The organism is Streptomyces sp. NPDC057565 (assembly GCF_042801455.1).
GTDB classification, from domain to species: Bacteria; Actinomycetota; Actinomycetes; order Streptomycetales; family Streptomycetaceae; genus Streptomyces; species Streptomyces yanii.
On sequence record NZ_JBHVFU010000016.1, the window covers coordinates 119,193 to 161,646 of the forward strand.

The 42,454-nt window shown below is 68.8% G+C and carries 45 protein-coding genes, 1 tRNA gene, 1 pseudogene and 1 riboswitch (1 of these 48 running past the window's edge); of the genes and pseudogenes, 28 read left to right on the forward strand and 19 right to left on the reverse strand.

Going from position 1 to position 42,454, the window contains the following annotated elements; translation table 11 throughout:
• On the forward strand, positions 1-241 hold the 3' portion of the coding sequence (locus ACFU8W_RS26335) for an RDD family protein (protein ID WP_345517863.1). 431 nt of this gene lie to the left of the window's left edge; the window shows 241 of its 672 coding nt (coding positions 432-672); its start codon lies off the left edge, out of view; the stop codon is at positions 239-241.
• A gap of 49 nt (positions 242-290) precedes the next feature.
• Here ACFU8W_RS26335 and ACFU8W_RS26340 read toward each other — a convergent pair whose 3' ends face one another.
• Positions 291-641 carry a hypothetical protein gene (locus tag ACFU8W_RS26340; RefSeq protein WP_384041773.1) on the reverse strand — a complete coding sequence of 117 codons (351 nt, stop codon included), beginning with the start codon at positions 639-641 and terminating at the stop codon, positions 291-293.
• A gap of 371 nt (positions 642-1,012) precedes the next feature.
• On the opposite strand from ACFU8W_RS26340, the gene ACFU8W_RS26345 reads away from it, so the two are divergent.
• Both ACFU8W_RS26345 and ACFU8W_RS26350 read left to right on the forward strand, forming a co-directional pair.
• Positions 1,013-3,412 (forward strand): immune inhibitor A domain-containing protein, encoded by a 2,400-nt coding sequence (locus tag ACFU8W_RS26345; RefSeq protein WP_384041776.1) that lies wholly within the window; start codon positions 1,013-1,015, stop codon positions 3,410-3,412.
• Between the two features lie 124 nt (positions 3,413-3,536).
• The gene (locus ACFU8W_RS26350; RefSeq protein ID WP_345517866.1) at positions 3,537-3,869 is read left to right on the forward strand and encodes a hypothetical protein; all 333 of its coding nucleotides are present in this window, start codon (positions 3,537-3,539) and stop codon (positions 3,867-3,869) included.
• Positions 3,870-3,970: 101 nt separating this feature from the next.
• Here ACFU8W_RS26350 and ACFU8W_RS26355 read toward each other — a convergent pair whose 3' ends face one another.
• The gene (locus ACFU8W_RS26355; protein WP_384041781.1) at positions 3,971-4,555 is read right to left on the reverse strand and encodes an isochorismatase family protein; all 585 of its coding nucleotides are present in this window, start codon (positions 4,553-4,555) and stop codon (positions 3,971-3,973) included.
• Positions 4,556-4,708: 153 nt separating this feature from the next.
• The gene (locus ACFU8W_RS26360) at positions 4,709-6,037 is read right to left on the reverse strand and encodes a nicotinate phosphoribosyltransferase (protein WP_384041784.1); all 1,329 of its coding nucleotides are present in this window, start codon (positions 6,035-6,037) and stop codon (positions 4,709-4,711) included.
• Between the two features lie 86 nt (positions 6,038-6,123).
• On the opposite strand from ACFU8W_RS26360, the gene clpS reads away from it, so the two are divergent.
• The 7 genes from clpS (at position 6,124) to ACFU8W_RS26395 (ending at position 11,131) form a co-directional block, all read left to right on the forward strand.
• Positions 6,124-6,429 carry an ATP-dependent Clp protease adapter ClpS gene (clpS, locus tag ACFU8W_RS26365; protein ID WP_018555894.1) on the forward strand — a complete coding sequence of 102 codons (306 nt, stop codon included), beginning with the start codon at positions 6,124-6,126 and terminating at the stop codon, positions 6,427-6,429.
• Between the two features lie 42 nt (positions 6,430-6,471).
• Positions 6,472-7,053 (forward strand): DUF2017 domain-containing protein, encoded by a 582-nt coding sequence (locus ACFU8W_RS26370; protein WP_345517869.1) that lies wholly within the window; start codon positions 6,472-6,474, stop codon positions 7,051-7,053.
• A 524-nt stretch (positions 7,054-7,577) separates the two neighbouring features.
• On the forward strand, positions 7,578-9,020 hold the full coding sequence (locus tag ACFU8W_RS26375) for an amino acid permease (RefSeq protein WP_384041787.1): 1,443 nt from the start codon (positions 7,578-7,580) through the stop codon (positions 9,018-9,020).
• 78 nt (positions 9,021-9,098) lie between these two features.
• Positions 9,099-9,530, forward strand: coding sequence for a M67 family metallopeptidase (locus ACFU8W_RS26380; protein ID WP_345517871.1), 432 nt, complete (start codon positions 9,099-9,101; stop codon positions 9,528-9,530).
• Positions 9,531-9,674: 144 nt separating this feature from the next.
• Positions 9,675-9,800: a putative leader peptide gene (locus ACFU8W_RS26385; RefSeq protein ID WP_327246116.1), complete on the forward strand. Its 126-nt coding sequence runs from the start codon at positions 9,675-9,677 to the stop codon at positions 9,798-9,800.
• Between the two features lie 102 nt (positions 9,801-9,902).
• Positions 9,903-10,181, forward strand: a complete 279-nt coding sequence (locus ACFU8W_RS26390) for a MoaD/ThiS family protein (protein WP_037692508.1) — start codon at positions 9,903-9,905, stop codon at positions 10,179-10,181.
• The gene (locus ACFU8W_RS26395; RefSeq protein WP_327246117.1) at positions 10,181-11,131 is read left to right on the forward strand and encodes a cysteine synthase; all 951 of its coding nucleotides are present in this window, start codon (positions 10,181-10,183) and stop codon (positions 11,129-11,131) included. The genes ACFU8W_RS26390 and ACFU8W_RS26395 overlap by 1 nt, the downstream gene beginning before the upstream one ends.
• Before the next feature lie 292 nt (positions 11,132-11,423).
• Here ACFU8W_RS26395 and ACFU8W_RS26400 read toward each other — a convergent pair whose 3' ends face one another.
• Positions 11,424-11,903 carry a type II toxin-antitoxin system PemK/MazF family toxin gene (locus ACFU8W_RS26400; protein ID WP_384041794.1) on the reverse strand — a complete coding sequence of 160 codons (480 nt, stop codon included), beginning with the start codon at positions 11,901-11,903 and terminating at the stop codon, positions 11,424-11,426.
• 183 nt (positions 11,904-12,086) lie between these two features.
• Between ACFU8W_RS26400 and ACFU8W_RS26405 the strand changes: the two genes are divergently transcribed.
• Positions 12,087-12,839, forward strand: a complete 753-nt coding sequence (locus ACFU8W_RS26405) for an MBL fold metallo-hydrolase (RefSeq protein WP_384041797.1) — start codon at positions 12,087-12,089, stop codon at positions 12,837-12,839.
• An 83-nt stretch (positions 12,840-12,922) separates the two neighbouring features.
• Here the strand turns inward: ACFU8W_RS26405 and ACFU8W_RS26410 are convergent, their stop codons facing one another.
• Together ACFU8W_RS26410 and ACFU8W_RS26415 are read right to left on the reverse strand one after the other, a co-directional pair.
• Positions 12,923-14,188 (reverse strand): PTS transporter subunit EIIC, encoded by a 1,266-nt coding sequence (locus ACFU8W_RS26410; RefSeq protein ID WP_384041801.1) that lies wholly within the window; start codon positions 14,186-14,188, stop codon positions 12,923-12,925.
• Between the two features lie 262 nt (positions 14,189-14,450).
• Positions 14,451-15,761 carry a PTS transporter subunit EIIC gene (locus ACFU8W_RS26415; protein WP_384041804.1) on the reverse strand — a complete coding sequence of 437 codons (1,311 nt, stop codon included), beginning with the start codon at positions 15,759-15,761 and terminating at the stop codon, positions 14,451-14,453.
• A gap of 222 nt (positions 15,762-15,983) precedes the next feature.
• Here ACFU8W_RS26415 and ACFU8W_RS26420 point away from each other — a divergent pair, with 222 nt between their 5' ends.
• The 4 genes from ACFU8W_RS26420 to rdgB all read left to right on the forward strand — a co-directional run bounded on the left by ACFU8W_RS26420 (position 15,984) and on the right by rdgB (position 18,235).
• Positions 15,984-16,217, forward strand: coding sequence for a glucose PTS transporter subunit EIIB (locus tag ACFU8W_RS26420; protein ID WP_037692518.1), 234 nt, complete (start codon positions 15,984-15,986; stop codon positions 16,215-16,217).
• 148 nt (positions 16,218-16,365) lie between these two features.
• Entirely contained in the window at positions 16,366-17,103 is a 738-nt protein-coding gene (gene rph / locus ACFU8W_RS26425; protein WP_345517876.1) for a ribonuclease PH, read from the forward strand.
• Between the two features lie 102 nt (positions 17,104-17,205).
• A complete protein-coding gene (locus tag ACFU8W_RS26430; RefSeq protein ID WP_384041808.1) occupies positions 17,206-17,598 on the forward strand; it encodes a hypothetical protein in 393 nt (130 codons plus the stop codon).
• Between the two features lie 34 nt (positions 17,599-17,632).
• The gene (gene rdgB / locus ACFU8W_RS26435) at positions 17,633-18,235 is read left to right on the forward strand and encodes an RdgB/HAM1 family non-canonical purine NTP pyrophosphatase (protein WP_384041811.1); all 603 of its coding nucleotides are present in this window, start codon (positions 17,633-17,635) and stop codon (positions 18,233-18,235) included.
• 52 nt (positions 18,236-18,287) lie between these two features.
• Here the strand turns inward: rdgB and ACFU8W_RS26440 are convergent.
• From ACFU8W_RS26440 to bcp, 4 genes are all read right to left on the reverse strand, one after another.
• A tRNA-Leu gene (locus ACFU8W_RS26440) sits at positions 18,288-18,362 on the reverse strand.
• A gap of 11 nt (positions 18,363-18,373) precedes the next feature.
• A complete protein-coding gene (locus tag ACFU8W_RS26445) occupies positions 18,374-18,538 on the reverse strand; it encodes an HNH endonuclease (protein WP_384041814.1) in 165 nt (54 codons plus the stop codon).
• 56 nt (positions 18,539-18,594) lie between these two features.
• Positions 18,595-20,091, reverse strand: coding sequence for a glycine betaine/L-proline transporter ProP (gene proP / locus ACFU8W_RS26450; RefSeq protein WP_384041817.1), 1,497 nt, complete (start codon positions 20,089-20,091; stop codon positions 18,595-18,597).
• A 113-nt stretch (positions 20,092-20,204) separates the two neighbouring features.
• A complete protein-coding gene (bcp, locus tag ACFU8W_RS26455; protein WP_384041820.1) occupies positions 20,205-20,672 on the reverse strand; it encodes a thioredoxin-dependent thiol peroxidase in 468 nt (155 codons plus the stop codon).
• Positions 20,673-20,799: 127 nt separating this feature from the next.
• Between bcp and ACFU8W_RS26460 the strand changes: the two genes are divergently transcribed.
• The 3 genes from ACFU8W_RS26460 to ACFU8W_RS26470 all read left to right on the forward strand — a co-directional run bounded on the left by ACFU8W_RS26460 (position 20,800) and on the right by ACFU8W_RS26470 (position 22,004).
• The gene (locus ACFU8W_RS26460) at positions 20,800-21,120 is read left to right on the forward strand and encodes a DUF3618 domain-containing protein (RefSeq protein WP_327246126.1); all 321 of its coding nucleotides are present in this window, start codon (positions 20,800-20,802) and stop codon (positions 21,118-21,120) included.
• Positions 21,121-21,174: 54 nt separating this feature from the next.
• Entirely contained in the window at positions 21,175-21,513 is a 339-nt protein-coding gene (locus ACFU8W_RS26465) for a co-chaperone GroES (RefSeq protein ID WP_030923137.1), read from the forward strand.
• Positions 21,514-21,578: 65 nt separating this feature from the next.
• A riboswitch (guanidine-III (ykkC-III) riboswitch) is annotated at positions 21,579-21,644 on the forward strand.
• Positions 21,645-21,683: 39 nt separating this feature from the next.
• Positions 21,684-22,004: a multidrug efflux SMR transporter gene (locus ACFU8W_RS26470; RefSeq protein ID WP_266985184.1), complete on the forward strand. Its 321-nt coding sequence runs from the start codon at positions 21,684-21,686 to the stop codon at positions 22,002-22,004.
• Between the two features lie 37 nt (positions 22,005-22,041).
• Here the strand turns inward: ACFU8W_RS26470 and ACFU8W_RS26475 are convergent, their stop codons facing one another.
• A complete protein-coding gene (locus ACFU8W_RS26475; protein WP_384041825.1) occupies positions 22,042-24,369 on the reverse strand; it encodes a transglycosylase domain-containing protein in 2,328 nt (775 codons plus the stop codon).
• A gap of 212 nt (positions 24,370-24,581) precedes the next feature.
• Here ACFU8W_RS26475 and ACFU8W_RS26480 point away from each other — a divergent pair, with 212 nt between their 5' ends.
• The 4 genes from ACFU8W_RS26480 (at position 24,582) to ACFU8W_RS26495 (ending at position 28,095) form a co-directional block, all read left to right on the forward strand.
• Positions 24,582-25,382: an ABC-2 family transporter protein gene (locus ACFU8W_RS26480; protein WP_345517881.1), complete on the forward strand. Its 801-nt coding sequence runs from the start codon at positions 24,582-24,584 to the stop codon at positions 25,380-25,382.
• Positions 25,375-26,247 (forward strand): ABC transporter permease, encoded by an 873-nt coding sequence (locus tag ACFU8W_RS26485; RefSeq protein ID WP_384041829.1) that lies wholly within the window; start codon positions 25,375-25,377, stop codon positions 26,245-26,247. The genes ACFU8W_RS26480 and ACFU8W_RS26485 overlap by 8 nt, the downstream gene beginning before the upstream one ends.
• A 24-nt stretch (positions 26,248-26,271) precedes the next feature.
• Complete coding sequence (locus ACFU8W_RS26490; protein WP_345517883.1) at positions 26,272-27,252, forward strand: ABC transporter ATP-binding protein; 981 nt, start codon at positions 26,272-26,274, stop codon at positions 27,250-27,252.
• Between the two features lie 189 nt (positions 27,253-27,441).
• Entirely contained in the window at positions 27,442-28,095 is a 654-nt protein-coding gene (locus tag ACFU8W_RS26495; RefSeq protein WP_384041886.1) for a DUF1707 domain-containing protein, read from the forward strand.
• 44 nt (positions 28,096-28,139) lie between these two features.
• Here ACFU8W_RS26495 and ACFU8W_RS26500 read toward each other — a convergent pair whose 3' ends face one another.
• Positions 28,140-29,381: an SGNH/GDSL hydrolase family protein gene (locus ACFU8W_RS26500; protein WP_384041832.1), complete on the reverse strand. Its 1,242-nt coding sequence runs from the start codon at positions 29,379-29,381 to the stop codon at positions 28,140-28,142.
• A gap of 152 nt (positions 29,382-29,533) precedes the next feature.
• Between ACFU8W_RS26500 and ACFU8W_RS26505 the strand changes: the two genes are divergently transcribed.
• Positions 29,534-30,928, forward strand: a complete 1,395-nt coding sequence (locus tag ACFU8W_RS26505; protein WP_345517885.1) for a DUF445 domain-containing protein — start codon at positions 29,534-29,536, stop codon at positions 30,926-30,928.
• 167 nt (positions 30,929-31,095) lie between these two features.
• On the opposite strand, the gene ACFU8W_RS26510 is transcribed toward ACFU8W_RS26505, so the two are convergent.
• Entirely contained in the window at positions 31,096-31,398 is a 303-nt protein-coding gene (locus ACFU8W_RS26510) for a hypothetical protein (protein WP_384041836.1), read from the reverse strand.
• Positions 31,399-31,575: 177 nt separating this feature from the next.
• On the opposite strand from ACFU8W_RS26510, the gene ACFU8W_RS26515 reads away from it, so the two are divergent.
• The 3 genes from ACFU8W_RS26515 (at position 31,576) to ACFU8W_RS26525 (ending at position 34,373) form a co-directional block, all read left to right on the forward strand.
• On the forward strand, positions 31,576-33,084 hold the full coding sequence (locus tag ACFU8W_RS26515) for an MFS transporter (protein ID WP_384041839.1): 1,509 nt from the start codon (positions 31,576-31,578) through the stop codon (positions 33,082-33,084).
• Positions 33,081-33,659 (forward strand): TetR/AcrR family transcriptional regulator, encoded by a 579-nt coding sequence (locus ACFU8W_RS26520; RefSeq protein ID WP_266985202.1) that lies wholly within the window; start codon positions 33,081-33,083, stop codon positions 33,657-33,659. Before ACFU8W_RS26515 ends, ACFU8W_RS26520 begins: the two co-directional genes overlap by 4 nt.
• A gap of 165 nt (positions 33,660-33,824) precedes the next feature.
• A complete protein-coding gene (locus tag ACFU8W_RS26525) occupies positions 33,825-34,373 on the forward strand; it encodes a hypothetical protein (protein WP_384041843.1) in 549 nt (182 codons plus the stop codon).
• Positions 34,374-34,521: 148 nt separating this feature from the next.
• Here ACFU8W_RS26525 and ACFU8W_RS26530 read toward each other — a convergent pair whose 3' ends face one another.
• From ACFU8W_RS26530 to ACFU8W_RS26545, 4 genes and pseudogenes are all read right to left on the reverse strand, one after another.
• The gene (locus ACFU8W_RS26530) at positions 34,522-34,959 is read right to left on the reverse strand and encodes a cupin domain-containing protein (RefSeq protein ID WP_384041846.1); all 438 of its coding nucleotides are present in this window, start codon (positions 34,957-34,959) and stop codon (positions 34,522-34,524) included.
• A 726-nt stretch (positions 34,960-35,685) separates the two neighbouring features.
• Positions 35,686-38,433 (reverse strand): alkaline phosphatase family protein, encoded by a 2,748-nt coding sequence (locus ACFU8W_RS26535; protein ID WP_384041849.1) that lies wholly within the window; start codon positions 38,431-38,433, stop codon positions 35,686-35,688.
• Between the two features lie 5 nt (positions 38,434-38,438).
• Entirely contained in the window at positions 38,439-39,797 is a 1,359-nt protein-coding gene (locus ACFU8W_RS26540; RefSeq protein WP_384041852.1) for an ABC transporter permease, read from the reverse strand.
• A pseudogene (locus tag ACFU8W_RS26545) lies at positions 39,794-39,991 on the reverse strand (ABC transporter ATP-binding protein); the annotation flags it as partial. The gene ACFU8W_RS26540 and the pseudogene ACFU8W_RS26545, both read right to left, overlap by 4 nt.
• 790 nt (positions 39,992-40,781) lie before the next feature.
• Between ACFU8W_RS26545 and ACFU8W_RS26550 the strand changes: the two are divergent.
• Positions 40,782-40,988 carry a hypothetical protein gene (locus tag ACFU8W_RS26550; protein WP_384041855.1) on the forward strand — a complete coding sequence of 69 codons (207 nt, stop codon included), beginning with the start codon at positions 40,782-40,784 and terminating at the stop codon, positions 40,986-40,988.
• 28 nt (positions 40,989-41,016) lie between these two features.
• Here ACFU8W_RS26550 and ACFU8W_RS26555 read toward each other — a convergent pair whose 3' ends face one another.
• Positions 41,017-41,574, reverse strand: coding sequence for an NADPH-dependent FMN reductase (locus ACFU8W_RS26555; protein WP_384041858.1), 558 nt, complete (start codon positions 41,572-41,574; stop codon positions 41,017-41,019).
• A gap of 213 nt (positions 41,575-41,787) precedes the next feature.
• Here ACFU8W_RS26555 and ACFU8W_RS26560 point away from each other — a divergent pair, with 213 nt between their 5' ends.
• The gene (locus ACFU8W_RS26560; protein ID WP_384041861.1) at positions 41,788-42,024 is read left to right on the forward strand and encodes a hypothetical protein; all 237 of its coding nucleotides are present in this window, start codon (positions 41,788-41,790) and stop codon (positions 42,022-42,024) included.
• Here the strand turns inward: ACFU8W_RS26560 and ACFU8W_RS26565 are convergent.
• A partial coding sequence (locus ACFU8W_RS26565; protein WP_384041864.1) for an ABC transporter permease occupies positions 42,005-42,454 on the reverse strand: 450 nt, incomplete at its 5' end. The two genes, ACFU8W_RS26560 and ACFU8W_RS26565, sit on opposite strands and share 20 nt — an antisense overlap.

Below are 42,454 nucleotides of genomic sequence, written 5' to 3' on the forward strand. Positions count from 1 at the left end.
CAAGGACGGCCGCACCATCGGCAAGCGGCTGCTGAAACTGCGGGTCGCGATGCTCAATGACGGCCGGGTGCCGGACACCAGTGCCTCGTTCCTGCGGGCCGTGGTGCTGTGGCTGCCGGCGCTGCTGTGCTGTCCGTGCCTGTGGTGGCTGATCAACATCGTGCTGATGTTCACGGACAAGCCGTACCGGCAGGGGCTGCAGGACAAGGCGGCCAAGACGGTGGTGGTCTCGACCGCATAGCCGACGTACGCAGACGGTCCGCCCGCGCGGTGGGCCGCCGGTTGCCCGATCAGTGGCGCAGGGAGTGCTCACCCACGCGCTCGGCGGCGCGGGCGGCCGGGATCCTGGCCGACGGGGCGTCGTCGAGCGGGGTGTCCTTGGTTGCGCCGACGGTGGAGACGGCGCCGTGGTTCGTACGAACCACGGTCGCCGTCTTTGCCGTCTTCGCCGCTTTCCCTGTTTTCATCCGCAGCGGCAGGGGTACGGTGACGGCCACCAGCAGACCGAGCGCCAGCCCCGCCGTACCGATGACGGCGATGCCGACGCCCGAACTCGTGCGGGACAGCAGGAGCATGGCGAGCGTCGAGAAGACGACGGTGACCGATCCGTAGGAGAGCTGTGCAGCAGTGGGACGCGGCATGGCGGTATCCGTCCTCGGGGCAGTCGGAAGGGGCAGTCTCTCAACGCGGTCGCACTGTTAAACGACTCTACGACGGTGGATGCCCTGGAGGAAACGGTAGTAAGCGTGACCTAACCCACGGTGCCGGTGCACGGGGGGCGCACTGAGTCATCCAGCGCGCCAAAGGGGGGCATTGGCGCGCCGGTTGCCCGTTCGGTGACGTCCGTATAACGGAACTGCACTCCCACATAATGCACTTGGTCACTTCAAGTCAAGGTCTGTCTTTTCTCCCGTAACTCCGGTCGAATGTCGTCACTTGTGACGCGTATCCGCGCGCGGCCTCTTCATCACCCCCAGGCCGCAGCCGCGGGCGCCGGGGAGGACTGCATCAAGTGACCACTAAGAGACGGACGCTCCGCGCTGCGGCGGTTGTCGTGGCCATGGCTGCCACCGCTGCCACGGCGTCGGCCTTCGCCACCGCACAGGCCGATGACAAGGCGTCAGGTGCCAGCGCATCCAGCATCGATCGCCGCGACCCGGGGTCGGCCAAGGGTGACGCGCACAACCTGGAGGGCCCCTTCAGCGAGCAGCAGGACGCACAGCGTCAGGCCGCCCTGGAGCAGGTCATTTCCGGCGACAAGAAGGTCTCGAACCGCGACGGCTCCAACGTCGTCAAGCTCGACGACAACAAGTACGTCGAACTCGGCCGCGAGAAGACGGACAAGATCTTCACGATCCTGGTGGAGTTCGGCGACCAGGTCGACGACACCACCATGTTCGACCCGGACGGCGACGGGCCCAAGCCGCCCGTCAAGAAGTACGGCGGCACGCCCGGACCGCTGCACAACAAGATAGCCAAGCCGGACCCGGCGAAGGACAACAGCACCGCCTGGCAGGCCGACTACAACCAGGCCCACTTCCAGGACCTCTACTTCGGTGAGGGCGCCGGCAAGGACTCGCTGAAGACGTACTACGAGAAGACGTCCTCCGGACGCTACTCGGTCGACGGCGAGGTCTCCGACTGGGTCAAGGTCCCGTACAACGAGGCCCGTTACGGTTCCAACTACTGCGGCTCGTCCAACTGCGCCAACTCCTGGGACATGATCCGGGACGGCGTGAACGCCTGGGCGGCCGACCAGAAGGCCAAGGGCCGCACGCCGGAGCAGATCAAGGCGGACCTGGCCAATTACGACCAGTGGGACCGCTACGACTACGACAACGACGGCAACTTCAACGAGCCCGACGGTTACATCGACCACTTCCAGATCGTGCACGCCGGTGAGGACGAGTCCGCGGGCGGCGGCGTCGAGGGCCCGAACGCCATCTGGGCACACCGCTGGTACGCGTACGGCACCAACGCCGGTGCGACCGGCCCGGCCGACAACAAGGCCGGCGGTACCCAGATCGGTGACACCGGCATCTGGGTCGGCGACTACACCGCGCAGCCCGAGAACGGCGGCCTGGGTGTCTTCGCCCACGAGTACGGTCACGACCTCGGTCTGCCGGACCTCTACGACACCACCAACACCGCCGAGAACTCGGTCGGTTTCTGGTCCCTGATGTCGGCCGGCTCCTGGCTCGGCACCGGCAAGAACGCCATCGGCGACCTGCCCGGCGACATGACCGCCTGGGACAAGCTGCAGCTGGGCTGGCTCAACTACGCCTCGGCCAAGGCCGCGACGAACTCGGTCCACAAGCTGGGTGTCTCGGAGTACAACACCAAGGACAAGCAGGCGCTCGTCGTCTCGCTGCCGGACAAGGCCGTCACCACCACTGTCACGACGCCCGCTGAGGGCGCCAAGCAGTGGTGGAGCGACATGGGTGACGACCTCAACAACACCTTGTCCCGCTCGGTCGACCTGACCGGCAAGTCCAAGGCGTCCCTGGACCTTTCGGGCTGGTGGGACATCGAGAAGGACTACGACTACCTCTACACCGAGGTGTCGGAGAACGGCGGCGCCAGCTGGACCGCGATCGACGGCACGGCCGACGGCCGGGCCATCCCGCGCGACGCCAGTGACAAGCCGGCCCTGACCGACGTCTCCGGCAAGTACCAGAAGCTGTCGTACTCGCTGGACGCCTACGCGGGCAAGAAGATCGACATCCGCTTCCGTTACACCACCGACGGCGGCGCGGGCGGTGTGGGCTTCGCGGCCGACACCATCGCGGTCAACGCCGACGGCGCCGTCCTCTTCTCGGACAACGCCGAGGGCGACGACAACGGCTGGACCGCCAAGGGCTTCTCCCGGGTCGGCGCCTCGTTCACCAAGGACTACCCGCAGTACTACATCGCGGAGAACCGCCAGTACGTCTCGTACGACAAGACCCTCAAGGTCGGCCCGTACAACTTCGGCTTCTCCACGACCCGTCCGGACTGGGTCGAGCACTACCCCTACCAGAACGGTCTGCTGATCTGGCTCTGGGACCAGTCCCAGAAGGACAACAACGTCTCCGCCCACCCGGGCCAGGGTCTGATCCTGCCGATCGACGCGCACGCCAAGCCGCTGAAGTGGGCTGACGGCACCGTCATCCGTAACAAGATCCAGCCCTTCGACGCGCCGTTCAGCTGGCAGCCGACCGACGGCTTCACGCTGCACAAGGCCGACGTGGCGGTCAAGATCAAGTCCCAGCCGGGCGTCCCGGTCTTCGACGACCACAAGGGCACCTACTGGTACGCGGAGAACAAGACCGGAAGCGTGAAGGTCGCTGACACCAACACCCGGATCACGATCGTCAGCGAGCCGCTCAGCGGTTCGACGATCACGGTCAAGGTTGGCGCCTCGCACAAGTAATTCCGCATCACCGCAGGTCAAAGCATGATCGGCCGTCGCCCTCTAGCGGGCGGCGGCCGATCGTGTTTAGGTGCCTCTTGTTCGCATTCTTATTGACACGATGTCTTACGGGGGAGCACGGAGCATGGCAGGCGGAGGATTCAGCAAGTTGCCGAACGGCAGTGTGGTGGTCGCGATCACCCTGAACGGCCCGGCGGACGGGACAGGCCCGGGAACCCCGGTCCGGGTCCTGGTGCACGCGGCGAACCGGGCCCGCGCACTGACCCGCCTGCGCAATCTGGGCCTCCGGGCGGTCTACCTCCGCGGCAACGCGGAACCGCCCACGCCCGACGAGATCACGGCGGTGCTGCACCACCCGGACGGCCTGCTCTGGCGAGCGAGACCGGAGAGCGCCCAGGAACTCTGGCACCCCATCCGGGCACTCCTGCGCCCACCGGTACCGGCCCACCAGTCCTGAGCGCGCCTGCGTCCCGCCCGTGCGGCAACGCGGGCGCCGGACGCCTCCGGCAGCCGTCCTTGCCCCTTGCGGCCTCCCCAGTCCTGTCGTGGGGGAGGCCGTTACACCACCGGCTTGCCGGAGAGCTCCACCCCGGCATCCCGGAGCTCCTCCAGCGCCCGCCCCGTGGTCGCGTCGGAGACCCCCGCGGTCAGGTCCAGCAGCACATGCGTCGCGAAGCCTTCCCGGACCGCATCCAGCGCCGTCGCCCGCACGCAGTGATCCGTGGCGATGCCGACGACGTCGACCTCGGTGACCCTCCGGTCCCGCAGCCACTGCGCAAGCCCCACCCCGTTCTCGTCGACCCCCTCGAAGCCGCTGTAGGCCGCCGCGTACGCCCCCTTGTCGAACACCGCGTCGATGGCGCCGGAAGCGACCGCCGGGGCGAAATTGGGGTGGAAGCCCACCCCCTCCGTGCCGGCGACACAGTGCGAAGGCCAGGAGTGCTCGAAGTCGGGCTGTGCGGAGAAGTGGTTGCCCGGGTCGACATGGTGGTCACGGGTGGCGACCACATGGCGGTACCCGGCCTGGGCCTCACCGATCAGGTCGGTGATGGCGGCGGCGACATCCGCGCCCCCCGTCACCGCGAGGCTGCCGCCCTCGCAGAAGTCGTTCTGAACGTCCACGACGATCAACGCGCGGTGCATGGCGGGTGTCCTTAGATGGGGGAGAGAAGCGGGGGAAGAGAGCGAAACGGTGAAGTTCGGGGGCTGCAAATCGAGCCTAGAGACAAAGACCGCCTTGTGGGAGGGGGCGTGTGGCTGCTACCGGTGACCGTCCCCTTCCCTGCCGCCGCACGTTCACACGAACTCCGTCGGAATCACCGGCTCCCCCTTGGACAACTGCACCGCCGACATCGGCAGCCCCCGCCGCGCCGCTATATGCCGCTCCCGCGCCGCGTCCAGCGGCTCGCGCGCGACCACCTCACCACCCCTGACCAGCTCGACCAGCAGCTGCCGGTCGGCCAGCCCGTCGGGCACCGGACCGGTGCCGACCACCTCGGCCTCGGCCACTCCGTTCTCGTCCAGCCGCCGCGCGGCCCACTTGCGACCGCCCATCGAGGACTTCCCTCCCAGCGACTTCTTGGCAACCGGCCGCAGCGGTTCCGCGGGATCGGCGGAGTTCGCCCGGGCGACCAGCTTGTAGACCATGGAGCAGGTCGGCTGCCCGCTGCCGGTGACCAGCTGCGTGCCCACGCCGTACGCGTCGACCGGTGCCGCGGCCAGCGACGCGATCGCGTACTCGTCCAGGTCCGACGTCACCACGATCTTCGTCGCGGTGGCGCCCAGCTCGTCCAGCTGCTGCCGCACCCGGTGCGCGAGGAGCAGCAGGTCCCCGGAGTCGATCCGTACGGCCCCCAGCTCGGTCCCGGCGACGTCGACCGCCGTACGGACCGCCTCGGCGACGTCGTAGGTGTCGACCAGCAGCGTCGTCTTCCGGCCCAGTGAGTCGACCTGCGCCCGGAACGCGTCGCGCTCGTTGTCGTGCAGCAGCGTGAACGCGTGCGCGCTCGTCCCGACCGTCGGGATGTTGTAGCGGAATCCGGCCGCCAGATCGGATGTCGTGTCGAAGCCGCCGATGTACGCGGCCCGCGACGACGCCACCGCGGACAGTTCATGGGTGCGTCGTGCACCCATCTCGATCAGCCGGCGACCACCCGCCGCCGCGGACATCCGGGACGCCGCCGCGGCGACTGCCGAGTCGTGGTTGAGGATCGACAGGATCACCGTCTCCAGCAGCACGCATTCGGCGAAGGATCCCTCGACCCGCAGGATCGGCGAGCCCGGGAAGTACACCTCGCCCTCGGGGTAGCCCCAGATGTCGCCGCTGAAGCGGTAGTCCGCCAGCCAGGCGAGCGTCGGCCCGTCGACGATGTTCTGGTCGCGCAGGAAGGTGAGCATCTCGTCGTCGAAGTGGAAGTTCTCCACTGCGTCCAGGACGCGTCCGATGCCCGCGACGACGCCGTAGCGCCGCCCCTCGGGCAGTCGGCGGGTGAACGCCTCGAAGACCGAGCGGCGGTCGGCGGTGCCCGCCTTCAGCGCGGCCTGCACCATCGTGAGCTCGTACTGGTCGGTGAAGAGCGCTGTCGACGGCACACCGACCCGTCGCCCAAGGTCCGCAGAGTTCATGGCTCGGATGCTACCCCTATTTCGTCAGAGTGACGAGATCTAAGCCGTTTGTGCGATGCCCCCTCCCGGGTGGCAGCATGGGGTAGGTGAGTGTCGCCCCTGTAGAGATCGAGCGTCCCGAATCGGCCGAGGAGAACCTCGTCGTCCCCGAGCCCGACGTGCCCTGGGTGACGCTGGTCCACAACGATCCGGTCAACCTCATGAGCTACGTGACCTATGTCTTCCAGGCCTACTTCGGCTACTCCAAGGACAAGGCTCACAAGCTGATGCTCGACGTCCATCAGAAGGGCCGCGCCGTCGTCTCCAGCGGCAGCCGCGAGGAGATGGAGCGCGACGTCCAGGCCATGCACGGTTACGGTCTCTGGGCCACCCTGACCCAGGACCGCAACTAGCCTCCACCTCTGCCCCGCCCGACCCACCATCGGAGAAAACCCATGGCCGGCCACTTCGAGGCCACCCCCCGCGGCGGCGCGGCCGTCGCGCTCGACGAGGTGGAGATCGCGATCCTGCGCTCCCTCGCCGTCCAGCTGCTGGAACTGATCGGACCGGGCGACGAACCGGCCGACGGCGAGGACCCGCTCGCCGCCCTGTTCGCCGAAGGGCCCAGCGAGCCGCCGACCGACCCGGCCCTGGCCCGCCTCTTCCCGGAGGCGTACGGCGACGAGGACAGCGAACTGCGCGCCGCGTCCGCCGAGTTCCGCCGCTTCACCGAGAACGACCTGCGCGCCCGCAAGCGCGACGACGCGCTCACCGTCGTACGCACCCTCGACGCACTCCCGTCCGGCGAGGAAAGCGCCGTCCTCACGCTCAGCGCCGACGAAAGCCGCAACTGGCTCGGCGCCCTCAACGACCTTCGCCTCACCATCGGTACCCGCCTGGAGGTCTCCGACGAGGACGAGGGCGGTGAGGGCTCGCTCTACCGGCTGCCCGACAGCGACCCGCGCAAGCCCATGGTCATGGCCTATCTCTGGCTGGGTGCGCTCCAGGAGACGCTCGTCGAGACCCTGATGCCGTAGGGGCCGGCCGGCGGATCACGGCCGGGGTTGCGACGCCCGGCACTTCCCCGCGTGCTCGGCTTCGCTCGAACGGGGGAGACCCCACTCGCGGCATTGCCGAAACGCCCGCACGGCTGCGCTGCGAGGATGCTCCGACGCCCGAGGGTCGCCCCGTGGCGATGCACCGCACCGGACGCCGCGACCGACCCGCCTTCCCTTGATCGGGTTTTACCTTCCCTTGGGACCACGCCGGGACGTTCGCTCAACGGATACTCAAATCCAAATAACGATCCCGTCACCTGAATGGCCTTTTTTGCAGCGGCTGGAAACCCTTGTCCGCTTTTTCCTGTGGTGTGCACCACACAATGTCCGGTGGACCACCGGTGGCTCCGTGATAAATCTTCACGACCACCCGGGGACGCCACCCCTGTTCCCGGGGGCGCTACAACCGGCGGACCGCCGGTCGCACTCCATCCATATCCGGGGGGATCAGGACCTGATCCGCAGCCGTCAGGCGCGGATCGGCGTGGAGAAAGGCGCAACACATGACATCGGCGCAGGTCGACAAGGGGCAAGGCGGCTCGCAGCAGGCCGCGGAAGCCGCGGATGCCACCACCTCGGGCGAGGGTTATCAGCGCGCCCTCGGCGCCCGCCAGATCCAGATGATCGCGATCGGCGGGGCCATCGGAACCGGCCTCTTCCTCGGCGCGGGCAAAGCCATCGCCAAGGCGGGCCCCAGCCTCATCCTCGCCTATGCCATCGCAGGCCTGGTGATCTTCTTCATCATGCGGGCCCTGGGCGAACTCCTCATGTACCGCCCGGTCTCGGGCTCATTCTCTGAGTACGCCCGCGAATTCGTCGGCCCCTTCGCAGGATTTGTCACCGGCTGGACCTACTGGCTGTTCTGGGTTGTCACCGGAATCACCGAAGTCACCGCGGCAGCCCAGTACATGACGTTCTGGTTCGACATTCCCCAATGGGTGTCCGCACTGATCTTCACGATCATCCTGTACGGCGTGAACCTGATCTCCGTGAAGCTCTTCGGGGAACTCGAATTCTGGTTCTCGATGGTCAAGGTCACTGCCATCGTCGGCATGATCCTCATCTGTGCCGGAATTCTCACCCTCGGCTTCTCCGACGCCGGCGACACCGCGTCCGTCACCCACCTGTGGGCCGACGGCGGCTTCTTCCCGCACGGCATCAAGGGCACCTTGATGACCCTGCAGATCGTGATGTTCGCCTTCCTCGCCGTCGAACTCGTCGGCGTCACCGCAGGCGAGTCCAAGGACCCGAAGACCGTCCTGCCCAAGGCCATCAACACCGTGCCGTGGCGCATCGCCGTCTTCTACGTCGGCGCCCTCATCATGATCCTCGCCGTCGTCCCGTGGACGGAATTCCAGCCCGGCATCTCGCCGTTCGTCGCCGCCTTCCAGAAGATGGGCCTCGGCATCGGCGCAGGCATCGTCAACTTCGTCGTCCTGACCGCGGCCCTCTCCTCGTGCAACTCCGGCATGTACTCCACCGGCCGCATGCTGCGCGACCTCGCCCTCAACGGACAGGGCCCGAAGTTCTTCACCCGGCTGACCAAGAGCGGCACCCCGCTCATCGGCACCACCTTCTCCGCCGCCCTCATGCTCGTCGGCGTCTGGATCAACTACCAGTGGCCCGGAGACGCCTTCACCTACGTCGTCTCCTTCGCCACCATCTCCGGCATGTGGGCCTGGATCATGATCCTCGTCTGCCAGATCCGCTACCGCCGCCTGGCCGACCGCGGAGCGATCCCGCAGTCCTCCTTCCGGGCCCCCGGCGCCCCGTACACCAGCGTCTTCGCCCTCGCCTTCATCGGCATGGTGATCGTGATGATGGGCATCGACAAGGACGCCAGGATCTCGCTGTACTGCGCCCCGCTCTGGGCCCTGATCCTCGGTGTCTCGTACCTGGTCCTCAAGGCCCGTAACCCCGAGAGCGCGGCCTTCGCCAAGCGCTGACCCGACCCGGCCGTCCGGCATACGGACCCCCGCGTACCACTCCTCGGTGCGCGGGGGTCCTCTGCTTATCCTGGCGCCATGCTGACCATCACCCAGGCGCTGTACGACCAGATCGTCGCGCACTCCCGCGCGGACCACCCCGACGAGGCGTGCGGCGTGGTCGCGGGCCCGGCCGGAACCGGCCGCGCCGAACGCTTCATCCCCATGCTCAACGCCGCCCGCTCGCCCACGTTCTACGAGTTCGACTCCGCGGACCTGCTGAAGCTCTATCGCGAGATGGACGACCGCGACGAGGAGCCGGTGATCATCTACCACTCGCACACGGCGACCGAGGCGTACCCCTCGCGCACCGACATCACGTACGCCAATGAGCCCGGCGCCCACTACGTCCTCGTCTCCACCGCCGACACGGACGACGCGGGCCCCTTCCAGTTCCGCTCGTACCGCATCGTGGACGGCGTGATCACCGAGGAGGACGTCGAGGTCGTCGAGGCGTACGAACCCGCCTGACCTCGAGCGGGCCGGGGGCGAAACCCCGTCCCCGGCCCGCCGTGATTCCCCGCCCCACACCGACCGTCCACCAGGCGAACGCTCACCATCCAGCAGGTGAGATCACATGCCGGAGTCCGGACCGGGAATCGATACGATGAGCCCATGGTTCCCCAAGACGTGAGCGACAAGACGCCGGGCACGCTGCTCGTCGCGCGCCTGCACGTCGACCTGTGCAGGCTCTCCAGCGCGATCTGTACGAGCTGCCTGCCCGCCGGCCGCAACGCCTGAGCCGGGCCGCGGCCCCGAGCGCCGTCCACACGCCCCACCCCCGCGCGGGGGCAGAGCCGCGCGCCCCACGCCACCACTCCGCTTTCGACAGGAGCCCACGCCATGGCCATCGAGGTCCGCATCCCGACCATCCTCCGCACCTACACCGACGGCGCCAAGGCTGTCGAGGGCAACGGAGAGACCCTCGCCGACCTCTTCACGGACCTCGACAGCCGCCACAACGGCATCCGTGAGCGCATCGTCGACGGCGACCAGCTCCGTCGCTTCGTGAACGTCTACCTCAACGACGAGGACGTCCGCTTCCTCGACGGAATCTCCACCAAGCTCAGCGACGGCGACAGCGTCACCATCCTCCCGGCGGTCGCCGGCGGCATGAACTGATGCGGTACGACAGCCCGCTCGCCGCGGTGGGCAACACCCCGCTCGTCCGCCTGCCGCGGCTGTCACCGTCGGACGACGTCCGCATCTGGGCCAAGCTGGAGGACCGCAACCCCACCGGCTCGATCAAGGACCGCCCCGCGCTCCACATGGTCGAACAGGCGGAGAAGGACGGCCGGTTGACCCCCGGCTGCACCATCCTGGAGCCCACCAGCGGCAACACCGGCATCTCGCTGGCCATGGCGGCCAAGCTCAAGGGCTACCGCATCGTCTGCGTCATGCCGGAGAACACCTCGCAGGAACGGCGCGACCTGCTCGCCATGTGGGGCGCCGAGATCATCTCCTCCCCGGCGGCCGGCGGCTCCAACACAGCCGTCCGCGTCGCCAAGGAACTGGCCGCCGAGCACCCCGACTGGGTGATGCTCTACCAGTACGGCAACCCGGACAACGCGGGCGCCCACTACGCCACCACCGGTCCCGAGATCTTCGCCGACCTGCCCTCCATCACCCACTTCGTGGCGGGCCTCGGCACCACGGGCACGCTCATGGGTGTGGGCCGCTACCTGCGCGAACAGAAGCCCGACATCAAGATCGTCGCCGCCGAGCCGCGCTACGACGACCTCGTCTACGGCCTCCGCAACCTCGACGAGGGCTTCGTCCCCGAGCTCTACGACGCCTCGGTCCTCACCACCCGCTTCTCCGTCGGCTCCGCCGACGCCGTCACCCGCACCCGCGAACTCCTCCAGCAGGAGGGCATCTTCGCGGGCGTCTCCACCGGCGCCGCACTCCACGCGGCGATCGGCGTCGGAACCAAGGCGGTCAAGGCGGGGGAGACGGCCGACATCGTCTTCGTCGTCGCCGACGGCGGCTGGAAGTACCTGTCGACGGGCGTCTACACGGCCCCCACGACGGAAGCGGCCATCGAAACGCTGCACGGCCAGCTCTGGGCGTAACACCCAGTCGGTAAGAGGAGCTCACACAATGGGAGTCCGATCAGCTTGCGGCGTCTGGTGCGTGCGATCGCAAGGCGCTGGAAGGTCCTCGGACGGGGTCTCCCCTGCTCGAACGAAGCCGAGAGCTTGGGGAAGGAGCTACTAGGGCGTTTCGGCAACGCAGCGAGCGTGCGTGCCAGGCGTCGCGAGCCGGGCGCCCATTTTGTGAGCTCCTCTAAGTGCCGTCCCGTCCTCGGCCGCCGGACCCGCTGGAATTCCAGCCCGTCCGGCGGCCGAGGACTTTTTCCGACCCTCACCCGATCCCGCGCACCCGCTCCCACACCGCCGGGTCCACCGTCCCCACCCGCCGCCGGAACCCCCGCACCGCCACATCCCGCAGCTCGTCCGTCTCCAGGAAACTCGCCCGCCCCTGCGCATCCCCCACCGAACCCGGCGGCAGCGCGATCACCCCGGGCCGCTCCTCGTGATGCTTGCTGGTGATCTTCGCGACGAGCGCCGCACCGCCCCGCACCGACAGCACCAGACAGGGTCGGTCCTTCGCGCCGGGCCCGTCCTCGTACGGAACCTCGGCCCACCAGATCTCACCCGGCCGCGGCGCCCGCTCCGGCCGCCCCCGCAGACCTTCCCGCCTGCCCGGCGGACGCGTCTGCCGCGCAGAACGCCCGCCCGGGCGCTGACGCCCCCGCCCGAGCCTCCCCCGCCCGTCGGCGATCGCGGCAACGAGAGCGAGCAGTACGACCACGGCCAGAGCCGGCCACCAGGACATGTCCATGCCCCGACGGTACCGGCGTCCCCGCCGGCCCGCTCTCCGCACCCGCTTCCATCGAACCGGTGACAGAGCAGGTGAGTTCGCCCACAACGGCAGGCCTCGGAGGAGCGACCAGGTGTTTCGCGCCTTACGCTCAACAAATCGCACGAACCCTCCCCGCTCCCACGTCTCGGAGGTTCACGCTCCATGAAGCTCACCGTCGTCGGCTGCTCCGGCTCGTTCCCGTCCACGGGTTCGGCATGTTCGAGCTACCTCGTAGAGGCCGACGGCTTCAGGCTGCTCCTCGACATGGGCAACGGCGCCCTCGGTGAGCTGCAGCGCCACGTCGGTCTCTACGACCTCGACGCCATCTTCCTCAGCCATCTCCATGCCGATCACTGCATCGACATGTGCGCGTACTTCGTCGTCCGCTACTACCGGCACGACGGCGGACGCCCCGCGTCCATCCCGGTCTACGGCCCCGACGGCACCGAACAGCGGCTGACCACCGCCCACGCCGACACCCCGTCCGACCGGTCCATGAGCGAGGTCTTCGACTTCCACACGCTGAAGCCCGGCTCGTTCGACATCGGCCCCTTCTCGGTCCGCACGGAGAAGGTCTGCCACCCCGTCGACGCCTTCGGCATCCGCATCGAGCACGGCGGCCGCACTCTCGTGTACTCCGGCGACACCGGTGCCTGCGAGGCGCTGGACGAACTTGCGGAGGGCGCCGACCTGTTCCTCTGCGAAGCATCGTTCGTCCACGGCAAGGAGGACATTCCGGACCTCCACCTCAACGGCCGCGAAGCAGGCGAGATCGCCGCACGCGCGAAGGTGGGACGGCTCGTCCTTACCCACATCCCGCCGTGGACGGACGCGGAGCGGAACCTGGCCGACGCCCGCACGATCTACCGCGGACCGGCGGAGCTGGCAGTTCCGGGCGCGGTCTACGAGATCTGAAACCTCAGGTACGCACGACGGAGCCCCCACCTTCCGCCCAGGGAAGGTGGGGGCTCCGTCGCACGCGCGGGCGGGGCGAGGGCCTACTTCGCCTCCGCCTTGAGCAGCTCGGCGAGCTCCTCGTCGGACTCCCGGCCCGGGGTCGGCAGGTTGAACTTGGTGATCGCGAAGCGGAAGACCGCGTAGTAGACCACCGCGAAGCAGAGGCCGACCAGGACCAGCAGCCACGGCTTGCTCGCGATGCCGAGGTTCAGTCCGAAGTCGATCAGGCCGGCCGAGAAGCCGAAGCCGTCCTTCATGCCGAGCGCCCAGGTCAGCGCCATGGACACACCGGTGAGCACCGCGTGGATCGCGTACAGCACCGGGGCGATGAACATGAACGTGAACTCGATCGGCTCGGTCACACCGGTGACGAACGAGGTGAGCGCGAGGGAGAACATCATGCCGCCGACGACCTTGCGGCGCTCGGGCCGGGCGCAGTGAACGATCGCGAGGCAGGCCGCCGGCAGGGCGAACATCATGATCGGGAAGAAGCCGGTCATGAACTGTCCGGCCTGCGGGTCACCGGCGAGGAAGCGGGCGATGTCACCGTGGGCGCCGTTGTACTCGCCGGCCTGGAACCACGGGAACGAGTTCAGCAGGTGGTGCATGCCGACCGGGATCAGCGCACGGTTGGCGACACCGAAGATGCCCGCGCCGACGGCGCCGGAACCGACCAGCCACTCGCCGAAGTTGTGCAGACCGGTGCCGAGGACGGGCCAGATCAGACCGAAGACGATGCCGATGACCAGACCCGCGAAGGCGGAGAGGATCGGGACCAGGCGGCGGCCGCTGAAGAAGCCCGCCCAGTCGGGCAGCTTCTTCCGGTAGAACTTCTGGTACAGCAGGGCCACGACTATGCCCATCACGACACCGCCGAGCACACCGGCGTTGACCGGAGCGTCGCTCATGACGATCTTGCCGTCCACGACGCTCGCGACCTGGGGCAGGTTGCTGTCGGTGAAGGTGGCGAGCACCTTCTGGAAGACCAGGTAGCCGGTGACGGCGGCCAGGGCCGTCGAACCGTCCGACTTCTTGGCGAAGCCGATCGCGATACCGACGGCGAACAGCAGCGCCATGTTGTCGAGAATGGCCCCGCCACCGGCTGCCATGTAGCCGGCGAGCTTCGTGATGAAGGTCGGGAACGAGTCGCGGCCGAGCATGTCCGCGTTACCGAGCCGGACCAGCAGGGCGGCTGCCGGCAGCACCGCGACGGGCAGCATGAGGCTGCGGCCGATGCGCTGCATGACAGCCATCACGGCCGCGCCCTTCTTCTTGGTGGCCGCGGGGGCGGCGCTCGCCGTGGTCATGAACTTCCTCCATGGGACAAGGCGCCGCCGGGAACAGGGATCTTTGTGGGGGGGCGACGACTCTGGAAACGTGACGGGCGCCACGTGGTCTGGACCACTCAGTGGTGTAGACCAGTTTTAACACGGTGTGGGTTGTATAAGGAACCTGCAAATGTCGACTACTTCGCAGTAGCTCATCGATACATTCAGTGACATGGCGAAGGCCCCCGGACCGTGAGGTCCGAGGGCCTTTGTCGACCGGGCGCGGATCCCGGCCGGACAGCTATTTGACGAGGTCCTTTTCGATCTCCGCCTCCAGTTCGTCGGGCTCGCGCCCGGGGGTCTGGAGGTTGAACCCGGTGATGGCGAAACGGAAGATCACGTAATACACCACTGCGAAGCAGAGCCCGATCGGGATGATCAGCCAGGGCTTCGTGGCCAGGCTCCAGTTGATGACGTAGTCGATCAGACCCGCCGAGAAGCTGAAGCCGTCCTTCACGCCGAGCCCCCAGCTCACCGCCATCGAGACACCGGTGAGCACCGCGTGGATCGCATACAGAAGCGGGGCGACGAAGAGAAACGAGTACTCGATCGGCTCGGTGATACCCGTCACGAACGACGTCAGACCGACCGAGAGCATCATGCCGCCGACCGCCTTCCGGCGATGCGGTTTGGCGCAGTGGTAGATCGCCAGCGCCGCGGCCGGAAGCGCGAACATCATGATCGGGAAGAAGCCCGTGGTGAACTGCCCGGCCGTCGGGTCGCCCGCAAGGAACCGGTTGATGTCACCGTGCACGACCGTCCCGTCCGGCTTGGTGAAGTCACCGAACTGGAACCAGAGGAACGTGTTCAGGAACTGGTGCAGGCCGACGACCAGCAGTGCGCGGTTGGCGATGCCGAAGATGCCGGAGCCCAGCCAGTTCAGATCGGTCAGCCACTTGGAGAAGCTGGTCAGGCCGTCCCCGATCGGCTGCCACAGCCATGCGCACAGGGCCGCGAAGAGCAGCCCGACGAAGGCCATGATGATCGGCACGAGCCGACGGCCGTTGAAGAAGCCCAGCCAGTCGACCAGCTTGACCCGGTGGTACCGCTGCCAGAACCACGCGGACAACAGGCCCATCACGATGCCCCCGAAGACCCCGGGGTTCTGGTACTCGGCGGCCGTCACCTTCGCGTTGCCGGTGACACAGGTGCCGAACCAGGTGCCGCCCGAAGTGAAGGTGGAACCCGGTGCGCAGTCCACCGGGAAGGCGTGCAGCACCGCGTAGTAGACGAGGAAGCCGGTCACCGCCGCGAGCGCCGTCGAGCCGTCCGACTTCTTCGCCATGCCGATCGCGACCCCGACGCAGAACAACAACGGCAGTCCGAGACCGGAGTCGAGGAGCGCACCACCCGCAGCGGCGAAGACCTTGGCGACGTTGGTCCAGCCGAGGCCCTCGTCGCCGAACACGTCCGGCTGGCCGAGCCGGTTGAGGATGCCGGCCGCCGGCAGCACCGCGATCGGGAGCTGGAGGCTGCGCCCCATCTTCTGGAGGCCCTGGAAGAAGCCGTGCCACCACATTCTCCGTGGCGCTGTGGCGCTGCTCGAGCTCATCGGCATCCTCCCGGAAACAGGCCACGTTTGGCGGTCGCCGCAAAGTGGTGTAGACCAGTTGCGGTACGGTGCATAACCCGCCCGGAGGACAGGGCACTGGTGATCGTCATCATTGGTGATGATCAGGTAGCTCGCTCGCGAAGTTGGGCCAACCGTGCGTTACCGTGACGAAACGGACCCATGGTGGGCCGGCACCGGACGTGAAGAACCAGGGAGAGCCACATGGCCAGCAAGGCTGAGAAGATCGTCGCCGGGCTCGGCGGGATCGACAACATCGAAGAAATCGAAGGCTGCATCACCCGCCTCCGCACCGAGGTCATCGACCCGAGCAAGGTCGACGAAGCCGCGCTCAAGGCCGCCGGGGCCCACGGCGTCGTCAAGATGGGTACCGCGATCCAGGTCGTCATCGGCACCGACGCCGACCCCATCGCCGCCGACATCGAAGACATGATGTGACGACCACCCGCTGAGCCGGCCCGGCTCCGCACCCCACAGGCCCCGATCCCATCGGGACGGGGCCTGCGGCACAACCCCCACCGGCCTCCCGCTGCCCCCCTGGCACACCCCGGTCGGCGCCAACGGCCCAGCCGATAGGCTCGACGCCATGTCTCGTATCGACGGCCGCACCCCCGAAGAGCTCCGCCCCATCACCATCGAACGCGGATGGAGCAAGCACGCCGAAGGCTCAGTCCTCATCTCCTTCGGCGACACCAAGGTCTTCTGCACCGCCTCCTTCACCGAGGGCGTCCCGCGCTGGCGCAAGGGCAGCGGCGAAGGCTGGGTCACCGCCGAGTACTCCATGCTGCCCCGTTCCACCAACACCCGCGGCGACCGCGAAGCCGTACGCGGCAAGATCGGCGGCCGCACCCACGAGATCAGCCGCCTCATCGGCCGATCCCTGCGCGCGGTGATCGACTACAAGGCGCTCGGCGAGAACACCGTCGTCCTCGACTGCGACGTCCTCCAGGCCGACGGCGGCACCCGCACCGCCGCCATCACCGGTGCGTACGTCGCCCTCGCCGACGCCATCACCTGGGCCCAGGGCAAGAAGCTCATCAAGCACGGCCGCAAGCCGTTGATCGGCACCGTTTCCGCCGTCAGCGTCGGCATCGTCGACGGCACGCCGCTCCTCGACCTCTGCTACGAGGAGGACGTCCGCGCCGAGACCGACATGAACGTCGTCTGCACCGGCGACGGCCGCTTCGTCGAGGTCCAGGGCACCGCCGAGGCCGAGCCCTTCGACCGCAAGGAACTGAACGCGCTCCTCGACCTCGCCACCAGCGGCTGCGTCGACCTCAGCGCCATCCAGCAGGCGGCCCTCGCCCGCACGCTCGGCGAGTAAAGAAGCAACCACGTACGCACCACAGAGCGTCGATACGAGTACGGACGCACGGGTCGAACCGTGCGTCCGTCCGCGTATCCGCACCCGGGGAGGAACCGCACCATGGCCAAGGCCACCCGTCACCGCCGCATCACCGTCGTGCTGACCCTGACCGCTCTCACCCTCACCGCCGCGGCCGGCTGCGGCGCAGTCGACAAGGCCCTCGACTGCGTCCGTACCGCCGACGCCATAGCCACCAGCGTCGACAACCTCCAACAGGCCGTCTCCAACGCCTCGAACGACCCCACCCAGGCATCCGAGGCCCTCGACGAGATAGACAAGGAACTCGGCAACCTCGGCGACAAGACGGACAACGCCGACCTCTCCAAGGCCGTCGACGACCTCCAGGCCGGCGTCAAGAACGTGCGCGACGCCATCGACAAGGGCGACGCCACCCCGGACATCACCCCGGTCACCGACGCCGCCAAGGAGATCGGCAACGTCTGCACCTCATAGCGGACGCCGCCCGGCACCCCGCGATAATCGGCACATGACCCGCCTGATCCTCGCCACCCGCAACGCCGGGAAAATCACCGAACTCCACGCGATCCTCGCCGACGCAGGGCTCACCCACGAGCTCGTCGGCGCGGATGCGTACCCCGAGATCCCCGACGTCAAGGAGACCGGCGTCACCTTCGCCGAGAACGCGCTCCTCAAGGCACACGCCCTGGCCCGGGCCACCGGCCACCCCGCGATCGCCGACGACTCCGGCCTCTGCGTCGACGTACTCGGCGGCGCCCCGGGCATCTTCTCGGCCCGCTGGGCCGGCACCCACGGCGACGACCGCGCCAACCTGGACCTGCTGCTGGCCCAGCTCTCCGACATCGACGACGCCCACCGCGCCGCCCACTTCGCCTGCGCGGCGGCGCTGGCCCTCCCGGACGGCACGGAACGCGTGGTCGAGGGCCGTCTCCTGGGCACCCTCCGTCACACCCCGGCCGGCACGAACGGCTTCGGCTACGACCCGATCCTGCAGCCGGAGGGCATGACCCGGACCTGCGCGGAGCTGACCCCGGCGGAGAAGAACGCGATCAGCCACCGCGGGAAGGCGTTCCGGGCGCTGGTGCCGGTGGTGCGGGAGCTGGTGGGGTGACATGGAAACGGTCGCCGCCTTCATTTCGAAGGTGGCGACCGTTTTGTGCCCGTGGGCCCGGTGGGATTCGAACCCACGACACACCGGACCTAAACCGGCGCCCTCTAGCCAGCTGGGGTACGGACCCGCGGGCACACTCTACTGTGCGCGGCTGCGTCGGTTCGAGAAGGATTCGGTCTGGCTGTGGCACGACGGACACAGGTACCGCAGGTTCTCGCGGCGGTTGTCGATTCGGTCGCCGTTGATGTGGTCGATCTCCAGGACCAGGAGCTTGCCCTGCCACGTTTCGCCGATGCCGCACATGGCACACAGGTGAGGGACTTCGAGGTCGTCCAGGTTCCCGGGGACGGGGTCCGGGTTCAGAACTTCGGCTCGGGAGTCTGCGCCGCGCACAGCTCCGCCGCCTCCGCCTCGGTCTCCACCGAAGGCGGCGAGCCGTCCAGCGGCTGCTGGGCCGTCTCCTTCATGCAGGCCACCGCGATCACGCCGACCAGGGCCGCCGCCATCGCGTAGTAGGCCGGCATCAGGTTCGTACCGCTCCAGCTGATCAGTGCCGTGATCACCAGCGGGGTCGTACCGCCGAAGAGCGAGGCCGAGAGGTTGTAGCCGACCGACAGGGAGCCGTAGCGGACCTGGGTGGGGAAGAGGGCCGGGAGTGCGGCGGACATCGTGCCGAGCATGCAGACCAGGGAGAGGCCCAGCATCACCATGCCGATCGTGATGGCCGGGATGCCGCCCTGGCGGATCAGCAGGAAGGAGGGGAGCGAGAGACAGAGGAAGCCCAGCATTCCCGTCATCAGCAGTGGCTTGCGGCCGAAACGGTCGGAGAGCCTGCCGACCTGACTGATGATCACCATCAGGGCGACCATGACGGCGAGCAGGACGAGCAGGCCGTGGGTCTCGCTGTAGCCGAGTTCGTCGGAGAGGTACGTCGGCATGTACGACAGCAGCATGTAGTCGGTGATGTTGTACGCGCCGACCAGGGCTATGCAGAGGATCAGCGTCGGCCAGTACTGCCGGAAGATCTTCGCGAGGTCTCCCTTGGCGGTGGTCTCGACGCTGTCCGAGGCCTCGGAGGCCTGCGCGGTGCCGCCCTCCAGTTTCTGGAAGGCCGGGGTCTCGTCGAGGCGCAGTCGGAGGTAGAGGCCGACCAGGCCGAGGGGGCCCGCGACGAGGAACGGGATGCGCCAGCCCCAGGCTTCCATGGTGGGGGTGTCGAGGACGGCGGTGAGTGCGGTGACGAGGCCGGCTGCGCCGACGTAGCCGGCCAGGGTGCCGAATTCGAGGAAGCTGCCGAAGTAGCCGCGGCGCTTGTCGGGGGCGTACTCGGCGATGAAGGTGGAGGCGCCGCCGTACTCCCCGCCGGTGGAGAACCCCTGGATCAGCCGGAAGAAGATCAGCAGGGCGGGTGCCCAGAGGCCGATCGAGGCGTGGGAGGGGATGACGCCGATGGCGAAGGTGCCGACCGCCATCATGATCATGGTGAGGGCGAGGACCTTCTTGCGGCCGATCCGGTCGCCCATGGGACCGAAGAACATTCCGCCGAGCGGGCGCACCAGGAAGGCGACCGCGAAGGTGGCGAACGACGAGAGCAGCTGGGTGGTGTCGTTCCCGGACGGGAAGAAGACGTGCCCCAGAGTGACGGCCAGGTAGGAGTAGATGCCGAAGTCGAACCACTCCATGGCGTTGCCGAGGGAGGCCGCCTTCACCGCTCGCTTGACTGCCCGGTCGTCGGTGACGGTGATGTCGGACCGGCGCAGCCTGGGGTTCTTCCGCTGCCGGATGGCGCGGAAGAGGGTGGGGTGGCGCTTGACCGCTTCCGGGTCGGCCACCTGCTGAAGGTCGGAGGCCGCCATGGCCGGGTCCCTTCCTCGGTGGGGTGTTCCAGGAAGGGCTTCTGCGCGGTCATGGCGGTCGCAAACCGATGGGGAGCGAAAATGCGACGCCCGTCACAGGGGCGTGGTGTCGGTCAGATGCCGAGGTCCTTGATGATTTTGGCGACGTGGCCGGTTGCCTTGACGTTGTAGAGGGCGCGTTCGACCTTGCCCTCCTCGTCGACGATGATCGTGGAGCGGATGACGCCCGTCACCGTTTTGCCGTAGAGCTTCTTCTCGCCGAATGCGCCGTAGGCCTGGAGGGTCTCCTTGGACGGGTCGCCGACCAGTGTGACCTCGAGGTTTTCCTTCTCGCGGAACTTGGCGAGCTTTTCCGGCTTGTCGGGGGAGACGCCGATGACGTCGTATCCGGCGCCGGCCAGCAGCTCCAGGTTGTCCGTGAAGTCGCACGCCTGCTTGGTGCAGCCGGGGGTGAGGGCGGCCGGGTAGAAGTAGACGATGACCTTGCGGCCCTTGTGGTCGGCGAGCGAGATGTCGTTGCCGTCGGCGTCGGGGAGGGTGAAGGCGGGGGCGGTGTCGCCGGGCTGGAGTCGCTCGCTCATGGTTCTCCTCAGGGGCGGGTGCGGTGTACGGGACCGAGCGTAATAGGGGTGCCGTCGGGTGTGCGGGCGGCCGAGCTGACAGACTGTCGATGAAGGTTTACCGGACGAGGACCACGGAGGCGGCGCAGTGTCGGATGCCAGGACCCCTGCGCAGATCGAGGCGGACATCATCAGCAGGCGTGAGCAGCTTGCGGTGGTGCTCGATGAGATCGGGGTGCGGATGCACCCGAAGACGATCATCGGTGATGCGAAGGCCAAGGCTGCCGAGGCCGTGGACCGGACGGCCGGGCGGGCGTTCGTCGCGGTGAATCGGACGGTGTCGGACGTGAAGGCGCAGTTTGTGTCGGAGGATGGCGCGCCGCGTCTGGAGCGGGTGGTTCCGGCGGCGTTGCTGGCGGTCGGTGTGATGGGGCTGGTTGTGGTGTCGGTACGGCGCAAGAAGCGCTGACAAGGCCGACCCCGGGGGCGTGCGGGACGGCTGCGGGCAGGTAGGTTTCGGGTCGTGAGCGAGAACACCGACGACAAGCTGCCCATTCGCATGCTGCATGACCGCGTGCTGGTCCGGTCCGATACGCCTGAGGGCGAGCGGCGCTCGGGCGGCGGCATTCTGATTCCGGCGACTGCTGCGGTGGGGCGCCGGCTGGCCTGGGCCGTGGTGGTTGCGGTCGGCCAGAATGTGCGGACGGTGGAGCCGGGCGACCGGGTGCTGTACGACCCGGAGGACCGTGCCGAGGTCGAGGTGCGGGGTGTGGCGTACGTGCTGATGCGGGAGCGGGATCTGCATGCGGTGGCGGCGGACCGGTTCGAGGGTTCGGTGGATTCGACCGGGCTGTATCTGTAGCTCTGTTGCCTGCGAGACGTGTGGCGTAAGGCCTGGTGACCGGTGTCACCAGGCCTTTTGTATGTTCTTTGCTATGTTGGTGGCATCCCGACGAGACGCGCCGTACCGGGCTTCCGCAAAGACGACGCACCTGTGATGTCCGTGTGTCTGTGGTGTTCGGAGGTGCCGTCGTGGCGTGGGTTCTGCTTGTTGTTGCCGGTCTGCTGGAAGTGGGCTGGTCGATCGGGATGAAGTACACGGATGGGTTCACCCGGTTGTGGCCGAGTGTGTTCACCGGGTTCGGGATCGTGGCCAGCATGGTGCTGTTGTCGCAGGCGGCGAAGTCGTTGCCGATCGGTACGGCGTACGGCGTGTGGGTCGGTATCGGTGCGGCGGGGGCGGCGGTGCTCGGCATGGTGGTGCTGAATGAGCCGGTGACCGCAGCCCGGATCTTCTTCGTGTCTCTGTTGCTGGTGGCTGTGGTGGGGCTGAAGGCGACGTCGGGGCACTGATCGGACTCCCGTTCTGTGAGCTCCTCCAAGCCCCGTATCACTCGGTTTGGGTCGGGCGGGCGCCGCCGGCGCCCTCGGGGAGGAGCTCTTCGATGCCGCCGTTGTCGCCGCCGAGGGTGTCCGTGCCGTCGTCGGCCGGGGGGCCGATGGGCGGTGCCGAGGTGGCGGGGCCGCTGGTGGCGGGGCTGGTGGGCGGAGTGCCGGGCGGGCTGCTCGGCGGCTGGCTGGACGGTGTCTCGGACGGGGCGCCGGTGTCGGTGGGGCCGGTTCCTTCGTCGGTGGGCAGGGCGGATTCCTCGGCGCCGCTTTCGAGTTCGAGGTCGAATTCTTCGATGCTGCTGCCGTTGAGTGCGGCGCCGGTGTACTGGGCCCAGGTCTGGGCGGGGGCGCCGCTGCCGTTGACGCGGGACAGGCCGAGTGCTCCGTAGAGCGGTTTCTGTACGCCGGTGTCGGGGTCCTGGCCCATGACGGCGATGACGGTCGCGAGGTTCGGGGTGTAGCCGGCGAACCACGCGGCTTTGTCCTCCTCGGCGGTGCCGGTCTTGCCGGCGGCGGGGCGGCCGGCGCCCTGGGCGGCGGTTCCCGATCCGTTCTCGACGACGCTCTGCAGGATCGCGGTGGTGGTGTCGGCGGCTTCGCGGCTGACGGTCCGTTTGGTGTGACGGCCGGGGAGTGCGAGCTCCTCGGCGTCCTTGCTGATCTTGTCGACGAGGGTGTAGGTGCCGTGCCTGCCGTGGTTGGCGAGTGTCGCGTACGTCTGGGTCATGTCGAGGACGCTGGCGGTGGCGGTGCCGAGTGCGATGGACGGCGAGGCGGTCAGGTCGGGGGTGTTCTTGGGGATGCCGAGGTCGATGGCGGTGTCCTCGACGTTGCCGGGGCCGACGTCCTCGGCCATCTGTGCGTAGACGGCGTTGACGGACTTGTCGGTGGCCTCCAGGACGGTGATGGGGCCGTAGTCGATGTCGTCCTCGTTCGCGGGGGCGTATCCGGTGGGTCCGTTCGGGCCCTGCACCATGCGTCTGTTGGTGCCGTCGTAGATGGTGTTGGGGGTGATGCGCCGGCCGTCCTGGGTGTTGGACCGGTTGGCGACGGCGGAGGTGAAGACGAACGGTTTGAAGGTGGAGCCGACCTGGTAGTCGCGGCGGGTGGCGTTGTTGACGTATTGCTTGGTGTAGTCGATGCCGCCGTACATGGCGACGACCCGGCCGTTCGAGGGGTTGATGGAGGCACCGCCGACGCGGACGTTGCGGTCGGCCGGGCGCTCCTTGCTCGTCATCGACATCACGTTGTCGTTGACGGCTTTGACCATGGCGTTCTGTTTCTTCTTCTCCAGTGTGGTGGTGATCCGGTAGCCGCCGGTGGCGAGCGTCCTCTCGTCGATGATCTTGTGGGTGGTGAGGTAGTCCTTGACGGCCTGGACGATGTAGCCGCGCTGTCCGGAGAGTCCGGTGGCGGGCTTCACCTTGTCGGGCAGGGGGAACTGCATGGTGGCGCGCTCGGATGCGCCGAGCCAGTTCTCCTTGACCATGCCGTCGAGCACGTAGTTCCAGCGGGCGACGGCCGCGGCCTTGTTCTCGGGGTGGACGACGACGTTGTATGCGCTGGGGGCGTTGAGCAGGGAGGCGAGGTACGCGCCTTCGGCGGTGGTGATGTCGCCGATGTCCTTGCCGTAGTACGCCTGGGCCGCTGCCTGGATGCCGTAGGCGTTGCGGCCGAAGTAGCTGGTGTTGAGGTAGCCCTCCAAGATCTGGTCCTTGCTCACTTCGCGGTTGAGCTTGATCGCGATGAAGAACTCCTTGGCCTTGCGCATGACGGTCTGTTCCTGGCCGAGGTAGTAGTTCTTGACGAACTGCTGGGTGATGGTGGAGCCGCCCTGAGTGCCCTTGCCGGTGAGGGTGTTCCAGCCGGCGCGGGCCATTGCCTGAATGTCGACGGCGCGTTCGGAGTAGAAGTTCCGGTCCTCGGCGGCGAGTACGGCGTGCTGGATGCTGAGGGGGACCTGGGTGAGCTGGATGTTCTGCCGGTTGACCTCGCCGTCGCGGGCGATGAAGCTGCCGTCCTTGTAGAGGTAGACGTTGGACTGCGCGGTGGCGGTGGGGTTGGCAGGCGGGATGCCGACGAGCTGGTATCCGGCGATGAATCCGCCGATCAGGACCAGGGCGATGACGAGGAGCGTGGCGAGCGTCACCCGCCAGGTGGGGACGGCGCGGCGCCAGCCGGTGCGTCCGGGGCGGCTCTTGCTCCCCTTCTTCTTCCCGCCGGGGGCGGCTGGGCCTGCGGGGGCGCCGGTGCCGGCAGAGGGGTCCCTCGGGGCCCGGTTCCCGTTGTCGGGCCCCCCGCTCTGCTGCTGTGGCTCGTCGCTCATATCGGTGGATACTCCTCGGCCGCTGTCAATTCCCCCATAGTGCCCCTTTCTGTGGAATAAGCCCCGGATCGACCCTGGACCGACCTGTGATCGCTCCTGGATCGGCCGCCGAAAAGCGGTCGCGGTGCCTGTTTCCGCTGCACTAGGGTCGTGCGCTTTGGTGTCCAACGCGGTTGGGCGCACGGTTGCGAACGAGCGCGGGGGTGATGGGGATGCGGTTGTACGCGGTGGTTGCGGCGGGCGGGTTCCGACGCCATGCCACCTACCGGATCGCGACGGCGGCGGGGGTGTTCACCAACACCGTCTTCGGTTTCGTCCTGGCGTACACCTATACGGCGCTGTGGGACGAGCGTCCGCAGCTCGGCGGCTACGACATGTCCCAGGCGCTCACGTATGTGTGGCTGGGGCAGGCGCTGCTGGCGACCTCCGCGATGATGGGCGGCGGTTTCGAGGACGAGTTGGTCGAGCGGATCCGCACCGGCGATGTGGCGGTCGACCTCTACCGGCCGGTCGATCTTCAACTGTGGTGGCTGGCCGGTGACTTGGGGCGGGCCGCGTTCCAGTTGCTGGCGCGTGGCGTCGTGCCGATGCTGCTTGGCGCGCTGGCGTTCCCGCTGGCTCTGCCCGGCTCGCCTGGGGTCTGGTTGGCGTTCCTGGTCTCGGTGACGCTCGGCGTCGTGGTCAGTTTCGCTCTGCGCTATCTGGTGGCGCTCTCCGCGTTCTGGCTGATGGACGGGGCGGGTGCGGCGCAGATCGCGTTCCTGGCGGGGCTGTTCTTCTCGGGGTTGCTGCTTCCGCTGACGTTGTTCCCGGGTGTGCTGGGCGAGGTGGCGCGGGCGTTGCCGTGGTCGTCGCTGCTCCAGGTGCCGGCCGATGTGTTCCTCGGGAAGCACGCGGGGTGGGGGCTGGTGGAGGCGTTCGCCTTCCAGGGCGGCTGGGCGCTGGCGTTGCTGCTGGCGGGGCGGTTGGTGCAGTCGGTGGCGACGCGGAGGGTGGTGGTTCAGGGTGGCTGAGGTCACCGAGGTCTCCAGGGCCGTCGAGGTTCCCGATGCGGTGTTCGCCGAGCGGTCGAGGCTGGTCGAAGGGGTACGTGCCTACGGACTGATCGTCGCGATGTGGCTGCGCTCGACGATGGCGTACCGTGCCTCGTTCGCCATGACGGCGTTCGGGAACTTCGCGGCGACGGGCTTCGACTTCGTCGCGATCCTGCTGATGTTCGCGCACGTCGACGAGTTGGGCGGCTACACGCTGCCGGAGATCGCCCTGCTGTACGGGGCTTCGGGCACCGCGTTCGGGCTGGCCGATCTGATGCTGGGGTCGATGGACCGGCTGGGCCGCCGGGTCCGGGACGGCACGCTCGACACGCTGCTGGTGCGCCCGGTTCCGGTGCTGGCCCAGGTGGCGGCGGACCGGTTCGCGCTGCGCAGGCTGGGGCGGATCACGCAGGGGCTGCTGGTGCTCGGTTACGGGCTGACGGCGCTGGACATCGCGTGGACGCCGCTGAAGGTGGTGATGATCCCGCTGATGCTGCTGAGCGGGGCGGCGATCTTCGGCGCGGTGTTCGTGGGCGGGGCGGCCTTCCAGTTCTTCGCGCAGGACGCGGCGGAGGTGCAGAACTCCTTCACGTACGGGGGGAACACGCTGCTGCAGTACCCGCCGACGGTCTTCGCGAAGGATCTGGTGCGCGGGGTGACGTTCGTGGTGCCGCTGGCCTTCGTGAACTGGCTGCCCGCGCTGTATGTGCTGGGCCGGGAGTACCCGCTGGGGCTGCCGGAGTGGGTGGCGTTCCTGCCGCCGGTGGTGGCGGGGGTGTGCTGGGGGCTCGCGGGTACGGCGTGGCGGGCGGGGCTGCGCTCGTACCGGAGCACGGGCAACTGAGGACGAGCGGAGCGAGGTCGGGGCATGGCTACGGGTACGGGTTTCATTGAGCTCGACGGTGTCGAGAAGGTCTTCGAGGTGCGTCGCAGGACGGGTTTCCTGCGCAGCGAGCGGCGCGAGGTCCGCGCGGTCGACGGGATCGGCTTCCGGGTGGAGCGCGGCGAGATGGTCGGCTACATCGGTCCGAACGGCGCGGGCAAGTCGACCACCATCAAGATGCTGACGGGCATCCTCACTCCGAGCGGCGGGCGGCTGCGGGTCGCCGGCATCGACCCTTCCAGGGAGCGTACGAGGCTGGCGCACCGGATCGGTGTGGTCTTCGGGCAGCGCACCACCCTGTGGTGGGATCTGCCGCTGCGCGACTCGTACCGGCTGGTGCACCGGATGTACCGGGTCCCTGACGCCCGGTTTCGGGAGAACCTGGACCGCTGTGTCGAACTCCTGGATCTGGGCGCGCTGTTGGATGTGCCGGTGCGTCAGTTGTCGCTCGGGCAGCGGATGCGCGGCGACATTGCGGCGGCACTGCTGCACGACCCGGAGGTGCTGTATCTGGACGAGCCGACGATCGGTCTGGATGTGGTCTCCAAGGCCAAGGTCCGGGGATTTCTCCGGGACTTGAATGCCGAGCGGGGAACGACGGTGCTGCTCACCACTCACGATCTGACGGATATCGAGCAGCTCTGCCGGCGGGTGATGGTGATCGACCACGGCCGCCTGATGTACGACGGTGCGCTCGCAGGGCTGCATGAGGTCGGCGAGAGCGAGCGCACGCTGGTCGTGGACCTGGAGCGTGAACTCCCGCCGATCCGGCTGGAGTCGGAGCCTTCGGTGCGTACGGTGAAGGTGGAGGGGCCGAGACAGTGGCTGGCCTTTCCGGCGTCGGGTTCGGCGGCTCCGCTGGTGGCGCGGATCGCTGCGGAGTATCCGCTGGTGGACCTCTCGGTGCGGGAACCGGACATCGAGGCCGTGATCGCGAAGATGTACGCGTCGGCCGAGGCGCGTTAGATCCGAGGCGCGTTGGATCCGAGGCGCGTTGGATCCGAGGCGCGTTGGATCCGAGGCGCGTTGGATCCGAGGCGCGTTGGATCCGAGGCGCGTTGGATCCGAGGTGCGGTGGGTCCGAGGTGCGGTGGATCGGTGACGTGAGCGGGCGCGTTCAATAGGCTGCGCGGTATGACGAGTGAACTTCCCGACATGCGTGCTTCCGATGCCGAGCGTGAACGGATTGCCGAGGTCCTGCGCGAGGCGGTGGCCGAGGGCCGCCTGCAGATGGAGGAGTTCGAGCAGCGGCTCGATGCGGCCTACAAGGCGCGTACGCATGGGGAGTTGGAGCCACTGATCCGCGATCTTCCGGCGTCGGGCGGTGCGGTGGCGCCGGTGCGTGCGGGCAGCGCGCCCGCACGCACGGGTTCGGCGGGTGTCGACTGGGCGGAGCGTATCGGCGGTTCCGCCACGTCGAAGGGCGCGTTCGCCATCTGGGGCGGGTTCGGGCGCAAGGGTAGGTGGACCGTGGGCCGGACGTTCACCGCGTTCACGATGTGGGGCGGCGGCGAGATCGATCTGCGCGAGGCCCGTTTCGAGGACCGTGAGGTCGTCATCCGCTGTTTCACGATCATGGGCGGGATGCGCGTGACGGTCCCACCGGAGCTGAATGTCGAGGTCAGAGGCGTCGGCATCATGGGGGGCTTCGGGGACCGGGCGACGGGCGAGGGCGTTCCCTCGCCGGACTCGCCGCGGGTGCGGATCACTGGGCTCGCGTTGATGGGCGGGGTCGGTGTGGAGCGCAAGCGGACGAAGGCGGACAAGGAGCGGGCCCGGCAGCTGAAGAAGGGCACCGGGGACGCATGAGCCCGTCCGGCGTGTGAGGACGCGCCGCCCACCGCGTCCTGCTGTCAGAGCCGGCCGGACACCGGAGCCTCCTGGTGCAGGCTCCGCAGGTCCACCTGCTGGCCCAGCTGCAGATATCCGGCGTCGTTGAGATGGAGATGGTCGCCGCGGTCGTACGCCGGGCGGAGCCGGCCGGGTCGGTACGGGTCGCGTGCCGCCCGGTCGAAGTCGACGGCCTCGTCGAAGACGCCGCCTGCCCGGATCAGCTCGTTGACCCGCATCCGTACGGCGTCCCGCTCGGGTGTCCAGGTGGGGTACCCCTCGTACGGCATCAGAGTTGCCCCGACGACCCGCAGCCCGCGCGCGTGGGCGCGTTCCGTCATGGCCTTCAGGCCGTCCACGATGTGTTGCGGGTCCTGTTCCTGAGGGAACTGCTGCACGTCGTTGATGCCGAGGGCGATGATGACGGTCTTCACGTCGGCGACGCCCAGTACATCGCGGTCGAAGCGGGCGAGCGCCCGCTGACCGCGGCCCTGGCCGTCGCGCAGGATGCGGTTGCCGGCGATGCCCTGGTTGACGACCGCGTAGCGCCCGCGCAGCCGGTCGGCGAGGACGTCGGTCCAGCGGCCGTTGGCGTCGAGGGCGGAGCCGGTGCCCGCGGTGAGCGAGTCGCCGATGGCGACGACTGCTCCGGCGGAGGAGGCGTTGCGGACGTCCACAGCGGTGAGGTAGCGCCACACGTTGGTCTGCCGGGTACCGCGCTCGTCCGCGAGGTACGAGGTCTGGTGGCTGTTCGGGTGGACGGTGACGGGTCCCTCGGCGGTGGGTGTGCGGAGGGCGACGACGAGATCGGAGTCGGCGTCGACGGGGACGACGACCGGGTCGCTGACGACCTGTCCGCCCGCGGCGATGGTGACGGAGGGGGCGCCGCGGAAGGAGACGGGACGGGCGTTCACCGTGGTCCGGTCGACGAGCAGAGGGTGTGTACCGAAGAGGTTGGAGAGGGTGATGCGGGCCGCGTCGCCGCCGATGCTGGTGTGGACGACGTTACGGATGGTGCGCCGGGTGAGGTCGTGTCCGGGGTACGGGTCCACCACCCCGGCCACGGGCGCCCCGGCCCAGGTGGCGACCCAGACGCCGGTGGAATGGGCGGGCTCGGCGGGCGGACGGGCCGCCGGCTGCGCGCTGACCTGCCGCGACCCGGCACCCGAGAACAGCGCGGACCCGGCGTACGCCATGAATGCGGCAAGCGCGGCGGTGCCCGCCACGAGGGCGATGAGCAGGGCGGTTCCCTGGCGCCTGGGCATGGGCGGGGTGTCTCCTCGTGATGGTGGGGGTTGGTCTCATGATGGGGCACAGTGCCGGGAACTCGACATGCGGCCCGGGAGTACGTCAGGTAAGGACAATGCGTACGGAGCACCGGGGGCGATGCGTACGCGGACGCGGACGGGTGGAGCGGATGGAACGGATCGAACGGACCAGGTCGGGCGAGCCGGGCGGCGGACCGGCCGAGCCCGCACAGGCACGTGGCGGCGCGGACGGGAGCTCCGGCACCGCAGCCTCCGCTCCCGCACGCCCCGCCCCCCTCGCCTCCTTCGCGTACACGGCCGCGGACGAGGAGAAGCGGCGTGGTGTGCGCCGTATGAAGACCACGGCCACCGGCCTCCTTCTGCTCGTCGCGCTCGTGTACGTCCTCGCCACCTGGGCGAAGAACGCAGGTGTGGGCGGCTGGCCGGGCTTCGTCGCCGCGGCCGCCGAGGCGGGGATGGTGGGTGCGCTGGCCGACTGGTTCGCCGTCACGGCGCTGTTCAAGCGTCCGCTCGGCCTGCCGATCCCGCACACCGCCATCATCCCCACCAAGAAGGACCAGCTCGGGGCCTCTCTGGGTTCCTTCGTCGGGGAGAATTTTCTTTCGGGCGATGTCGTGCGCGGCCGGATCCAGGCGCTGGGCATCGGCGGCCGGCTCGGTGCCTGGCTGGCGGAGCCGGACCACGCCGACCGGGTCACCGCCGAGCTGGCGACCGCGCTGCGCGGCGCGCTGACGGTCCTGCGGGACTCGGACGTGCAGGCCGTGGTGGCCGAGGCGATCACCCGGCGGGCGAACGCGGCGGAGATCGGCCCCGGCCTCGGGAAGATGCTGGAGAAGATCGTCGCCGACGGCGGCCACCGCCGGGTCGTGGACCTGATCTGTGTACGTGCGCACGACTGGCTGGTGCTGCACGGCGACTCCGTGATGGACGCGGTGCAGGGCGGGGCGCCGGGGTGGACACCGCGGTTCGTCGACAAGCGGGTGGGGGAGCGGGTCTACAAGGAGCTGCTGCGCTTCGTGACGGAGGTGCGGGACATGCCGGGGCATCCGGCGCGCGCCTCGATCGACACGTTCCTGACGGACTTTGCGGCCGACCTCCAGACCGACTCGGACACCCGGGCGCGGGTGGAGCGGCTGAAGACGGAGATCCTGGGGCGCGCCGAGGTCCAGGACGTCATCGCGTCGGCCTGGGCGTCGGTACGCACGATGATCATCGCGGCGGCGGAGGACGAGCAGAGCGAGCTGCGGCTGCGGGCGCGCGCCTCGCTGTTGACGTTCGGCGCGCGGCTGTCGACGGACGGGCGGATGCAGGCCAAGCTGGAGGGCTGGCTGGAGGACGCGGCGGTGTATGTCGTCACGAGGTACCGCACGGAGATCACCTCGCTGATCAGTGACACGGTCGCGAGCTGGGACGCGGACCAGACGTCGAAGAAGATCGAGGCGCACATCGGCCGTGACCTGCAGTTCATCAGGATCAACGGCACGGTGGTGGGTGCCCTGGCGGGCCTGCTGATCTACACGGTGTCGCAGGCGTTCGGAGCCTGAGCGACGTCCCCCGGTGAGGGTCCGGGTGCGTACCCGTCCTGTCGTACGGGTACGCACCCGGCTTCGAGGCCTCACCCATGTGAGCGCCTCCTACGCGGGGGGTGCTCTTGAATACGGACGCCGGCGCGCCCGCGTTCAGTGTGCTGCGGGCCCGCGGGAGAGATTTCTCAGGCGGCGCGGCGGGTGACCGCCCACGAAGCGGCGGCGACGGTGCCCGCCACGGTGAGGACGGCGGGCCAGGCGCCGAGCTTCTTGGCCAGCGGGTGCGATCCGGCGAACGCGGCGACGTACGCCGTGGTCAGAGCGGTGGCCGCACGCGGTCCGGCCTGTCGGTTCCACTCGTACGCGGCGACCGTGCCCGCTGCGGCGAGCGCGACCCCGCCGAGCGGCCGCTTCTTGGTCCACCGCGCGACCGCGTACCCGCCGACGAGTCCGCTCGCCGCAACTGCCGCCGTAGGAACCTTTGCCATCGCCGCCACCTTCGCCTTCTCATGTCGTGGCTTTTTTCTCGTGCTGCGGCTTCCGAGGCTAGCGCGGCGGGCGGACGCTCCGACTCGCCAGGGGGTGCACAAGCGTTTACCCTGCGAGGTGAACATCTGTGCACCCCTGGCTTCCGCCGCCACCGCCGAGCACCCCACGGAGATCGCATGCCTGCGGACACCTCTGCCCCCGACGGGTCGGCCGCCCCGACCCCGACCCCGACCCCGCACCACCCCCGCTTCGCCGTGGGCGTTCTCGCCTTCTGCGGGGTCGTCGTCGCGGTCATGCAGACGATCGTCGTCCCGCTCCTCCCGCACATCCCGGCCCTCACCGGCGCGACCCCCGCCGCCGCGAGCTGGCTGGTCACCGTCACCCTTCTCACCGGCGCCGTCTTCACGCCCGTCCTGGGCCGGGTCGGCGACATGTACGGCAAGCGGCGGGTGCTCGTCGCCTCGCTCGCGGTGCTGGTCATCGGTTCCGTGTTGTGCGCGGTGAGCTCCCACATCGGCGTGCTGATCACCGGCCGCGCCCTCCAGGGCGCCGCGCTCGCCGTCGTACCGCTGGGCATCAGCATCCTGCGCGACGAACTCCCGCCCGAGCGGGTCCTCTCCGCGGTCGCCCTGATGAGTTCGACGCTCGGCATCGGTGCGGCCGTCGGGCTGCCGGTCGCCGCGCTCGTCGTCGAACACTTCGACTGGCACACCATGTTCTGGGTGTCGGGCGTGATCGGCCTCATCGACATCGTGCTGGTGCTCTGCTGTGTTCCCGAGTCCCCGCTGCGCACCCGCGGTCGCTTCGACGTCGTCGGCGCGCTCGGGCTGTCCGCGGCGCTGGTCTGTCTGCTGCTCGCGGTGACGCAGGGCGCCGACTGGGGCTGGGCGTCCGCCCGCACGGTCGGACTGCTCGTCGGCGCCGTCGTGGTGGCGCTGCTCTGGGGCGCGTACGAGCTCCGCGTGACGACGCCCATGGTCGACCTGCGGGTCTCGGCCCGCCCGGCCGTCCTGCTGACCAACATCGCCGCCTTGCTGATCGGCTTCGCCTTCTACGCGAACTCCCTGGTCACCGCGCAGATGGTGCAGGAGCCGAAGGCGACCGGTTACGGGCTCGGTGCCTCGCTCGTCGTCAGCGGACTGTGCCTGCTGCCGGGCGGTGTGTCGATGGTGGCGCTCTCGCCGGTCTCGGCCCGGATCTCCGCACGGTACGGACCGAAGGTCAGCCTGACGCTGGCGGCCGCGATCATCGCCGTCGGCTATGTGGTGCGCTACTTCACCAGCCACAGCCTGTGGCTGATCATCGCCGGTGCGACGGTCGTCGCGTCGGGCACGGCCATCGCGTACTCGGCGCTGCCCGCGCTGGTGATGCGCGGGGTCCCGGTCAGCGAGACGGGCGCGGCCAACGGTCTCAACACGCTGATGAGATCGATCGGGCAGGCGTTCTGCAGCGCGACGGTGGCCGCCGTGCTGACCAACCTCACGTTCCGGGTGGGCGGCCGGACGGCTCCGACGCTCCACGCGTATCAGCTGGTCTTCCTGATCGCGGCGGGCGCGGCGCTGCTGGCGCTGACGGTCACGCTGTTCCTGCCCGGCAGGCGTACGGCCGCGGCGGGTACGGTCGGAGAGAGCCGCGACGACCGCAAGGGCGGTGCGCGGACGATCACGATCGAGGAGGGCGCATGACCGGCAGCCAGGCCACCGCTCCGGCTCCGGCCCCCACCGACCCCGGCTCGGGCCGGGACGCGATCCTGCGGGCGGCCCGGCGGGCGTTCACCCAGCGCCCGTACGCGGATGTGACCATCCGGGGGATCGCCGCCGACGCGGGAGTCAGCCCCTCCCTGGTGGTCAAGCACTTCGGCCGCAAGGAAGAACTCTTCAAGACGGTCGCCGACTTCGGCCCGGCTGCCGAGGAACTCTTCGACGCCCCGCTGGACGAGCTCGGCCGCCACATGGTGATCACGCTCGTGCGCCGCCGCCGCGAACAGCAGACGGATCCGCTCCTGCGCGTCGTGTTCTCCCTCGGCAACCGGGACGAACGGTCGCTGCTGCGCGACCGCTTCCACGAACAGGTCACCGAGGCGCTGACCGCCCGACTCCCCGGCCACGAACGCGCCCTGCGCGCCGAACTGATCGCCGGCCACCTCCTCGGCCTCGGCGCCACCCTGAGCCTGCACCGCGAGGGCGCGGGTGCACTGGCCACCCCCGAACACCTCGCGGACCTGTACGCGCCCGCGCTCCAGACCCTGATCACGGGCTGAGGGCGGCACGATCCGCCGGTGCGGTGTGCGTGGTCCCCGGCGTGCGGGACAGGACGTGCACCTGGACCGGCCGGGCAAACTGTGCGCGCAGATCGCGGAGTTCATGGCCCGCGCGGTGCGACCGACTGTGAGGTATGGTCTGGGCCATTCGGCGAGGGGGGCCTCATGTCTGTCCATACGTTCACGCGTGCCACCGCAGCGCTGCCGCTGCTTCTGGGTGCGTTCCTGGTGGGCTGCAGCAGCGCCGACACGACGGAGGGGCCCGGCGACGACGTCCCGTACGTGGCGCCGTCGGCGAACGCGGCAGCCGCGTCCAAGGCGGCCGAGGCGCAGGTGGAAGCGGACGCCGAGGCGTCAGCCGCCGCGGAGGACGCCGCCGCATCCGGGACGCTCGCGACCAGGCCCGCACAGGTCCGCGACGCCTTCGCCACGCTCCAGGCCACCCTGGACGAGACCTGCACCCCCGGCGCGGGCGACTGCGGATACGTCCTGGGCCGGGTCAATGACCAACTGATGGGCCTGGAAGCGTCGATGAAGGCGTACCCGAACGGCCCCGGTCACTTCAAGGAGCCCGTGGCGTGGTTGGCCGCCCTGCGCACGTCCATGAAGGGCGACACCTCCACGGACAATCTGGAGAAGCACCGCTCCGAGCTGTTCGGCACGCGCGACCGCATCAACACCTGGATGCAGGGCCACCCGGAGGACTACCGCTGACGGGGCCGTGCGTTTCGGCATCAGGCCGACGAACTCGTCCACGCCGTGACGCGCTTACTCGGTTCCTGTCGGCCATTGCGGTGTACCGGTCGGCTCGGCAGCGTCCGGGAGCCGGCCCGCCGTTCGCGTGCGGAGTTCACCGCCGCCGTCAGGCAGGACGCGGAGCCCGCCGGTCCTTACGCTGTGCCAGCTCCTCGTCATCGACCAGGGTCAGCATGGGCTGACCCGGCGCGCACAGCATCGTCACGAGGAATCGGCTCCGGGAGTCCGTCCGGTTGTTTCCGTCTTGATAGTGGATGACGTCGCCGCCCGGCTCCCAGAATGTTTCCCCGGCCTTGATCACGCGCTCCGGCTCGCCTTCGAGCTCGAAGAGCATCTCCCCCTCCAGCATGTAGCCGAATGCCGGGCCCGAGTGCCGGTGCGGAGGTGTGCCGGGGTCGCCCGGGGGAAATTCGACGAGAACGGTCATCGCCTCGACCCCCTCCGGGATGTAGGGCGGCTTTGCCGTCTGCAGCACGGTCAGCGCGGTCTTCCACGCTTCGGACCGCGGTCCCTGCTCCGTGTTCGCCGGCTCGGTGCTCGACATGGTGAAGCCTCCAGTGGTGTATGGCGGTCTGTGGAGCCGCCCGGGCCGGACAGCGAGGTTCGATCACCCCTGTAGGGAATGACGGCCCATGCGGCTCGGACGGGGCGGAGAGCTTGTCGCTGTTCCTGCTGCCGCGCCTGTTCGGCAGCTACGACCGAATGCCCTCGTGATGCGCGACATCGCCGCCATTCGGCCCACGTGGTCGCCGGCGCAGCCGAGCGATGGATCGCTCGGCTGCACCGGCTCATGTGCCGGACGGAACGCTCGAAGCTGCCGGGGTGGAGCACGGGAACGCCCGATGGCGGTGGCGTCGGCCGGCCGGACCCCGGCCTGCATGGTCAGTCTCGCACCGGCTCGGACATGACGCCTGTCGCCCGCTGCGGCACGGGGGCTCGGTCCTGGGCGCGTGTGGCGTCAGTCCTGGCGGCCGGGAATCATGTGACGGCAGGACCTAACGGCCTGACCCGCGATTGAGTTCTGGGTGTGTTGGCCTGGTGGTTCGGCTGGTGGGTGATTCAGCAGGCTGTCACGTTGACGGGCACGAGTTCGGTGCTCGTCTGGCGCCGGCTGGCCCGCCGGGCCGCGCGGTCAGAGACGAGCCCAGCGATGGCCCGGTGGGTTTCGCCGTAGCACTCGCGGCGTCCGGTGTATCGCTGGAGCGGACGCCGTAGGGGCCCCTGGCCGGCGGTGAGGCCGGCCAAGGGCCCTTGACGCAATCAGGCTATGTCAGCCGTCGTTCTCCGACGACGGGATGTAGGCGCCCGGCACGTCCTCCGGCGCGAAGATCTTGTCCTCGCCGGGGTACGGCTTCTTCCACTCGTGCGTCTCGTACCACGTGAAGTGGTTCATCTGCGCGGGGTTCGCGAAGTCGAGCAGGGCGTTGGGCCCGGTAGCCCGTTGGTGCGACTTCCAGTTGTCCCACTTCGCCGCGACCGCCTGCTTGTCCGCCGGCACCTTCGCCGACGGCGCGGGCGCTGCACTGGGGTTCTGCGGCGCCGGGGTGTCCAGGCCGCAGGCAGGCGGGGTCTTCAGGCCATCGGTCAGCGAGGTCCGGTTGGGCAGAGCGGTGAACGGTGTGAAGTCCGCGTTCTGGGTGAACGCCCCACGCATCGGGCTGGCCGCGCTGTCCTTCTGGTTCATCGGGTGGATCCCGAGGATCTGCTCGATGGTCCGCATCATCGTGATCTGCGAGTAGTAGCGGCTGTCGACCTTGCCGTGCTGCGCCCAGGGGCTGATGATCTGGATCGGGGAACGTTGGCCGTCGACGTGGTCGAGGCCGGACTGGGAGTCGTCCTCGACGACGAAGATCGCCGAGTCCTTCCAGTACTTGCTGTGCGAGATCTCGTCGACCACCTTGCCGACCGCGAGGTCGTTGTCCGCGACCTGAGCGGGCCCGTTCGGCGGACCACCGGTGTGGTTGTTGGGGAACGTGAGCATGTTCAGGTTCGCCGGGCCGTTCTTCTGGAAGTCCTGCTTCCAGATCTCGTACCGGTAGACGTCCGGGACGCTGCGGTCGACCGCCGGGAAGCCGGGCACCGACACCTTGTTGAGCGACGGGATCGGCGAGCCCGTTTGTATGGAGTAGGCGGTCTTCTGCCCGGTCGCGTCCATGTTCTTGGCGTCGCAGTACAGGTTCTGCCAGGTCGCGCCGGGCGGCGTTTTATAGATCGAATGGAACTCGCCGAAGTTCCGCACGGTCTTGCCCGCCGCCTGCGCCCCGGTCCAGATGAAGCCGGTCTTCTGGTGGCCGAGAGCGTCGTCCTCGGTGGCGTAGCTGCGCGTGTACTCACCGGCCGTGGACTCGGTGTACTCCGGGTTGTCGGCCTGCATCAGCCAGTTGTGACCCTCGGCGGAGTTCGTGCCGATGGCGTACGTGTTGTCGTACAGCCCGAACTGCTTGGCCAGCGCGTGCTGGTTCGGCGTCACGTTCTCGCCGTACTGCGTCAGCGACGGGTCGCCGTTGCCCTGGGGCATGTCACCGAAGACCTGGTCGTAGGTCCGGTTCTCCTTGACGAGCAGGAAGACGTGCTTGATCGTCGAGGGGTCGCCGAGCTTCACCGGGACCGGCACCGGCTTCGCGTCGCCCGTGCCCTTGCCGACCGAGTCGCCGTTCCAGCCGTTCTGCTTGAAGACCTTGGCCGTTTCGGACTTGATGACGCTGTCGTCCGGCAGTGTGAACTGCGTCAGGCTCGACGTCGTGTCGTGGGTGTTGTGCCCGGCCCTGTTGGCGGGGCGGCGGGCGTCGATACCACGGGTGTTGGAGACGACCACGTTCTTGCCGACGGTGGTGATCTCCGCGGGGAAGTAGTCCGTCGGGAGCAGGCCTACGTAGCCGGCCGGCTCCTGCGGGGAGGTGTACCGGTAGACGGCGACCGCGTTGGCGCGGCCGAGCGTCACCAGCAGGCGACCGTCGTCGGTGAGCGTCACCGCGTTGGGCTCGTAGCCGACCGACGCCTCCGGCCACGGCTGGGTGGCGATGGTCTGCACGACCTTGTCGCTGGCGGTGTCGATGACCGACACGTCGTCGGTGGCGGTGTTGGTGACGAATACCGCACCGTTCTTGGCGTACACCGCGGTCGGGTGCAGACCGACGTCGATGCTCCCGACGGCGGCGGACGGGTCCGCCAGGTTGATGACGCTGATCGTGCCGGTGGTGGTGGCACCGGTGTCAGGGTTGGCCGGCACCTGGGTGCCGTAGGAGTTGAGCGTGGTGTCGCCGGCCTTGGCCGGACGCCCGCCCTCGTTGCTGACGTAGAGCTTGTCGCCGACCATGGCGATGCCACGGGGGGCGTTGCCCACGGTCCAGCTCTGCTCGATGGTCCCGGTCGCCGCGTTGATGGCGACCACCCGGTTCTGGCCGTTGACTGCGGAGTACACGGTGGAGCCGCCGGCCGAGAACACCGCCGCACCCACCAGTGCGCGCTTGGAGCCGTCGGCCGGGATCGAGATGGTCGCCGGGTTGGCGAGGGTGCCGTCCGGGTTCACGGTGAACTTGGTGTAGCCGTCGGCCTGGCCTAGCCACAGCTGCGAACCGTCGGGCGAGTACGTCGGGCCCTCCTGGCCGACGGTGTTGCTCTTGATGCGCAGGTCCGCCGACGCGTTGTTGCCGACGCGCTGCTTCACCTGCCCGGTCCCCAGGTCCATGACGAGCAGCGCCATTCCACCGTCGGTGACCGAGGCCGCGATGTGGGTGCCGTCCGGGCTGACCGAGGACGACATGATCTTGCCGTTGTTGATGACGGTGCGGCTGCCATATGGGGCGATGTACTGGTCGCTGGAGATGACCTGGCCGTCAGCGGTGACCTGGCCGACCTGCTGGGTGCCGAACTGGTGCGTCTGGGCAACAGCGGTGCCCGTGACGGCTAGGGCGACAGCGATGCCCGCCGTTGCCAGAGAAGTCCGGCGGCCGACGCGTTTCCCGAAAAGGCTGATCTGCTTCTTCTCGTTAATCCGGCGCTGCCGTGTTACCTGCATGGAAATTATCCCTTCGGGGTGGTGTCGAGCAGTTCGACGTTGCCGTCGAACTGCCAAAGCGGGTTCGGTGTGTCCCCGGTCGGGGTGCGCACCAGGAAGTAGCCGTTCACTTCCTTTGGTCCGTCGCCGTCGGCCACGAACCGCCCGTCTGAGGTGATGTCGAGCTGGTAGATGGCCGTGCCCGGGGCGTTGACACCGGGGAGATGCCAGGTGACGACGCAACGCCAGTCGTTGCCCGGCCCCTGGGCGGCGACCTGGCCGGCGCCCTTGTTGCACGCCGCTGTGGCCCGCAACTGCGCCTCGGTGACGTCGGGGCGGTTGAGCTGCTTGGTCTGGATGCGGTAGAGGTGGGCGAACGCCGTGGCGACCGACCGCTGGACCTTGTCCTGCTCGATTCCGGAACCCACGGACGGGGTTGCCACGGCGACGACCGCGACCGTGAGGGCGCCCAGTCCGACCAGCGGCAGGAGTCCGGTGGTGATTGCACGGCGCCCGGTGCCGTCGTAGGCCAGGTTGGTGAAGTCGCGCCGCAGGAAGAGCAGATAGGCCAGCGCTGTCGCGATCACGGCCCACACCAGGCTGACCGCGATGCCGATCAGGAGCGGGTCGAGCTGTGCCGGGCTGGTGAACAGACCGTTCCAGGCGATGAAGGCGTAGCCGGGAAGGGCGAGGCGTACGGCGACGGGCAGCGGCAGCATCTGAGCGAGCTGCATCGCGAGCGCGACGAGCGCGGGCAGCAGCAGTCCCATGGGGGACCGTCCCAGCGCGACCGACCCGAGCAGTCCGATCGCGGCGAGGGCCAGGGTCGGGGCGAGCACGCAGACCCAGGCGAGGAGGACTTCACCGGCGGTCTCCGACGGCGTCAACAGGTGGCCGTCGAGTCCGATCAGCGGCTGGTTGCCGACCGCCAGGACCCCGCCGACCGCGCTGGAACACGCCATCCCCGCCACGAGCAGCAGGATGACGGTGAGGCTGGCCAGTGCCTTCGCCACGAAGATCCGCCGAGGCGACCGGACCGCCACCAGCAGGTGGCGCCAGGTGCCGAGCCGGTCCTCGGAGGCGAACACGTCGCCGGCGACCAGCGAGGTCAGCAGCGGGAGCGCCCAGGTGCCCGCGAAGCCGAGCACCACCAGCGATCCGGCCCACCCGGTGGCGTGCATCCAGCGACCGAAGAGGGTGTCGGAGGGGAGCGAGCTCTGCTGGCTCACCGCGGCGACGAAGAGCGCGGGCGCGATCCAGCAGGCGAGGAACAGCAAGCGGATCCGCCATTGCGAAACCAGTTTGACCAGCTCAAAGCGGTAACCACGCGGCACCGAGACGCGGCGGGCACCGGCAGCGTGGTCGTTGGCGATGGTCGCGGTCATCGGCCGGTCTCCTGCTGCTCGGTGAGGGCGAGGAATGCGGCCTCGAGCGGCGACACCACGGGGGCGAGCTCGCGCACCGCGATGCCCGCGTGCACCAGCCGCACCACCAGTTCGTCGAGGGCAGGCACCAGTGCGCGCACGACGAGCACCTCGGCGCCGTGCCATGCCCCGGCGTCGTCGACGACGCCGATCCCGGTGATCCCGCGAGCTCGGATTGCGAGGAGCGCGTCCATGAGTTCCCTTCTTTTCACAGGGAACTTAGGTGTCACATGCAACGTTTCGCAGGGGCGGCCGGTTGAATACTTTGGGAACGGGCGACGACCGGCGTTCGCCGCGCCGATAACCGTCGATAGCCGTCGATATTTCGACCGGCACCTTTTCGAAGGCCGGATCGCAGAACTAACCAGCCGTCAGACAGTCGTGATCGCGAACATCACGACCGGTCGGATCGTGATCACGACAGGGCATCGGCAAGTCCGTGTGGACGAAGTAGCCAGGATCAACCCGGACTTGGGCCACGCCCGGACGCACCGAGTCCGTACGGCGCACCGTGGCCCGCATTTCGGTGCGCTACCAGCACGAAGCGGGCGCCAGCGGCGCGCTGTGCGGGCGCTGCAACAGCGCCGAAGGCGGCTGGTTCGACACGCGGCCCAACCCGATGGTCGACTCCGGCCCGTACACCAGAGACTGGGAACGGGGACATGCCCGGGAGACAAGTGCAGCCACGGCACTACAGCGGCGCGGGAAGTGCAGCAGTCTGGCCACGCGCACGCCCGGCCCGTCCTGCGGCCACCAAGGATGCCCGGCGGAGCGAGAGTTGGAGCCATGGGTGGGTTCGGCTGTGCAGCAGGGCTCACAGCCAAGGGCCTCTTCGGTACCGGAATCAGCGGCAGCGAACGCTCCGGCCGCTGCGACAGCTGGACTCACTGGCTCACACGGACGTTGCGAGGCTGGGCACCCCACCGTCGCGAACATGTACGGCACGTGAAACGCCAGCCCAACAACAGTTCACACACGACCTCGGTCGGTAAAACGGACGAGGCCCACGGCACCGCTGGTGATCTTGGGCGTCCGTGGGCGGCGATCCACGTCGCGCTGGGCACCACCTTGGCCGGCTCCTGCTCTGGCGTCGGCTCCACGGCGGTCTCGGTCATCACGAACCTCTTCCTTGATCATCAGATCCGCCGTTGATTAGACGCTCCCACTTCACCAAAGCCGCTTAGGCGTATTGACTCGCAGCCCGCTCGACCAGCAGATCCAGCACCTTGGCGATCTGCTCGCGAGCCCCCGGATCGGTCATGACACCGTCCTCCCCGACACGTGTCGGGTCGACCGGAACCCGTACGCAGGCAGCCTCGACGATGTCGGCGCCGGTGTATCCGAGCACGGTCCGCAGCGTGGTCTCCGCCCCGTGCCCTCGCCCGGGGTTGGCGGCGTTCACCCAGGCGGTGGGCTTGTCGCAGATCTCCGTACCGCCGACCGTCCAGTCGAGCAGGTTCTTGAACGAGCCGGGCAGGGTCCCCGCGTACTCCGGCGTGCAGATCAGTACGGCATCGGCCTCGTCGATCGCCGCACGGAGCGCGGCCACAGGGGCGGGCAGCAGGGCCTCGTTGTCGTCGTCGGGATTGAAATGCGGAAGCGCCGCGAGCCCGCCTTCGGGGCGCACCGTACGCACCTGCGGGGGCGCCACGGCCTGCGCGGTGCGGAGCACGGTCTTATTGGAGGAGCCGCCGCGCAGGCTTCCGGACAGCAGGAGGATCACACGGGACGTAGGCATGTCCGCTGCAACTCGCAGCGGCCACCACCTCATTCCCTCGTCCCCCAGCGCGCTGATGGAGCCGCGCGAGCGGCCGGCCGCTCAGGTCTCGCAGACAGGTGGTGCGGTGGAATCCGGCCCCGGGGATCGAGGCGACCGACGGGTGGTTGTCCTTGTGAGCGAGGGGCATCACCCCGCTCTCGGCGTGCAGCACCGCCCTTGCACGGGCTCGCCGTGGCGGGCCTTGCCGGCGGCGCCCTCTCCGTAGTGCGGTTGCTCGCGCTGGCCGAACGGCTCGGGGTGCTACGGGAGTTCCAGTCGGCGATGTCCGCGGAGCGGGCCCGGCAGACGGCCGAGAACGTCGACGGGGCGGCGTACGCCGACGCGGTGTCGGAGTACGCCGCCCTCGGGCGGGACGAGTTGCGGGAGGCGGCCCGCGCTCTCATGCCGGCTACTCCGGGTCGCTGTTGAACTTCGCCTTCGACCAGTAGTAGCCGAGCACGGTCAGGCCCAGGCACCAGGCGATGGCGAGCCACCCGCTGTTGCCGATCTCGCTGCCGAGCAGCAGCCCGCGCAGGGTCTCGATGGCGGGCGTGAACGGCTGGTACTCGGCGATCGGCTGGAACCAGCCCGGCATCGTGTCGACCGGGATGAAGGCGCTGGACAGGAGTGGCAGCAGGATCATCGGCATCGCGTTGTTGCTGGCGGCCTCGGCGTTCGGGCTGACCAGGCCCATGCCGACCGCGATCCAGGTGAGCGCCGTGGCGAAGAGCACGAGCAGCCCGAACGCCGCGAGCCACTCCAGGATGGTGGCGTCCGTGGACCTAAAGCCGATGGCCACGGCGACGGCGCCCACGAGCACCACGCTGGCGATCGACTGCAGCACGCTGCCGATGACGTG

Bases quoted from the DNA above. Each gene is read 5' to 3' on its own strand.
- ACFU8W_RS26340 (WP_384041773.1), bottom strand. From the start codon at position 641: ATGCCGCGTCCCACTGCTGCACAGCTCTCCTACGGATCGGTCACCGTC.
- ACFU8W_RS26350 (WP_345517866.1), top strand. From the start codon at position 3,537: ATGGCAGGCGGAGGATTCAGCAAGTTGCCGAACGGCAGTGTGGTGGTC.
- ACFU8W_RS26355 (WP_384041781.1), bottom strand. From the start codon at position 4,555: ATGCACCGCGCGTTGATCGTCGTGGACGTTCAGAACGACTTCTGCGAG.
- ACFU8W_RS26360 (WP_384041784.1), bottom strand. From the start codon at position 6,037: ATGAACTCTGCGGACCTTGGGCGACGGGTCGGTGTGCCGTCGACAGCG.
- ACFU8W_RS26370 (WP_345517869.1), top strand. From the start codon at position 6,472: ATGGCCGGCCACTTCGAGGCCACCCCCCGCGGCGGCGCGGCCGTCGCG.
- ACFU8W_RS26375 (WP_384041787.1), top strand. From the start codon at position 7,578: ATGACATCGGCGCAGGTCGACAAGGGGCAAGGCGGCTCGCAGCAGGCC.
- ACFU8W_RS26380 (WP_345517871.1), top strand. From the start codon at position 9,099: ATGCTGACCATCACCCAGGCGCTGTACGACCAGATCGTCGCGCACTCC.
- ACFU8W_RS26385 (WP_327246116.1), top strand. From the start codon at position 9,675: ATGGTTCCCCAAGACGTGAGCGACAAGACGCCGGGCACGCTGCTCGTC.
- ACFU8W_RS26390 (WP_037692508.1), top strand. From the start codon at position 9,903: ATGGCCATCGAGGTCCGCATCCCGACCATCCTCCGCACCTACACCGAC.
- ACFU8W_RS26395 (WP_327246117.1), top strand. From the start codon at position 10,181: ATGCGGTACGACAGCCCGCTCGCCGCGGTGGGCAACACCCCGCTCGTC.
- ACFU8W_RS26400 (WP_384041794.1), bottom strand. From the start codon at position 11,903: ATGGACATGTCCTGGTGGCCGGCTCTGGCCGTGGTCGTACTGCTCGCT.
- ACFU8W_RS26405 (WP_384041797.1), top strand. From the start codon at position 12,087: ATGAAGCTCACCGTCGTCGGCTGCTCCGGCTCGTTCCCGTCCACGGGT.
- ACFU8W_RS26410 (WP_384041801.1), bottom strand. From the start codon at position 14,188: ATGACCACGGCGAGCGCCGCCCCCGCGGCCACCAAGAAGAAGGGCGCG.
- ACFU8W_RS26415 (WP_384041804.1), bottom strand. From the start codon at position 15,761: ATGAGCTCGAGCAGCGCCACAGCGCCACGGAGAATGTGGTGGCACGGC.
- ACFU8W_RS26420 (WP_037692518.1), top strand. From the start codon at position 15,984: ATGGCCAGCAAGGCTGAGAAGATCGTCGCCGGGCTCGGCGGGATCGAC.
- rph (WP_345517876.1), top strand. From the start codon at position 16,366: ATGTCTCGTATCGACGGCCGCACCCCCGAAGAGCTCCGCCCCATCACC.
- ACFU8W_RS26430 (WP_384041808.1), top strand. From the start codon at position 17,206: ATGGCCAAGGCCACCCGTCACCGCCGCATCACCGTCGTGCTGACCCTG.
- rdgB (WP_384041811.1), top strand. From the start codon at position 17,633: ATGACCCGCCTGATCCTCGCCACCCGCAACGCCGGGAAAATCACCGAA.
- ACFU8W_RS26445 (WP_384041814.1), bottom strand. From the start codon at position 18,538: ATGTGCGGCATCGGCGAAACGTGGCAGGGCAAGCTCCTGGTCCTGGAG.
- proP (WP_384041817.1), bottom strand. From the start codon at position 20,091: ATGGCGGCCTCCGACCTTCAGCAGGTGGCCGACCCGGAAGCGGTCAAG.
- bcp (WP_384041820.1), bottom strand. From the start codon at position 20,672: ATGAGCGAGCGACTCCAGCCCGGCGACACCGCCCCCGCCTTCACCCTC.
- ACFU8W_RS26475 (WP_384041825.1), bottom strand. From the start codon at position 24,369: ATGAGCGACGAGCCACAGCAGCAGAGCGGGGGGCCCGACAACGGGAAC.
- ACFU8W_RS26480 (WP_345517881.1), top strand. From the start codon at position 24,582: ATGCGGTTGTACGCGGTGGTTGCGGCGGGCGGGTTCCGACGCCATGCC.
- ACFU8W_RS26490 (WP_345517883.1), top strand. From the start codon at position 26,272: ATGGCTACGGGTACGGGTTTCATTGAGCTCGACGGTGTCGAGAAGGTC.
- ACFU8W_RS26495 (WP_384041886.1), top strand. From the start codon at position 27,442: ATGCGTGCTTCCGATGCCGAGCGTGAACGGATTGCCGAGGTCCTGCGC.
- ACFU8W_RS26500 (WP_384041832.1), bottom strand. From the start codon at position 29,381: ATGCCCAGGCGCCAGGGAACCGCCCTGCTCATCGCCCTCGTGGCGGGC.
- ACFU8W_RS26505 (WP_345517885.1), top strand. From the start codon at position 29,534: ATGGAACGGATCGAACGGACCAGGTCGGGCGAGCCGGGCGGCGGACCG.
- ACFU8W_RS26510 (WP_384041836.1), bottom strand. From the start codon at position 31,398: ATGGCAAAGGTTCCTACGGCGGCAGTTGCGGCGAGCGGACTCGTCGGC.
- ACFU8W_RS26515 (WP_384041839.1), top strand. From the start codon at position 31,576: ATGCCTGCGGACACCTCTGCCCCCGACGGGTCGGCCGCCCCGACCCCG.
- ACFU8W_RS26520 (WP_266985202.1), top strand. From the start codon at position 33,081: ATGACCGGCAGCCAGGCCACCGCTCCGGCTCCGGCCCCCACCGACCCC.
- ACFU8W_RS26525 (WP_384041843.1), top strand. From the start codon at position 33,825: ATGTCTGTCCATACGTTCACGCGTGCCACCGCAGCGCTGCCGCTGCTT.
- ACFU8W_RS26530 (WP_384041846.1), bottom strand. From the start codon at position 34,959: ATGTCGAGCACCGAGCCGGCGAACACGGAGCAGGGACCGCGGTCCGAA.
- ACFU8W_RS26535 (WP_384041849.1), bottom strand. From the start codon at position 38,433: ATGCAGGTAACACGGCAGCGCCGGATTAACGAGAAGAAGCAGATCAGC.
- ACFU8W_RS26540 (WP_384041852.1), bottom strand. From the start codon at position 39,797: ATGACCGCGACCATCGCCAACGACCACGCTGCCGGTGCCCGCCGCGTC.
- ACFU8W_RS26555 (WP_384041858.1), bottom strand. From the start codon at position 41,574: ATGCCTACGTCCCGTGTGATCCTCCTGCTGTCCGGAAGCCTGCGCGGC.